General features: G+C 67.9%; 49 protein-coding genes (1 of these 49 cut by a window edge). 25 read left to right on the top strand and 24 right to left on the bottom strand.

Features of this window, described 5'->3' with window-relative positions; genetic code table 11:
• Positions 1-413: 413 nt before the first annotated feature.
• Positions 414-1334, top strand: coding sequence for an ABC transporter ATP-binding protein (locus ACFWUU_RS33260; RefSeq protein ID WP_380181447.1), 921 nt, complete (start codon positions 414-416; stop codon positions 1332-1334).
• Complete coding sequence (locus ACFWUU_RS33265) at positions 1334-2323, top strand: ABC transporter permease subunit (RefSeq protein WP_380181449.1); 990 nt, start codon at positions 1334-1336, stop codon at positions 2321-2323. The genes ACFWUU_RS33260 and ACFWUU_RS33265 overlap by 1 nt, the downstream gene beginning before the upstream one ends.
• A gap of 490 nt (positions 2324-2813) precedes the next feature.
• Here ACFWUU_RS33265 and ACFWUU_RS33270 read toward each other — a convergent pair whose 3' ends face one another.
• A complete protein-coding gene (locus ACFWUU_RS33270) occupies positions 2814-5300 on the bottom strand; it encodes a YfhO family protein (RefSeq protein WP_380181451.1) in 2487 nt (828 codons plus the stop codon).
• Positions 5301-5366: 66 nt separating this feature from the next.
• Between ACFWUU_RS33270 and ACFWUU_RS33275 the strand changes: the two genes are divergently transcribed.
• On the top strand, positions 5367-6359 hold the full coding sequence (locus ACFWUU_RS33275) for a glycosyltransferase family 2 protein (RefSeq protein ID WP_137252570.1): 993 nt from the start codon (positions 5367-5369) through the stop codon (positions 6357-6359).
• Between the two features lie 19 nt (positions 6360-6378).
• Here ACFWUU_RS33275 and ACFWUU_RS33280 read toward each other — a convergent pair whose 3' ends face one another.
• A complete protein-coding gene (locus ACFWUU_RS33280) occupies positions 6379-7458 on the bottom strand; it encodes an ABC transporter ATP-binding protein (protein WP_137252571.1) in 1080 nt (359 codons plus the stop codon).
• A 223-nt stretch (positions 7459-7681) separates the two neighbouring features.
• On the opposite strand from ACFWUU_RS33280, the gene ACFWUU_RS33285 reads away from it, so the two are divergent.
• Positions 7682-8710, top strand: coding sequence for a LacI family DNA-binding transcriptional regulator (locus ACFWUU_RS33285; RefSeq protein WP_380181453.1), 1029 nt, complete (start codon positions 7682-7684; stop codon positions 8708-8710).
• Here the strand turns inward: ACFWUU_RS33285 and ACFWUU_RS33290 are convergent.
• From ACFWUU_RS33290 to ACFWUU_RS33300, 3 genes are all read right to left on the bottom strand, one after another.
• Entirely contained in the window at positions 8694-10472 is a 1779-nt protein-coding gene (locus ACFWUU_RS33290) for a LamG-like jellyroll fold domain-containing protein (protein ID WP_380181455.1), read from the bottom strand. The genes ACFWUU_RS33285 and ACFWUU_RS33290 overlap by 17 nt on opposite strands.
• Positions 10473-10607: 135 nt before the next feature.
• Positions 10608-11300, bottom strand: a complete 693-nt coding sequence (snpA, locus tag ACFWUU_RS33295; RefSeq protein WP_380181457.1) for a snapalysin — start codon at positions 11298-11300, stop codon at positions 10608-10610.
• Between the two features lie 163 nt (positions 11301-11463).
• Positions 11464-12339, bottom strand: a complete 876-nt coding sequence (locus ACFWUU_RS33300; protein WP_380181459.1) for an alpha/beta fold hydrolase — start codon at positions 12337-12339, stop codon at positions 11464-11466.
• Between the two features lie 52 nt (positions 12340-12391).
• On the opposite strand from ACFWUU_RS33300, the gene ACFWUU_RS33305 reads away from it, so the two are divergent.
• On the top strand, positions 12392-12952 hold the full coding sequence (locus ACFWUU_RS33305) for a TetR/AcrR family transcriptional regulator (RefSeq protein WP_380181461.1): 561 nt from the start codon (positions 12392-12394) through the stop codon (positions 12950-12952).
• Here ACFWUU_RS33305 and soxR read toward each other — a convergent pair.
• Entirely contained in the window at positions 12947-13423 is a 477-nt protein-coding gene (gene soxR, locus ACFWUU_RS33310; protein WP_130446382.1) for a redox-sensitive transcriptional activator SoxR, read from the bottom strand. The genes ACFWUU_RS33305 and soxR overlap by 6 nt on opposite strands.
• Before the next feature lie 363 nt (positions 13424-13786).
• On the opposite strand from soxR, the gene ACFWUU_RS33315 reads away from it, so the two are divergent.
• Positions 13787-15730 (top strand): DEAD/DEAH box helicase, encoded by a 1944-nt coding sequence (locus tag ACFWUU_RS33315; RefSeq protein ID WP_380181463.1) that lies wholly within the window; start codon positions 13787-13789, stop codon positions 15728-15730.
• Positions 15731-15776: 46 nt separating this feature from the next.
• Here the strand turns inward: ACFWUU_RS33315 and ACFWUU_RS33320 are convergent, their stop codons facing one another.
• Entirely contained in the window at positions 15777-16835 is a 1059-nt protein-coding gene (locus tag ACFWUU_RS33320) for an aminotransferase class V-fold PLP-dependent enzyme (protein ID WP_380181805.1), read from the bottom strand.
• A gap of 227 nt (positions 16836-17062) precedes the next feature.
• Here ACFWUU_RS33320 and ACFWUU_RS33325 point away from each other — a divergent pair, with 227 nt between their 5' ends.
• Genes ACFWUU_RS33325 through ACFWUU_RS33340 form a run of 4 tightly spaced genes read left to right on the top strand, consistent with a single transcriptional unit; the run spans position 17063 to position 23398 of the window.
• Positions 17063-20215: a penicillin acylase family protein gene (locus ACFWUU_RS33325; protein ID WP_380181465.1), complete on the top strand. Its 3153-nt coding sequence runs from the start codon at positions 17063-17065 to the stop codon at positions 20213-20215.
• Positions 20216-20230: 15 nt separating this feature from the next.
• On the top strand, positions 20231-20821 hold the full coding sequence (locus ACFWUU_RS33330; RefSeq protein WP_380181467.1) for a YbjQ family protein: 591 nt from the start codon (positions 20231-20233) through the stop codon (positions 20819-20821).
• On the top strand, positions 20811-22157 hold the full coding sequence (locus ACFWUU_RS33335) for a GH1 family beta-glucosidase (protein WP_380181469.1): 1347 nt from the start codon (positions 20811-20813) through the stop codon (positions 22155-22157). The genes ACFWUU_RS33330 and ACFWUU_RS33335 overlap by 11 nt, the downstream gene beginning before the upstream one ends.
• On the top strand, positions 22154-23398 hold the full coding sequence (locus ACFWUU_RS33340; RefSeq protein ID WP_380181471.1) for an MFS transporter: 1245 nt from the start codon (positions 22154-22156) through the stop codon (positions 23396-23398). Before ACFWUU_RS33335 ends, ACFWUU_RS33340 begins: the two co-directional genes overlap by 4 nt.
• Here ACFWUU_RS33340 and ACFWUU_RS33345 read toward each other — a convergent pair.
• Positions 23329-24654, bottom strand: coding sequence for a winged helix-turn-helix domain-containing protein (locus ACFWUU_RS33345; protein ID WP_380181473.1), 1326 nt, complete (start codon positions 24652-24654; stop codon positions 23329-23331). The genes ACFWUU_RS33340 and ACFWUU_RS33345 overlap by 70 nt on opposite strands.
• Before the next feature lie 83 nt (positions 24655-24737).
• Entirely contained in the window at positions 24738-25346 is a 609-nt protein-coding gene (locus ACFWUU_RS33350; RefSeq protein WP_380181475.1) for a VC0807 family protein, read from the bottom strand.
• A 93-nt stretch (positions 25347-25439) separates the two neighbouring features.
• Here ACFWUU_RS33350 and ACFWUU_RS33355 point away from each other — a divergent pair, with 93 nt between their 5' ends.
• Positions 25440-26036, top strand: a complete 597-nt coding sequence (locus ACFWUU_RS33355) for a TetR/AcrR family transcriptional regulator (RefSeq protein ID WP_380181477.1) — start codon at positions 25440-25442, stop codon at positions 26034-26036.
• Here ACFWUU_RS33355 and ACFWUU_RS33360 read toward each other — a convergent pair.
• The 5 genes from ACFWUU_RS33360 to ACFWUU_RS33380 are packed head-to-tail and all read right to left on the bottom strand — an operon-like array spanning position 26005 to position 30767.
• Positions 26005-27306, bottom strand: a complete 1302-nt coding sequence (locus ACFWUU_RS33360; protein ID WP_380181479.1) for an MFS transporter — start codon at positions 27304-27306, stop codon at positions 26005-26007. The genes ACFWUU_RS33355 and ACFWUU_RS33360 overlap by 32 nt on opposite strands.
• Before the next feature lie 21 nt (positions 27307-27327).
• On the bottom strand, positions 27328-27762 hold the full coding sequence (locus ACFWUU_RS33365; protein ID WP_380181481.1) for an EVE domain-containing protein: 435 nt from the start codon (positions 27760-27762) through the stop codon (positions 27328-27330).
• Positions 27763-27766: 4 nt separating this feature from the next.
• The gene (locus ACFWUU_RS33370; RefSeq protein ID WP_380181483.1) at positions 27767-29269 is read right to left on the bottom strand and encodes a tripartite tricarboxylate transporter permease; all 1503 of its coding nucleotides are present in this window, start codon (positions 29267-29269) and stop codon (positions 27767-27769) included.
• Entirely contained in the window at positions 29269-29772 is a 504-nt protein-coding gene (locus tag ACFWUU_RS33375) for a tripartite tricarboxylate transporter TctB family protein (RefSeq protein ID WP_380181485.1), read from the bottom strand. Before ACFWUU_RS33375 ends, ACFWUU_RS33370 begins: the two co-directional genes overlap by 1 nt.
• On the bottom strand, positions 29769-30767 hold the full coding sequence (locus ACFWUU_RS33380; RefSeq protein ID WP_380181487.1) for a Bug family tripartite tricarboxylate transporter substrate binding protein: 999 nt from the start codon (positions 30765-30767) through the stop codon (positions 29769-29771). The genes ACFWUU_RS33375 and ACFWUU_RS33380 overlap by 4 nt, the downstream gene beginning before the upstream one ends.
• A gap of 181 nt (positions 30768-30948) precedes the next feature.
• On the opposite strand from ACFWUU_RS33380, the gene ACFWUU_RS33385 reads away from it, so the two are divergent.
• Together ACFWUU_RS33385 and ACFWUU_RS33390 are read left to right on the top strand one after the other, a co-directional pair.
• The gene (locus tag ACFWUU_RS33385; RefSeq protein WP_380181489.1) at positions 30949-32601 is read left to right on the top strand and encodes an ATP-binding protein; all 1653 of its coding nucleotides are present in this window, start codon (positions 30949-30951) and stop codon (positions 32599-32601) included.
• A complete protein-coding gene (locus ACFWUU_RS33390) occupies positions 32598-33263 on the top strand; it encodes a response regulator (RefSeq protein WP_380181491.1) in 666 nt (221 codons plus the stop codon). The genes ACFWUU_RS33385 and ACFWUU_RS33390 overlap by 4 nt, the downstream gene beginning before the upstream one ends.
• A 619-nt stretch (positions 33264-33882) precedes the next feature.
• Here the strand turns inward: ACFWUU_RS33390 and ACFWUU_RS33395 are convergent.
• The gene (locus ACFWUU_RS33395) at positions 33883-35406 is read right to left on the bottom strand and encodes a PucR family transcriptional regulator (protein WP_380181493.1); all 1524 of its coding nucleotides are present in this window, start codon (positions 35404-35406) and stop codon (positions 33883-33885) included.
• Positions 35407-35582: 176 nt separating this feature from the next.
• On the opposite strand from ACFWUU_RS33395, the gene ACFWUU_RS33400 reads away from it, so the two are divergent.
• Genes ACFWUU_RS33400 through ACFWUU_RS33415 form a run of 4 tightly spaced genes read left to right on the top strand, consistent with a single transcriptional unit; the run spans position 35583 to position 39992 of the window.
• Complete coding sequence (locus tag ACFWUU_RS33400; RefSeq protein ID WP_380181495.1) at positions 35583-37055, top strand: MFS transporter; 1473 nt, start codon at positions 35583-35585, stop codon at positions 37053-37055.
• Positions 37056-37065: 10 nt separating this feature from the next.
• A complete protein-coding gene (locus ACFWUU_RS33405) occupies positions 37066-38133 on the top strand; it encodes a sugar phosphate isomerase/epimerase family protein (protein ID WP_380181497.1) in 1068 nt (355 codons plus the stop codon).
• Positions 38130-39146 carry a DUF6282 family protein gene (locus ACFWUU_RS33410; protein WP_380181499.1) on the top strand — a complete coding sequence of 339 codons (1017 nt, stop codon included), beginning with the start codon at positions 38130-38132 and terminating at the stop codon, positions 39144-39146. Before ACFWUU_RS33405 ends, ACFWUU_RS33410 begins: the two co-directional genes overlap by 4 nt.
• Before the next feature lie 60 nt (positions 39147-39206).
• Entirely contained in the window at positions 39207-39992 is a 786-nt protein-coding gene (locus ACFWUU_RS33415) for an aspartate/glutamate racemase family protein (RefSeq protein ID WP_380181501.1), read from the top strand.
• Positions 39993-40091: 99 nt separating this feature from the next.
• Here the strand turns inward: ACFWUU_RS33415 and ACFWUU_RS33420 are convergent, their stop codons facing one another.
• Positions 40092-40616: a gamma carbonic anhydrase family protein gene (locus ACFWUU_RS33420; protein ID WP_380181503.1), complete on the bottom strand. Its 525-nt coding sequence runs from the start codon at positions 40614-40616 to the stop codon at positions 40092-40094.
• Positions 40617-40648: 32 nt separating this feature from the next.
• On the opposite strand from ACFWUU_RS33420, the gene ACFWUU_RS33425 reads away from it, so the two are divergent.
• Both ACFWUU_RS33425 and ACFWUU_RS33430 read left to right on the top strand, forming a co-directional pair.
• Entirely contained in the window at positions 40649-41848 is a 1200-nt protein-coding gene (locus ACFWUU_RS33425; RefSeq protein WP_380181505.1) for an MFS transporter, read from the top strand.
• A 106-nt stretch (positions 41849-41954) separates the two neighbouring features.
• Positions 41955-42317, top strand: coding sequence for a cupin domain-containing protein (locus ACFWUU_RS33430; protein ID WP_137252599.1), 363 nt, complete (start codon positions 41955-41957; stop codon positions 42315-42317).
• On the opposite strand, the gene ACFWUU_RS33435 is transcribed toward ACFWUU_RS33430, so the two are convergent.
• Positions 42318-42893, bottom strand: a complete 576-nt coding sequence (locus ACFWUU_RS33435; protein WP_380181507.1) for a TetR/AcrR family transcriptional regulator — start codon at positions 42891-42893, stop codon at positions 42318-42320. It abuts the gene before it with no gap.
• 115 nt (positions 42894-43008) lie between these two features.
• Between ACFWUU_RS33435 and ACFWUU_RS33440 the strand changes: the two genes are divergently transcribed.
• Both ACFWUU_RS33440 and ACFWUU_RS33445 read left to right on the top strand, forming a co-directional pair.
• A complete protein-coding gene (locus ACFWUU_RS33440) occupies positions 43009-44388 on the top strand; it encodes an MFS transporter (RefSeq protein ID WP_380181509.1) in 1380 nt (459 codons plus the stop codon).
• The gene (locus ACFWUU_RS33445) at positions 44378-44845 is read left to right on the top strand and encodes a GNAT family N-acetyltransferase (protein ID WP_380181511.1); all 468 of its coding nucleotides are present in this window, start codon (positions 44378-44380) and stop codon (positions 44843-44845) included. Before ACFWUU_RS33440 ends, ACFWUU_RS33445 begins: the two co-directional genes overlap by 11 nt.
• On the opposite strand, the gene ACFWUU_RS33450 is transcribed toward ACFWUU_RS33445, so the two are convergent.
• Positions 44830-45627: an endonuclease/exonuclease/phosphatase family protein gene (locus tag ACFWUU_RS33450; protein WP_380181513.1), complete on the bottom strand. Its 798-nt coding sequence runs from the start codon at positions 45625-45627 to the stop codon at positions 44830-44832. The two genes, ACFWUU_RS33445 and ACFWUU_RS33450, sit on opposite strands and share 16 nt — an antisense overlap.
• An 88-nt stretch (positions 45628-45715) precedes the next feature.
• On the opposite strand from ACFWUU_RS33450, the gene ACFWUU_RS33455 reads away from it, so the two are divergent.
• Entirely contained in the window at positions 45716-46555 is an 840-nt protein-coding gene (locus ACFWUU_RS33455; RefSeq protein ID WP_380181516.1) for a DMT family transporter, read from the top strand.
• On the opposite strand, the gene ACFWUU_RS33460 is transcribed toward ACFWUU_RS33455, so the two are convergent.
• Together ACFWUU_RS33460 and ACFWUU_RS33465 are read right to left on the bottom strand one after the other, a co-directional pair.
• The gene (locus ACFWUU_RS33460; protein ID WP_380181519.1) at positions 46542-47342 is read right to left on the bottom strand and encodes an SDR family NAD(P)-dependent oxidoreductase; all 801 of its coding nucleotides are present in this window, start codon (positions 47340-47342) and stop codon (positions 46542-46544) included. The two genes, ACFWUU_RS33455 and ACFWUU_RS33460, sit on opposite strands and share 14 nt — an antisense overlap.
• Complete coding sequence (locus ACFWUU_RS33465; protein ID WP_380181522.1) at positions 47339-48667, bottom strand: FAD-binding oxidoreductase; 1329 nt, start codon at positions 48665-48667, stop codon at positions 47339-47341. Before ACFWUU_RS33465 ends, ACFWUU_RS33460 begins: the two co-directional genes overlap by 4 nt.
• Positions 48668-48841: 174 nt before the next feature.
• Here ACFWUU_RS33465 and ACFWUU_RS33470 point away from each other — a divergent pair, with 174 nt between their 5' ends.
• Entirely contained in the window at positions 48842-49492 is a 651-nt protein-coding gene (locus tag ACFWUU_RS33470) for a DUF998 domain-containing protein (RefSeq protein ID WP_380181525.1), read from the top strand.
• 41 nt (positions 49493-49533) lie between these two features.
• On the opposite strand, the gene ACFWUU_RS33475 is transcribed toward ACFWUU_RS33470, so the two are convergent.
• Both ACFWUU_RS33475 and ACFWUU_RS33480 read right to left on the bottom strand, forming a co-directional pair.
• The gene (locus ACFWUU_RS33475) at positions 49534-50829 is read right to left on the bottom strand and encodes an esterase-like activity of phytase family protein (protein WP_380181527.1); all 1296 of its coding nucleotides are present in this window, start codon (positions 50827-50829) and stop codon (positions 49534-49536) included.
• Between the two features lie 62 nt (positions 50830-50891).
• Entirely contained in the window at positions 50892-51383 is a 492-nt protein-coding gene (locus ACFWUU_RS33480; RefSeq protein ID WP_380181529.1) for a VOC family protein, read from the bottom strand.
• A gap of 120 nt (positions 51384-51503) precedes the next feature.
• Here ACFWUU_RS33480 and ACFWUU_RS33485 point away from each other — a divergent pair, with 120 nt between their 5' ends.
• On the top strand, positions 51504-52163 hold the full coding sequence (locus ACFWUU_RS33485; protein WP_380181530.1) for an alpha/beta fold hydrolase: 660 nt from the start codon (positions 51504-51506) through the stop codon (positions 52161-52163).
• On the opposite strand, the gene ACFWUU_RS33490 is transcribed toward ACFWUU_RS33485, so the two are convergent.
• The gene (locus tag ACFWUU_RS33490; protein ID WP_380181532.1) at positions 52149-53270 is read right to left on the bottom strand and encodes a serine hydrolase domain-containing protein; all 1122 of its coding nucleotides are present in this window, start codon (positions 53268-53270) and stop codon (positions 52149-52151) included. The two genes, ACFWUU_RS33485 and ACFWUU_RS33490, sit on opposite strands and share 15 nt — an antisense overlap.
• A gap of 42 nt (positions 53271-53312) precedes the next feature.
• Positions 53313-56282 carry a PQQ-dependent sugar dehydrogenase gene (locus ACFWUU_RS33495; RefSeq protein WP_380181534.1) on the bottom strand — a complete coding sequence of 990 codons (2970 nt, stop codon included), beginning with the start codon at positions 56280-56282 and terminating at the stop codon, positions 53313-53315.
• A gap of 224 nt (positions 56283-56506) precedes the next feature.
• Here ACFWUU_RS33495 and ACFWUU_RS33500 point away from each other — a divergent pair, with 224 nt between their 5' ends.
• A protein-coding gene (locus tag ACFWUU_RS33500; RefSeq protein ID WP_380181536.1) for a GIY-YIG nuclease family protein crosses the window boundary here: on the top strand, positions 56507-56511 show its 5' end (the start). Its footprint extends 895 nt past the window's final position; 5 of the gene's 900 nt are visible here — the first part of the coding sequence; its start codon is at positions 56507-56509; its stop codon lies beyond the right edge, outside the window.

Genomic DNA, 56511 nt, shown 5'->3' on the forward strand with positions numbered 1-56511 from the left:
CACCACGTCCGACCCGACGAACCAGATACACCTAGCAGTCACCCCGGCGAGAGGGCAGATGTCGGCGGCAGCCGGAGTGTGGGTGGGAGCGGGCGGAGTGGGCGCGTTGAGGAGCATCGCGAAGAAGAAAGCGGCTGCGCAGCGCGCGTGGGCAGACCACCTCCACCACTCACCACGTCCGACCCTGACGAACCAGTCCCACCAAGCAGTCGCCCCGGCGATAAGCCGGCAAATGTCGGCGGCAGCCGACGGGTGGGTGGGAGCGGGCGGAGCAGGTGCGCTGAGGAGCGTAGCGACGAAGAGAGCGCCTGCGTAGCACGCGTGGGGCAGACCACCTCCGCCCCTCAACACGTCAGCGTTTTGCGAACAAACCTGTCAGGCTGTGCGTCTGCTGTCTGACGAGAGGGGTGTGGATGTCCGACGTGGCCATCAGTACGCGGGGGTTGCGTAAGACGTACCGGACCCGGCGGGGGCGCAGGGTTGTTGCGGTCCAAGGGCTTGATCTTGATGTGCCGACCGGTGGCGTGCACGGGTTCCTGGGACCGAACGGATCCGGGAAGACGACCTCGATCCGGATGCTGCTCGGCCTGGTCCGATCTGATGCCGGCACCATGACGGTCTTCGGAAAGACCGTGCCGGCACAGCTGCCTGAGGTAGTCGGCCGGGTTGGTGCGATTGTCGAGTCGCCGAAGTTCTTCCCGACGTTCACGGGCCGGAAGAATCTCGAGCTGCTCGCCGAGGCGATCGGCGCTCCACGCACCCGTGTCGGCGAAGTACTTGAGCAGACCTCGCTAGGTGAACGTGGCAACGACCGCTTCCGCTCGTACTCGCTCGGCATGAAGCAACGCCTGGCGATCGCCGCCACGCTGCTCAAAGAGCCCGATCTGCTGATCTTCGACGAGCCGACGAATGGCCTCGACCCGGCTGGCATCCGGGAGATCCGCGAGACCATGCGGGGCCTCGGTGACCAGGGCAAGACCGTCCTAGTCAGCAGCCACATCTTGGCCGAGGTCGAGCAGGTCGCCGACACAGTTTCGATCATCGGCCACGGGCGCCTGCTCGCCTCCGGAACGGTTGCCGAGGTCATCGGTGGCAGTACGGCGCCAACGGTGAAGGTTGCTGTGGACAACCACGGGGCCGCGACCCGGATCCTCACCGCAGCCGGGATGATCGTGCGGGCCGACGGCAACTACCTGCTCGTCGAAGGTGCGCCTGACCCGGCTGACGTGACCCGTCGCCTCGCACACCAGGAGTTGTACGTGTCGGAGCTCGTCCCGGTCCGCGCCGACCTGGAGTCGGTGTTCCTGGAGCTGACCGAAGGCGAGGGCTTGTGATGATCCGCCTCACCAAGGTCGAGCTCCGCCGGCTGACCGCACGCCGGCTCACGATGATCGGCGTTGCCGGTCTGTTCGTCATCACCGCGTTGCTGCTCGTCGCCACCTGGTTCGACGCGCGCCCGTTGTCCGCGGCCGAACAGCAGCAGGCCGAGCGTCAGTTCCAATTGGCGCACAAGGACTGGGTCGACCACGCGGCCGAGAACCGGGCGCAGTGCGAAGAGGACTGGAAGACCCAGCCCGACCCGAAGCCGACGCTCGAGGACATGTGCGCGTACCCGGAACCCAAGCTCGAGGACTATGGCAAGCCGCCGACGGTGTTCGCCCAGATCATGCCGGACCTGCTGCAAGGGTCGTCGTACTTCCTGGCCTTCGCCGCGTTCCTGATCGGGGCCAGTTTCCTCGGCGCGGAGTTCAGTTCCGGTGCTATCGGCAACTGGTTGACGTTCGAGCCGCGTCGGATCCGGGTCTATGGCAGTAAGCTGCTCGCGGCGGCGACCGGATTCGTGCCGATCGCCGCGGTGGTGCTCGCGGTCGTGCTGCTAGGCACGTTCTTGATCGTCGACCACCTGGGCGACACAGCGGGTACGACGTCCAAGACCTGGGCAGACCTGAGCGCGATCGGCGGTCGGGCCGTGGTGACGACTGCACTCGCGGCTGCGCTCGGCTGTGTTGTCGGGCTGCTGTTGCGGCACACGGCGGCCGCGATCGGGTTGGTGATGGCGTATCTGGTCCTCGCGGAGGGCGTGTTCGCGGCGTTCCTGGAGAAGGCGCAGCCGTGGCTCGTGAAGGTCAACTTCGACGCCTTCGTCCGCCACGACGCGCAGTACTACGTCACCGAATGCAAGACCGGCAACGACGGCAGCTACATCTGCGACTACGTCCAGAAGACGCTGACGTTCGAGCACGGCGCCTGGTACCTGGCGATCCTCGCGGTGGTGGCGATCGCGCTCGGCGGCTGGGTCTTCCACCACCGAGACGTCAACTAGCCAAGCGCCGCGCAGCACGCGCCGGCGCCGTCCACCTCCACCACCGATCACCTTCCGCCATGACGAAGCAGACCCACCAACGCAGTCGACGCGCGCGCGTGGGGCAAGCCACCTCCACCACCCGCCACGCTCGACCCGACGAAGCAGTCCCACCAAGCGGTCACCCGGCGATAAGCCGGCAAATGTCGGCGCTAGCCGACGGGTGGGTGGGAGCGTGCGGAGCGGGCGTGCTGAGGAGCATCGCGACGAAGCAAGCGCCTGCGTAGCGCGCGTGGGGCGAACCACCTCCACCACGCGTCACGTGCGACCTCGACGAAGCAGTCCCACCTAGTAGTCACTCCGGCGATAAGCCGGAAGAAATGCCGGCGGCAGCCGGAGGGTGGGTGGGAGCGTGCGGAGTGGGCGCGCTGAGGAGCGCAGCGACGAAGGAAGCGCCTGCGTAGTGCGCGTGGGGCAGACCGCCTTCACCACCCACCACGCGTGGGACGGACTACGCGTCGGCTAGTCGCGTGCGGCGGCGTCGGCGTGCGGCGCCTAGGAGGACGATTCCGAGGGTGAGGAGGGCGGCTGCTCCGCCGATTGCCAGGCCTCGACGGAAGCCCGGTGGGATGAAGGTGCAGTCGATGCGGTCCGCGCTGCCTGTCAGCGGTACGGCGACCAGGCCGCCGTAATCGCGCGGTACCTGCGACTTCCCCCCGCCCACCGAGCACATCCACCCGTCGATCTTCGGTACGGCGACCACGGCGTATCCCGTGCTGCCAGGGCGCAAAGTCGCGTGCAACGCATGCCCGCCGGCCTCCACATCGCTGGCCCCGCTCTCGCGTAGCCGTCGGATTGCCTTGGCCAGGGCCTGGTGGTTGAGACAGCCGATCGCGCTGTGCGGTGGGATGCCCTGCGGGTCCTCGCCGAAGTTGAGTTCGATCAGCACCACCCCGGTCTTCGGGACGGACCCGAGCCCGATCATCGCGCTGCTCGTATTGATCCCCGGCCGCCGCGTCGCGCTCAGTTCGTGCCACTGCCCGTCCGCGAGCCGGGCCCGTCCGCCGACCCGCGGCATGAACAGGTACGCCGACGTACCAGGGGTGCACGCCGCGACCAGCTTCACGTCGCCGGTCTCGAACCGCGTGCCCTTGTACTTCGGTACTTCGTACACCGTGCTCCCGAGCAGCCGTTCCTGGATCGCGTACGCGTTCGGGGCCTCGGTATCGGCCGGGACCGTTTCACCGAGCCGTCGCCGGACGGTGACGAGTGGCGGCGCATCGGACCGGGTGATGTCCGGCTGGCCGGTCCCGACGAGCCGCATCCGCGCCCCGACCGAGAAGATCGCGTCGGTGACCGGGTTGTCGAGGGTGCGTGACGCGCGACCGTACCCGGACCAGCCGAAACCGAGGCTGGTCAGCGTCTCGTTGGTCGACTGCGGCAACAGGCTGCTGTACAGACCGGCGCCCTGTCCGCCGAGCAGCATCGGGTCGTTCGGCGTGATCGACGTACCCGGCTCGGTCCGGTACGCCGGCCAACGGCCCGCCGCCCGAAGCGCGTCGTACCGCGCTGTCTGCTTGTCGTCCCACGCCGCGGCCGACGCGCCGAGCACCCGCCCGCGCCGCTCGTCGGTGACCACCGCGGACCAGGTGGTCTCGACGGCCACAACCGCAAGCAGTGCGGCGAATGCAGCCGCCACCGGCCACTTGACCCGCCGGGTGATCGTGAATCGCCGCAGCGTCCAAATGGTGCCGAACGCAACCAAAGTCGCGACTCCGGACATGATCAGCGCGAACCGCCAGTGCCGGGTCAGCAGCGTGCTGCCGTCGGACAGTACGGCGATCAGCGCCAGCAACGCAGCCCCGCCGAGCAACGCGATCGGCCCGGGCAGCTTGTGCGACACGGAGACCCACGCGATCACCACGATCACGCCGCAGAGCACGAACGCCTCGCGGTACTGGCTGCCGTTCGGGGTGTCGAACGCGTGCCAGAACTCCTGTGTAGGCGGCCACCTGAACGATAAGGCGATCAGGACGGTCGTAATAACCCAGACGATCTTGGTCAGCCATGGCACGAACTTGTTGAACGGCATCGTCAGCGCGAGCAGCAGCGCAACGGTTCCGACGTACAGGCTGGCCGTTCGCCCGACGCCCTCGGTCAGCGGCAGCAGGCGGGACAGGAAGATGTCCAGCTGGGACGGGTTGAAGATCCCGGACGGGGACGGCGTTGCGGCGCGGTTCGCGGTGATGATCGGTAGCAGGATGGGCGCGACCAAGGCCATGCCGAGCACGAACGAGATGCCGTGCCGCAGGATCGCCCGCAGCCGCAGCGACCACTTGAGGTCGCTGGTGAGCACCCGGGCGAGCAGGTAGATCCCACCCGCGATCGTTGCCATGTAGGCGGTGTAGAAGTTGGACAGCCAGAACAGGCCGACCACCAGCACACTGAGCAGCCGGTTGGTCCGGCGCAGTGACCACTCCGCGACCATGAAGAACATCGGCAGTGCGATCAGCCCGTCCAGCCACATCGGCACGTACGATCCGTCGTCGAGCGCCCAGCCGCAGACGCCGTACGAAACACCCAGCATTGCGGCAACCCAGCGGGGGCCTGGACGCATCTTCATCAGTAGGGCCGCCATCGCGGCCCCGGCCAGGCTCAGCTTCAGGGTGGTGATGACGTAGACGGCCAGGTCGATCTGATGGCGCGGGAACAACCCCACCAGCAGGGACAATGGGCTGCCGAGATCGACGCCGAAGTCGGCCAGGAAGCCCACCCCGAAGGCGCTCTGCCAGTTGAACAGCAGGTCACCCTGGGCCCGGCCGTGCAGGACGTCCCACAGGTGGGCGAAGAAGGGGATGTACTGCGTGCCAAGATCGTTGGTACTGCGCGACAGCGAACCGAAGGGATAGGTACCGCGGATGATGCCGGAGGTGGCGAACACCGCCGCCACGACGACGAAGGCGACGACGGCGGGCAGCAGCGCCGAACGTCGCCGCACTGCCCCTGGTGAATCGCCGTCCGCTGAGGCCACCGACCGTTCCCCTGCCCTTCCTGGAAGTTGCGCATGAGCCCGACAACGCGCCTGAGCCTAGTGGTGCCGTGTTACAACGAGGTCGAGGTGGTCAACCGGTTCCACGAGGCGCTCAGCCGCGAGCTGAATGCCACCGGCCGTCCGTACGAGGTCGTGTACGTGGACGACGGCAGTAGTGATGGGACGCTCGAGGCGCTCGTAGGGTTGGCAGCCACCGACGACTCGGTCCGTTATCTGTCGTTCAGCCGCAACTTCGGCAAGGAAGCCGCGATGCTGGCCGGCCTGCGGTACGCCACCGGCGACGCGGTCGTGATCATGGACGCGGACCTGCAGCACCCGCCGGAACTGATCGGCCGGATGCTGACGGAGTACGAGCGTGGTTTCGACCAGGTCATCGCCCGGCGGAACCGCACCGGCGACCCGGCCACCCGGACGCTGTTCGCGCGGGCGTACTACTGGTTGATCAACAAATGGGCCGATGTCGAGCTGATGGACGGCGTCGGCGACTTCCGGCTGCTGTCGCGGCGCGCGGTCGACGGGTTGCTCGAGCTGAACGAGTACAACCGGTTCTCGAAAGGGCTGTTCGCCTGGATCGGGTTCGAGTCGATCCTGTTCGAGTACGACAACGTGAAGGCGGCGCCGGACCGCAAAAGCCGGTGGACGTTCCGGCGACTGCTGGAGTACGGGCTGGACGGGCTGCTGTCGTTCAACAACAAGCCGCTGCGGATGGCGATCTACGTCGGCCTGCTGCTGACCGCGGTCGCTGCCGGGTACGCGATCTGGGTGCTCGTGGCCGCGCTCCTGCACGGCGTGGACATGCCGGGGTACGTCACGCTGATCGCGGCGATCACCGGGCTCGGCGGGCTGCAGATGGTGATGCTCGGCGTGATCGGCGAGTACATCGGCCGGATCTATTACGAGACCAAGAAACGGCCGCATTACCTGCTCAAGCAGACCAACATGAACCCGGTGGACCGGCTGAACGAACCTCCGGCCCCGGGCGGACGAACCACCCAGGGCCGGTAGGCGCAACTACTGCTGACGATCAGGCGGTCAGCCGCTCGTCGGTGGAGGTCGAGAACAGGTGCAGCTTGTCCGGAACCGCCGCCAGGCGGACCGTGGAGCCCTTCTCGACCGACATCCGGGCGTCGATCCGGGCGACGATCTGCTGGTGGTCATCGGAGTGCTCGGCGGTGCCGTACAGGTAAGCGTCCGCGCCGAGCTCCTCGACCACGGCGACCTTCACCGGCAGGCCCTCGTCGGCGACCTTGAAGGCCTCCGGGCGAACGCCCACGGTCAGGGTCTTGTCGCTACCGGCCTTGGCCAGCACCGAGCGGTCGATCGGAATCGTGTAGTCGCCCAGCTTGGCGCCACCGTCGGTGATGTCCGCGGTCAGCAGGTTCATCGCCGGCGAGCCGATGAAGCCCGCGACGAACTTGTTCTTCGGGTTGTCGTACAGGTTCAGCGGGGTGTCGACCTGCTGGAGCAGACCGTCCTTGAGGACGGCCACCCGGTCGCCCATCGTCATGGCCTCGACCTGGTCGTGCGTGACGTACACGGTCGTGACACCGAGACGCTGCTGCAGTTCGGCGATCTGCGTACGGGTCTGCACCCGCAGCTTGGCGTCGAGGTTCGACAGCGGCTCGTCCATCAGGAAGACCTGCGGGTTACGCACGATGGCGCGACCCATGGCGACACGCTGACGCTGACCACCGGAGAGGGCCTTCGGCTTGCGCTCCAGGTACTCCTCCAGGCCGAGCAGCTTGGCGGCCTCCATCACGCGCTTGGCGCGGTCCTCCTTGGACACGCCCTGCATCTTCAGCGCGAAGCCCATGTTGTCGGCGACCGACATGTGCGGGTACAGCGCGTAGTTCTGGAACACCATCGCGATGTCCCGCTCCTTCGGCGGACGGTGCGTGACGTCGCGGTCGCCGATGTAGATCGAACCCTCGTTGACCTCTTCGAGGCCGGCGAGCATCCGGAGCGAGGTGGACTTACCACAACCTGACGGGCCGACGAGCACCATGAACTCGCCGTCCTCGATCTCGAGGTTGAGCTTGTCGACAGCAGGAGTGTCGGAACCGGGGTAGATCCGGGTCGCCGACTTGAACGAAACAGTAGCCATGACGATTTCTTCCCTTCACCGGCAGGAACGTGCCGGACGATCCGAGTAAAGGCACCCCCGAGGCGGGGGAGTCCGCCTATCCTCGCCTGGCCCGCTCGTCCTGACAAGGTATGCGGCGTGTGACGTGTCCGTTCTGTTCACGTAGTGGACACCCATGCGCAGTCTGCAAGTTCTTGCAGGATCTTGCTGAAAAGTCAGGTTCGGGCTGGGTACAGTGCCGGGCGTGAGTAGCAGAGCGCGGCTGGCGGATATCGCGGCCAAGGCGGGGGTCAGTGAGGCGACGGTCTCGCGGGTACTGAACGGCAAGCCCGGGGTCGCGGACGAGACCAAACAGTCGGTCCTGACTGCCCTCGACGTCCTCGGGTTCGAACGGCCGACCCGGTTGCGGCGGCGGTCGGCGGGCCTGATCGGGCTCGTCATGCCCGAGCTGATCAACCCGATCTTCCCGGCGTTCGCCCAGGTGATCGAGTCGGCGCTGTCGCAGCGCGGCTTCACCCCGGTCCTCTGCACACAGTCACCCTCCGGAGCCACGGAGGAGGAGTACGTCGAGATGCTGCTCGAGCGCGGCGTCTCCGGAATCATCTTCGTCTCCGGGCTGCACGCCGACACCGGCGCGGACCACGCCCGGTACCAGGCGCTGGTCGATCGCCGACTGCCCGTGGTGTTCGTGAACGGGTGGCTGCCGTCCGTCGAGGCGCCGTTCGTGTCCTCGGACGAGTACGCCGCGATGGAGCTCGCGGTCGCGCATCTCGTTGCCCTCGGCCACCGCCGGATCGGGTTCGCGTCCGGGCCCGAGCGGTTCATCGTCGTACAGCGGAAACTCGCCGGGTACCGGACCTCGATGAAGGCGCAGCTGGGGGTGTCGGACGAGGACATCGATCCGATGGTCGCGCTGAGCATGTTCGGCGTCGAGGGCGGCGAGGCAGCCGGCCGGCAACTGCTCGACGCAGGCGTCACCGCGGTCGTCTGCGGCTCCGACATGATGGCCCTCGGCGTCATCCGAGCCGCCCGCCAACGCGGCCTCGCCGTACCAGGCGACATCTCGGTCGTCGGCTACGACGACGCCCCGATGATGGAATTCACCGACCCCCCGATGACCACCATCCGCCAACCGGTCCAGGCGATGGGCCTCGCTGCAGTCCAATCCTTGCTCGAAGAAGTCCGCGGCCACGCCACACCCCACACCGAGTTCCTGTTCCGCCCCGAACTGGTCGTCCGGGGCTCGACAGGTCCGGTCAGAAGGGATACCTGAGCCGCAGCCCGGGCGGGGTGGTCGAGTTGGTCGTGTAGATCGACGTGATCTCGGCCGGCGTCAGTGCGCGGTTGTACAGACGGAAGTCGTCGAGCGCGCCGCGGAGATGCTGCGCGGCGTCAAGGCGTTGGCCGAGGTGGATCTGGAACGGTCGCTTCGGACTGACCGAGCCGATGGCGCCGGTGACGGTCGCGGCCGCCGCACCGTCGACGTACAGGGTGAATGTGTTGCCCTGGCGGGACAGCGCGAAGTGGTGCCAGGCCTGGTCGTTGTAGGACTTGGTGGTGGCAAGCGTGACGGCGGTCCCGCCGCTCTCGGCCAATGCTCGGAGGCGGTTGCTCGCCGGCTCGGCGCGGAGCCAGAGCTGCGAGAAACCATCGCCCTGGTTGTAGGCCCACAGCAGTGGCTGGTCGGCGGTGCTGGCGCCGTACTTGAACCATCCGGTCCAGGTGAAGTCGCCGCTGCTGACCGCGAGCTTCTCCGCGAACGGCAGCTGGACGTAGTCGTCGGTGCCGTCGAGCGAGATCGCCGTACCGAACTTGCCCGCGACCGAGACCGGGCCGCGGAGGTAGCCGGTCAGATTGTTGCCGGAGGCATCAGGTGTGGTGGGTACGCCGGAGGTGTTGCCGTCGGGCAGACCGATATCGGTCTCGGTGAACGTGGTGAACCAGATGTACCCGGTCGACCAGTTGACCGCTCGTTCGTAGACGAGTGCCACGGTGTTGTCGTTGAGCTGGGTCATATCCGTGTAGGCGCACATACCGCCGTAGATCACGGTGCCGCCGCCGGGATCGACCCACTCCGTGCCGCCCTTGAACGTCGACCGAATCGTCAGGTTCTCGCGGGTGTCGCCCAATCGGGTCGGGGACGCGAGCAGGACGCGGTTGTAGCGATCGCCTTGGTCGGTCGCCCGCAGTTCCAGCGTCGACGCCTGCACCGTCGGTACGGCGAGGCTCTGCTCGGCCGCGTCGGCGTGGAACCCGGTGGAGAACGTCTCGCCGGCGTCGCTCGAGATCGCCGAGGCGACCGTCGACGGGTTGGTCCCGCCTTCGTCGCGGGCGAACGCGAAGATCGAGCCGTCGGGTCGCTCGAACGTCGACAACTCCTGGACGCGGAGCGCTGGGTCGGCGGAGTCGTCGTGGGCGCCGAGGTGCCAAGTCACGCCGCTGTCGTCGCTGTAGAGGAGCGCGCCGCCTTTACGGTCACCAGCCGTCGTCGCGTAGTGAGCGCCGACGACGAGCCGATCCGGGTGCGGCCCGCGCCGCAACTGGATGCCATGGGACGGTCCGGTGGCGTAGCTGCTCCACTCCGGCAGTTTCACGCTGGTGGTGATCTCCACGGGCTGTGTCCACGTCGCCCAGTTGTCGTCGCTGTACTGCGCCCACACGGTGTTGTAGTCCCGCGTCGTCAGCAGCGCGATCCGGCCCGTCTTGGCGTCCACGACCGGTGTGGGGTTGTGGGCCGTCGAGCTGACACCTTCATGGACCGCCTGTGGTGCACTCCAGTTCGCACCGCCGTCGGTCGATCGCACCATCACCACGTCGTGTTCGCCGACATCCCCACACGTCGGCTTCCGCCCCTCGGCGAACAGCACCAAGGTCCCGTCGTTGCCCCGGACCAGCGCGGGGATCCGAAAACATTTGTACGGCCCGGTGTTCGGCGACAGGATCGCCTTCCCCTCGAGACCTACGCCGTACGCCGGACCTGTCAGACAGGCCGTCACCAGCACAAGTAGCGCAAGTACCACCCTCCCGGCTCTCATACCTACCAGTCTTCGGGAGAACGTGCAGGTCAGGCGGGCCGTGGCGGCGTGTCGTAGTACGTCCTATGTCCTCCGGGATAGCTCCGGCCCGGAAGCCGTCCCCTGCCGGGCGGCTCCGGGCCGGAGGTTTCGGGGCTACTTGGAGGTGTGGAAGGCGGCCTTGGTGGCCTTGGCGAAGCCGTTGGCCCAGAGGGCGTTGACCTTGGAGCGCTCGGTGGCGTCGGGGTACGGGTTGGTGCAGGACGGGCCGGGGCCGCCGCCGGACATCAGTTCGGAGCACGGGCCGGAGTAGTGGTCGGGCAGGCCGAGCACGTGGCCGGTCTCGTGGGCGGTGATCCGGGTGGAGTCGTACTCCTGGGCCTGGGCGTAGTCGATGAAGACGTAGCCGCTGCCGTGGCCGTCGGTGGACGCGTACGAACCACGTGGGTCGTTGCCCTCGGTGTAGTAGAAGTCGTAGTTGCTGCCCTCGACGAGCTTCACGTTGCTGACGCTCGAGTTCCAGATCGACGAGCTGGACGCGATCTGGGACGCGAAGCTCGGCGCGTCGACGGCGTACGTGACCGTGACCGCGGTGACCTTCTGGCCGGACCTGGCCTGCTTGGCCATCTTGGCGCGGGCGGACTTCATCACGGCGTCGTAGAACGCCTTGGTGGCGGCTTCGTCCTGCGGCGAGCCGACGTACGCCGCGCGGGTGGCGGCGGTGGAGACGTGCGAGCTGTGCGAATCAAGGGCCGGCGCGGCAGTCGAGGGGGACGCTGCGAGCGCGGGCACGGCCAGCGCGGCGGCGGCAAGCCCCGCGAGACTGGTCAGGATACGGCGATGCGACATGGAGGGCCTCACTCCGAATCGGTGGCGGATAGCGACGGGCGGATTACCGATCGCCACCATCGGATGCTCCCAAGCGCCTCGGAATTCCGCATCACATCGCGGAAAACCCACGGGTTAACCCGCGAATCACGGCCGCCGTTCTATGTCGGACATAGCTCCCGGGCTATGAGTGTTCGAGAAGGAACGTGCGCAGGTCGCCGGCGAGCTCGGCGGGGTACTCACCGCTGATCGCGTGCGACGCGTCCGGATAGAACGCGACGGTCTTCGTGCGCAACGCCCGCTCCGCAGTACTGCGGGCAATCGCGGGGCGATGCATCACCGACCGGCCGGCGATGATCGCGAGCACCGGCATCGGGAGCGCGGACAACTGCTCCTCGGTGATGCGGCGTGGTTGCGGCTGGCGGATCGTGTAGTTCTTCATGCCGGACTCGATCATGTCCGCGACCGGCACGTGCTCCACCGGCTTCCCTCCCGCGGTGTACGAGTTGAACCGGTCCCGCCACGACCGCGGCAGCCACTTCACCGCAGCCGGCAGCGATCGAAGCACGGTCCCGAGCGGTATGCCGTCGTACACGTTGACCGCATCCAGCGTGGTGACGGTCGCAACCCGCTCCGGCCGCCGTACGGCGAGATTCATCGCCGTCCACCCGCCGATCGACAGCCCGAGCAGGTTGAACCGCTGCTCCGGCAGGCCCGCCAGCGTCTGGTCCAGCCAGGCCGCCTTGTCCTCGTCCGAGCTGATGGCCGCAGTCTGCACGCTCATCCCGGGCTCACCGAGCAGGTCGATCGCGTAGACGTCGGTGATCGCCAGCAGGTACTTCAAACAGTCGGCCCAAACCGGCGTCCCGGATGACGTGCCGGGCAGCAGGACGAGCGGATCCAGGCCCCGGCCGGCCCCGGCAAACCTGTACACGCGGACGTCGCCGTAGTCGGTGTGCACGTCGTCGGCCGCAGACGGCGCGGGGAGGTCCCGCATCGCAGCGTCGTATTTACGCCGATAGTCCTCGCGCCCGGCGGCGCCTCTCCAACTGCCGATCATGACCTCTCCTAACCGCTTGGTAGGTAATCCCACCATACGGTAAGTTGGACCCATGCCAAGCTTCATCGAGGAAGCGCGCCGGGCGCAGCTGATCGACGTGACGACCGAGCTGGTGGCCGACCACGGGTACGCCGCGACGTCGCTCGGCCGGATCGCGGAGAGCGCCGGGATCACCAAGGCGGGCGTGCTCTACCACTTCCCGTCGAAGCAGGCCCTCGTCGAGGCGGCGCACGCACGGGTGCTGTCGGAGCTGGTCGAGGCGGTCGCGGCGGCGGTCGATGCTGCGGGCCCGGCCGACGCGCCGGCGGCGTACATCCGGGCGATGATCGGGCATCTCCGGGAGCGGCCGCGGCACGTGCGGATGATCGTCGAGGCGATGACCTCGGTCGCGCCGCTGGCCGATTCGAAGGCGCGCTGGTCGGCCGTGGCAGACCTGATCGCCGCGGCGCGGGCTGCGCGTAGGCTCACCGGCGAGGTGGATCTCAGGTCCGCGGCGCTGGTGATCGGCGGGGGCATCGACGCGATCGTGTCCGAGTCGATGAGAGATCCGGAGTACGACGCAGGAGCCGCCGCCGAGCTGCTCGTCGGCGTTGTCGAGCGCGGGCTGTTATGACTCGCCGGGGATGCCGACGTTGAGGAGACGGGCGCCGGGGCCGCGCGTGGCCAGGCGGTCTTCCTTGTTGTAGAGGTTGCAGCGCTGGAGGCTGAGGCAGCCGCAGCCGATGCACGTGTCGAGGTCGTCACGGAGGCGCTCGAGCTCGGCGATGCGCTCGTCGAGACGGCTGCGCCAGGTCTTCGACAGCTTGCTCCAGTCGGCGCGCGTCGGCGTCCGGTCCTCGGGGAGCGAGTCCAGCGCGCCCTTGATCTCTGCGAGCGCGAGACCGACCCGCTGGGCCGCCTGCACGAACGCGATCCGCCGCAGCGTGCTCCGCTGGTACTGACGCTGGTTGCCGGCCGTACGCCGGGACGCGATCAGCCCCTGATCCTCGTAGAACCGCAACGCCGACGCCGCCACCCCGGACCGATGTGCGATCTCCCCGATCGAGAGCCAGTGCTCCTTGCTCGGGACGTTCTCCTCCGCCATACCGCCACCCTAGGACGGCGTTCCAAGAACTCAAGCTAGCTTGAACTGTGCCGGGTGGATGCCGGGAGCACCAGTCGGCCGGGTGGTCTGGTCTCCGACGGTGTGGTCAGGGCGGCTGTCGCGATCGGTTATACTTTTCTCGTGTCGGTGCGCGCGTCGCGTCACCAGAGATGTTCCCAGGCGCTCCGACCCGTCGGTTTCGGCATCCGCTGAAGATCCGGCGACATGGGTGCAACGCGATAGCACCCGCAGGTCGATGCCCGTCTCCTGCTGAGCACGTTGTCCGGTCATGATTTCGTGACCGGAGCTTCGTTGCGGCTGCGATCCGGCGCCATTCGTCCGTGAATCCGAGAGAGAGTTTGCGTGACCCAGCACCACCAGCACGATTCCGAGTCCGCTGACGGGCGGGCCAAGAAGCCCCGGCACAAGAAGTACCAGAACCAGTCGTACGGCGAGCGCCTCGCCGCGAACGCGTCGTACGACGCGCCGCCTGCGGACAAGCCGCGTGAGGACAACAAGCCGGTCAAGGGCTACCGCTCCGAGCCGGCCCGTCCCGACCGCGGTCAGCGCAGCTATGACCGCAGCACCGACCGCAACCGCGACGAGCGCCCGCGCTACGAGAACCGCAGCCGCGACGACCGTCCGCAGTACAACCGCGACGACAAGCCGCAGTACGCGCGCAACGACCGTGGTGACCGGCCGCAGTACGCGCGCGACGACCGCAACGACCGTGGTGACCGGCCGCAGTACGCGCGCGACGACCGCAACGACCGTGGCGACCGGCCGCAGTACCGGCGTGACGACAAGCCTGCGTTCCGTGGCGGCGACGACCGCGCGCGGGGCGAGCGTCCGCAGTACCGCCGCGACGACCGTTCGTCGTACCGGCGGGACGACAAGCCGTTCGTCCGGCGTCCTTCGCAGGAGGCTCGCCGCGAGGAGCCCGTCCGCCGCGAGGAGCCGGTCGTCGACCTCGGCACCGTTGCCGACGACAACCAGTTCGCCGCGCTCGGCATCGCGCCGCGGATGGTGCAGCGACTGGCCCGCGACGGCATCACCGCGCCGTTCCCGATCCAAGCTGCGACCATCCCGGACGCGCTGGCCGGCAAGGACGTACTCGGCCGCGGTCAGACCGGTTCCGGCAAGACCCTCGGCTTCGGTCTCCCGACGCTGATGCGCCTGGCCGGCGGCCACACCGAGTCGCGCCGTCCGCGCGGGATGATCCTGGTCCCGACCCGCGAGCTCGCGATGCAGGTGCACGACGCCCTCGAGCCGCTCGCGCACGTGATGAACGTGTCGCTCAAGCTGATCGCCGGCGGTCTCCCGTACCCGAAGCAGATCGACGCGCTCCGTCGTGGTGTCGACCTGCTGATCGCTACCCCGGGCCGCCTGATCGACCTGTGCGAGCAGGGTGCGGCCGACCTCGGCGCCGTGGAGATCGCGGTGCTCGACGAGGCCGACCACATGTGCGACATGGGCTTCATGCCCGCCGTCACCACGCTGCTCGACATGACGCCGCCGGAGGGCCAGCGCCTGCTGTTCTCCGCGACGCTCGACAACGACGTCGACACGATCGTGAAGACGTACCTGAAGGACCCGGTCACGCACTCGACCGAGTCCGGCCAGGCCACCGTCACCACGATGGAGCACCACCTGTTGGTGATCGAGCCGGCGCACAAGCAGTCGCTGACGGCCGAGCTGGCCAGCCGCGACGGCCGGACGATCGTGTTCGTCCGCACCAAGCTCGGCGCCGACCGGATCGCCACCCAGTTGCGCGACCGCGGCGTGATGGCCGCGGCGTTGCACGGCGGCCTGACCCAGGGCATGCGGAACCGGACGCTGGACCAGTTCAAGGACGGGTCGGTTCCGGTGCTGGTGGCAACGGATGTCGCCGCGCGCGGCATCCACGTCGACGACGTCGGCCTGGTCGTCCAGGCTGACCCGCCGGCGGAGCACAAGGACTACCTGCACCGTGCCGGTCGTACGGCGCGTGCCGGTGGCAAGGGCGCCGTCGTCACCCTCCTGCTCCCGCACCAGCGGCGCGGGATGATCCGGATGGCCGAGTCGGCCGGCGTCAAGGCCGAGCCGGTCCGGGCCCGTCCGGGCGACGAGCTCGTCACCGAGCTGACCGGCGGCACCAAGCCGTCCGGGTACCCGGTGAAGCTTCCGGCCCCGAAGCCGCAGCGCTTCGGCAAGGGCGGCGGCAAGGGTGGCAAGCGGTTCGGCAGCAGCCGTCCGCGTGGCTACGAAGGCCGCGGCGGCAGCGGTGGCCCGCGCCGCAGCAACGGCAACAAGTCGTACCAGCACTGAGCAATTCGGCCCTGATTCCCTTCACCACAAGGGGATCAGGGCCGACTCATGTCAGGACGGCCCAGAGCCGGGCGAGGATCGTCGCGATCTCCTCGTCGTCGAGCGGGATCAGCTCGAGCATCAGTTCGCCCTCGGCCATCCGATCCGTCATCACGTAGATCGACGGCGTACCGGCCTCGAGCTCGGTCGCGAGGCGTTTGGCGTCGGCGACCTTGAGCAGGACCCGGGACACCTGCAGACCGGTCGGGTCCTGGACGGCCTCAGCGGTCACGTCCGGAATCCGGGAGGCAGCGGCAACGAACGCATCGACCTTCGCGAGCTCGTCCGCCTCCCACTTCACCCGGTCGAACGCCTGCCACTCCTCGAGAGCCGCGAGTACTCCGACGATCGCTTCCTTCGTCGGCTTCATCACCCGCCCGATGCCCTTCTCCTGCGCTCGGAGTGCCTGGACCAGCGGCCAGCTCCCGGCGACGAGCCCGGCGGTCGGTGAGCCGAGGTACTTCTGCCCGCTCACCAGCACCAGATCCGCGCCGCTCGCGAGCAGGTCCGCGATCCGCGGGAACTGCGCGGCCGCGTCGACGATCGCCGGTACGCCGCGACGGTGCGCGGCACGGACCGCCGCGACGAGGTCGATCGGCTCGCCGCGGGTCAGCCTGGATGCGACCAGCATCAGGCACGCAACGTCCGGTCCGTCGAGCTCGTCCTCCAGCTCGGCGATCGTGCAACCGTCCTCGTCGCCGGCAAGGTCGACCTGCGCGCCGGCGAGCCGGATCCCTTGCAGGTTGGTGTGTCCGTAGTCGATCACCTGGCAAGCGGGCAGGACGACGCGGTTGTGCATGTCGGTTGCGTCCGGCAACGCCGCAGTACGCCGGGGATCGCCGCCGGTCATCGTCGCCGCGACCGAGAGCGTGATGCCGGCCGCGGTGCAGTGCACGACCGCGCCGGCCTGGGCGCCGGTCACCTGCGCGATGGCCTCGCTGGCGCGATCGCCGAGCTCGTCCATCACGAAGAACTCCGGCAGAGCCTGTGCGACGGCCTCGGCCACCCCGTCGGAACTCCTGGACACCCCGAGCGGGGTGTACGTCCCCTTGGCGTTGATCACCACACTCAAGCGGTAACGCTCAAACAGGCTTCCGCTCCGCTCCAGCCTGCCCTGAGCGGTCTGCGCCCTGTCCCCTTGCATCAACTCGCTCCGCTCGTTGATGGAGAGATCGTCATGGTGATGCAGAGCGTAGTGGTCACGGACAGCAATTGGCGAGAGTCTGGACGTGAGTTCTTGACCTGATGCTACTGGTGAGTCATTCTCACTTTCACCGACCTGAGGAGGGAACCGTGCCCCGCCCCGCACTCCGAACCCGCCTTCGCATCACGATCGCCGCTGCCGCTGTCACCGCCGTTCTCGCGGCCCTGCCGGCGCCGACCCAGGCCACCCCGCAAGCCGTTGCCGCGACGCCCGGAGATTATTGCCTCGAGCAATGTCGCGACATCCTGCCGCCGGGTCAGAACGGCAACGCGACCTTCACGGATCTCCTTGCTTTCAAGGCGTTAGGCGTCAGACCGGCGCACTTCAGCGACACGGTCAAGCCCTACCAGGACCTGGTCTGGAACTCGCAGGGCATCACCGACGACGGCCTTGCGCCGTACTACGACGACTCGTCGTTCGGGGTGAAACCGGACGACGTCGCGAGCACGACTCACCCGCGCAGCGACGTCACGATCGTGCGGGACAAGTCGCGCGGGATCCCGCACATCACCGGCACCACGCGGCTCGGCACGATGTTCGGCGCCGGGTACGCCGGAGCCCAGGACCGGCTGTTCGTGATGGACGTGTTCCGTCACCTCGGTCGCGGCCAGCTGACCCCGTTCGCGGGTGGCGCGGCGGCGAACCGCGAGTTCGAGCAGGAGTTCTGGCGCACAGCGCCGTACACCGAAGCCGATCTCCAAAGGCAGTTCGACGATGCGGACGACTTGTACGGCGCCGACGGCGTGAAGATGCAGCAGGACATCCAGGCCTGGGTCGACGGCGTCAACCACTACATCGACACGGTCGGCATCGCCTACCCCGGCGAGTACGTCGCCCTCGGTCTGCAGTGGCCGACCCCGCACTGGAAGGTGACCGACGTGGTCGCCACCGCCGCGGTCGTCGCGGGCATCTTCGGCACGGGCGGCGGCGCAGAGGTCACGTCCGCGCTCGCATTGCTCGAAGCACAAGCGAAGTACGGCGTTGCCCAGGGCACCAAAGTGTGGGAGTCATTCCGTTCGCAGAACGACCCGGAAGCGAGTACGACGGTCCACAACGGCACCTCCTTCCCGTACGGGACGACCGGTCCGAACCCGGCCGGCCGCGCGATGCCGGATCGTGGCTCGGTCACCGCCGAGCCCGAGGTCATCGACCAGACAGCGAACAAGGCACCGGCCGCGAAACCCGCACCCAAAGGCTCGGACTCGTTGAAGGGCATCTTCGACGACGGCCTGTTCCCGGAGGGCTTCGGCAAGAAGGGGATGTCGAACGCCCTGCTCGTCTCCGGTGCGCACACCCAGAGCGGCAACCCGATCGCGGTCTACGGCCCGCAGACCGGGTACTTCGCGCCGCAGCTGCTGATGCGCCAGGAGCTGCAAGGGCCGGGAGTCAGCTCGCGCGGTATCGCGTTCGCCGGCCTGAACTTCTACACGCTGATCGGCCGCGGCCCCGACTACTCGTGGAGCGCCACGTCCGCCGGTCAGGACATCACCGACACGTTCGCCGTACCGCTGTGTGAGCCGAACGGCGGGACGCCGACGAAGAACTCGCAGTACTACGAGTTCCGCGGACAATGTGTTCCGATCGAACGGCTCGAGCGGCACAACGCCTGGTACTCCAGCCTGGGCTCGTCCGAACCTGCCGGGTCGTACACGTTGGTTGCCTTGCGCACCAAGTACGGCATCGTCACGCATCGTGGGACCGTCGGCGGGAAGCCGGTGTTGTTCACCAGGAACCGATCGACGTACGGCAACGAGGCCGGATCGGCGCTCGGGTTCATGCAGTTCAACGATCCGGACCGGATCCACTCGGCCGCGGACTTCCAGAAAGCCGCGGCGAACATCGGATACACGTTCAACTGGTTCTACACCGACAAGGACTCGATCGCGTACTTCAACTCCGGCGACAACCCGGTCCGCGCAGCCGGCGCCGACCCGAACCTGCCGACCTGGAGTTCGTACGAGTGGCAGGGCTGGAACCCGGACACGAACCGTGCGACCTACACCCCGCCCGCGCAGCACCCGCAGGTCGTGAACCAGGACTACCTGACCAGCTGGAACAACAAGCAGGCGCCCGGGTTCTCCGCGTCGGACGGGCAATGGGGTTACAACGCCGTTTACCGCAGCCAGCCGCTCGACGACCGGATCAAGGCGGTCATCAACAGCGGGCAGAAGTTCACCCGCGGCAAGCTGGTCGAGGCGATGGAGGACGCGGCCACGGTCGACCTCCGCGGCGACCAGGTCCTGCCCTACCTGCTCAGGGTCCTGAAGTCGGCGCCGATCACCGACCCGGCGGTCGCCGACGCCGTCGCGAAGCTGACCGCCTGGCAACAGGCGGGCGCGCACCGCAAGACGCCGAACGCGTCGTCGCGCACCTACGACAACGCCGACGCGATCCGGATCCTGGACGCCTGGTGGCCCCTGCTCGTCCCGGCCGAGTTCAAGGACCTCGGACCGGACCTCTACAACGCAATGGTCGCCAACCTGAAGATCGACGAACGTCCGAGCGCACAGGGTTCGTCGTTCCAGAGCGGCTGGTGGGGCTTCGTCCAACGCGACCTGCGCAAGGTCCTCGGCGACCCGGTGAAGGCTGCGCAACCTGTGACGTACTGCGGCAGCGGGTCCCTGGCCGGATGTCGATCGGTGCTGACAGACACGTTGCTAGCAGCAACCAAGGTGCCGGCCGCCCAGACCTACCCGGCGACCGCGGACTGTGCCGCCGGCGACCAGTTCTGTGCGGATCAGATCGCGCACCAGCCGATGGGCGGCATCACGCAGGACCGGATCGCGTGGGTCAACCGGCCGACGTACCAGCAGGTGGTCGAGTTCCCGGCGCGACGGGGTGACGATGTCGCCAACCTGGCCGTAGGGAAGACGGCAACGGCGAGCAGTTACGAGACCGGGTGGTTCAACTCGCCGCCGGCGCAGGCCGTCGACGGGAAGCCGGACACCCGGTGGGCCAGCGACTGGTCGGATCCGCAATGGCTGAAGGTTGACCTCGGCAACGAGCAGACGGTACGCCGGGTGGTGCTCGACTGGGAGGCGGCGTACGGGAAGTCGTACAAGGTCGAGGTGTCGCGGGACGGGTCGACCTGGCAGCAGGTGTACGCGACGACGACCGGGAACGGCGGGGAAGACGTGGTGCGGTTCGCGGCTACTCCCGCGCGGTATGTGCGCGTGACGGGGACGCAGCGGGCGACGTCGTACGGGTATTCGTTGTATGAGTTCCAGGTGTTCAGATGGTGATGCCAGGATGAGGGCATGAACCAGAACTTTCCTCCGAACCAGCCGTTCCCGCCGCAGGGTGGTTACCAGCAAGGCCCGCCGCCGGGGTACCAGGGCCCGCCGCCGGGATACCAGCAGGGGCCGCCGCCGCAGGGGTACGGGCAGCAGCCCGGGTACGGTCAGGCGCCGGGCAACTATCAGCCGGCCCAGCAGAGCGCGCCGCATGTCGCGCCGCAGGGTTCGCCGTACCCGGTGCTGGTCTCGACGATGAACGACCTGCCCGGTTACACCGCGGACAAGGTGTTCGGCGAGGTGTTCGGGCTGACCGTGCGGAGCCGCGACTTCGGGTCGAACTTCACCGCGAGCTTCCGGTCGCTGGGCGGCGGCGAGGTTCCGGAGTACACCCAGATGCTGGCCGAGTCGCGGCACGTCGCGGTGATGCGGATGTGCCAGATGGCGCAGCAGATGGGTGCGAACGCGATCCTCGCGATGCGGTTCGACTGCAACGAGATCGCGCAGACGATGAGCGAGGTCGCGGCGTACGGCACGGCCGTCATCGTGCACAAGGTCGAGCCGCCGCGGCCGCAGGACACCAAGCCCGATGAGGATGATGCGAATGACAGCTGAGCTTGTGTTTCCGCCCGGGTTCAAGTGGGGGGTCTCGACGTCGGCGTACCAGATCGAGGGTGCCGTGGCCGAGGACGGCCGCGGTCCCTCCACCTGGGACACGTTTTGCGCCGAGCCCGGGAAGATCCTCAACGGCGATACCGGCGCGGTCGCGTGCGACCACTACCACCGGTACGCCGAGGACGTCGCGCTGATGCGCGAGCTCGGGGTGGACACCTACCGGTTCTCGTTCTCCTGGCCGCGGATCCAGCCGTCAGGGAGCGGGCCGGGGAACGCGGCCGGCCTCGACTTCTACGACCGGCTGATCGACACTCTGCTCGGCGCCGGGATCCAGCCGGCGCCGACCCTGTTCCACTGGGATACCCCGCAAGCGCTCGAGGATGCCGGCGGCTGGCTCTCCCGCGACATCACGGATCGCTTCGCGGAGTACGCCGGGATCCTGGGCGCGCGTTTCGCCGACCGGGTGCCGATGTGGATGACGATCAACGAGCCGGTGGTGCTCACGCTGATGGGGTACTCGCTCGGCGCGCACGCTCCGGGAAAGCAGTTGTTGTTCGACGCTCTTCCGGTCGCGCATCATCAGCTGCTCGCGCACGGCCGCGCAGTACAGGCGCTTCGGGCCGCTGGTGCTACTCAGATCGGTATCGCGAGCAACCACGCGCCGACGTGGCCTGCGAGTGACAGCGCTGAGGACAAGGAAGCAGCCGCGCTGTACGACAACCTGATCAACTGGCTGTTCGCCGATCCGATCCTGCTCGGGGAGTATCCGAACGGCATGGGGGACGCGATGCCGGGCCCGGTGGCCGACGACCTGGCGATCATCTCGACGCCGCTCGACTTCTTCGGTATCAACCACTACGCGCCGGTCTCGGTCGGCGCCGCCACCGGCGAGGCGGACACCGCGGCGACGGATGGGGTCTTGTTGCCACCGGGCCTGCCCTTCGAGCCTCGGACGCTGACCGGTTATCCGACGACCGATTTCGGCTGGCCGGTGGTGCCGGAGGCGTTCGGTGAGATCCTGCGGATCTTCCAGGAGCGGTACGGCGACCGGCTGCCACCGATCTACATCACCGAGAACGGCTGCTCGTTCGACGGCGTGGACGACCAGCGCCGCATCTCGTACCTGGACGGGTACCTCCGTGCGCTGAAGGGCGCGATCGACGACGGGATTGACGTCCGCGGGTACTTCCAGTGGTCGCTGCTCGACAACTTCGAGTGGGCGGCCGGGTACTCGCAGCGGTTCGGGCTGGTGCACGTCGACTTCGAGACGCAGGAGCGTACGCCGAAAGCGTCGTACCACTGGCTGCGTGATGTGATCGCGTCGAGCCGGGCATGATTCCCGAGCCGGGGGTGGTGCCGTCCGCGCTGGCGGAGCCGACCGTCCGGGTGCGGCCGGGGTGGACGGCGGCCGTCGTACTGGCGAACGTGGGTGTCTTCGCTGCGTGGCTGGGGCCGATCCAGGTGCTGCTCGCGAAGCAGTCGGAGTCGGTTGCTCCGGACAACAAGGAGTTCGTGTTCGGGCTGGTGACCGGGGTCGGCGCGGCGGTGTCGGTGTTCGCGAACCCGGCGTTCGGCGCGATCTCCGACCGGACCACGTCACGCTTCGGGCGGCGGGTGCCGTGGGTGGTGGCCGGTGCGGTCGGCGGCGCGGTGGGGCTCGGCATCCTTGCCGGTGCACATGTGATCGTGTTGATGCTGCTCGGTTGGTGCCTGATGCAACTGTTCGGCAACGCACTGCTCGCCGCGGCGACGGCCGTCGTACCGGATCGCGTCCCGGTCGCCCAACGTGGCGGGGTCGGCGGGTGGGTGGCGATCTCGCAGGTGTTGGGCGCATTGGTTGGTACTGCCCTCGCTGCAGCCTTCGACAGTTACGCGCTCGGGTACGCCGCCTGTGCCGCGTTCCTGTTGTTGTCGGTGGTGCCGTATCTGTTGCGCAGTCAGGACGTGCAGCTGGTGGAGCGCCCGACGTTCGTACTGCGCGACTTCCTTCGCGGGTTCTGGATCAGCCCGCGGCGGTATCCGGACTTCGGGTGGGCTTGGCTGACTCGATTCCTGTTCAACGTTGGCAACGCACTCGGCACGCTGTACCTCTTCTATTACCTACAGGATGAGGTCGGCGTCGACGATGCGGACACCGGCGTACTCATCCTGACGGCGATCTACAGCGTGTGTGTGCTGACGACCGCGATCACGTTCGGCCGCTGGTCGGACCGGTCCGAACGCCGGAAGGTTTTCGTGACCGCGTCCGGCTGGGTGATGGCCGTGGCCGGCGTGGTCCTGGCGTTCTGGCCGACGTGGGCGGGCGCGATCCTCGGTGCGATCATCCTCGGCATGGGCTTCGGCGTGTATCTGTCTGTCGACTTCGCCTTGCTCACGCAGGTGTTGCCGAACGCCCGCGACCGGGCGAAAGACCTCGGCGTCATCAACATCGCCAACTCATTGCCGCAGGTGCTCGCGCCGGCGATCGCGGCCCCGATCGTCAAGCACCTGGGCGGTTATCCGGTGCTCTACCTCTTGGCTTCGGCGGTGACGGTTCTGGCCGGCGTACTCGTCACACGGATCCGATCGGTCAACTGAGCTGCGAGCCGCCCGTCGGCGGGGACGGCGATGTGCTCGAGCGACAGCCAGTCGGCCATCAGGTGGAGCTCGGCGGCCAACGGTTCGATGAAGTCGGGGGCGGCGGGCTCGGCGGTGAGGGTGGGGACGACGAGGGTCGAGGTCTGGCGGTCGGCCTTGAGGTCGACGCGGGCGACGAGTCGGTCGCCCAGCAGGAACGGCAGAACGTAGTACCCGTGCACGCGTTGGGGTGCGGGGGTGTAGATGCTGATCCGGTAGAAGAAGTCGAACAGGTGGTGGGTGCGGTCGCGGTTCCAGATCAGCGGGTCGAAGGGGGAGAGCAGTGCCTGGGTGTCGATCGGGCGGTCCTTTGCCTGGTGCCAGCGGTAGCTCTGCTGCTTGACGCCCTCGACGCGGACCGGGATCAGTTCGCCTGACTCGACCAGCTCGCCGATCACCTCGCGACCTGTTGCTGCAGGCAACGGGAAGTGCGCCTGACCGCTGCCTCCGCACAGTTCCTTGAGGGTACCGACGCCCAGACCACGCGCTGCGATCCGCACCAGTTCACGCCGCGCCTCGTCCGCGGTCGGCTCGGGCGCATTCAGTACGTCGGCCGGCAGGACCCGCTCTGTCAGGTCGTAGATCCGCTCGAAGTGCCGGCGGCCCGCGATCGTCACCTGGCCCGTGCAGAACAGGTACTCGATCGCGATCTTCGCGTCCTGCCAGTTCCACATCCGGCCGGTGGTCGGATCCGGGTCCGGGTCGGCGCGCTTCCGCCGTACGCCGTCCGGACTCGCCTCGCCCGCGGTCAGCGGTCCCTTCTCGGTGATCGTCTGCAGAACCTGGTCGACGTACCCGGGCCGCTCGGCGCTCAGCCGCCGCATCCCCGCGACGACCGACCATGGTGCGGTGACGTCCGGGCTGAGTTCCTCGTCCCACACCTGCCGCTCGGCCGCCCGCATCCGCCACCGCATCAACGGGTACGCCGTCAGTGGGATCAGCGCCGCCTTGTGCCCCCAGAAGTACTCGAACAACTCCCGGTCGGATCCCCACGCCAGCTTGTCGAGCGTCGCCCGCGGGTAGTTCCCCACCCGCGCGAACACCGGCAGATAATGCGACCGCGTCAACACATTCACCGAATCCAACTGCAAGACCCCGGCCGCGCGGATCGCCTTCCGCACGTCCGCCCGCTTAGGCCGCCCAACCCCAAACCCCTGCGCCCCCAGAGCAAGCCGGCGAGCAACCTCCACCGAAACCTCATCACCAACGGCCGCCATACTCCGAACCTATAGCGCAACACTGGCCTCATGCAGTCCGTAACAATCGGCAAGCCCGACACCTACTTCCGCCTCACCGCCGACTAGGTCGTTTGTAGGGCGCGTTGGCGGTGGTTGCGGTACCAGAGGGACCAGCTGATGAGGATTGCCAGGGCGGCTATGTGCATGACGGGGGACAGGTTGGCCATGGTGTTGACGGGGAGGGTGTAGACGAGGATCAGGCGGATGATCGCGTCGGCCAGGAGTACGGCGCCGAAGACCGCGGTCAGGGTGGTGAAGTGTTTGCGGAACGTCGGCTGGGTTTGCCAGCGGTCGTCCCACTCGGCGAGGAGTTCGGGCTTGCCGGCGTTGGCTTTTCGGGCGATTGCGTAGACGAGGGGCCGGCCCAGTAGGACCGAGCCCAGCAGCAACAGCCCGGCCGCGCCTGACAGCACAGACTCCTTGGCGAGCAGGATGCGGGGATCGCCGGTGAGGAGCGAGATGACGAGCAGTACGCCGAATGTCCCGCCGACAAACGCAGCGAGTCCGTTCAGGCGCCGCTGTACGACGGCGATGACAGCGACCCGCACCAGCGCGGCACCCGCGGCCGCGGCGAGGGCCGGGAGTACGTCGTACCCGAGGATGCGGCCGGCGTAGTAGACGACGAGCGGTAGACCGATGTCCCAGAGCAGACCCACGAGCTGTTTACGCATGATTCGAACCCTTCTCCTTAAGATACTGCTAGTAGCTTAAGAGCGGCACCGGAGGCGCGATTAGGCCGAATGTCATGAGATACCCTGAGTGTCGTGACGACACGGCGGCGGGGTGCGGCGCTGGAGGAGGCGATCCTGCAGGCGGCGGTCGAGGAGCTGACCGAGGTCGGGTACCGCGAGCTGACGATGGATGGCGTCGCCGCCCGCGCCGGCACCGCGAAGAACGTGATCTACCGTCGTTGGCCGAGTCGGGCCGCGCTGTGCATCGCAGCGTACCGGCACATGCTCCCGACCGGTCCTGACGCCACCCCCGACACTGGCTCGCTCCGCGGCGACGCGCTCGCGCTGCTCACCCGCGCCAACGACCGCATGTCCTCGCCGGTCGGCCGCATCCTCCGCCAACTCCTCGCCGACATCCAGTCCGACCCCGAGCGGATGCGCGAACTCCGCGACCAGGTCGCCCGCGCCGGCGTCTCGTACTGGCTGACCATCCTGGCCCGCGCCGCGAGCCGTGGCGAAGTCGGCCAGCAAGCGCTCACTCCACGCGTGGCGACCGTCGCCGTCGACCTGCTCCGCAACGAGTACGCCCTCAACGGCGCGACCGCAGTCTCCCCGGAAGTCCTGACCGAGATCGTCGACCAGGTCTTCGTCCCACTCGCTACGCAGGCACCAGCCCATCCTCGTAGCTGACATTCAACCGCCGGTACGCCGCGCTCAGGAACGCCAGCAGTACGACGACCAGCATCAGCAGACTCGCTGCGACGAAGGCGAGCGCGATCCCACGCGCCTGCCCATCCCCGAGCAACCACCCGAACGTCTCCCGACCCGACGCCGACTCCATGTACGGGATCAGCAGGAACTGCGCCGCCGGACCAACTGCAAACGCCGCAACCGGAGTAGACGCAGTCTCGATGCTCTGTGCGAACCCGAAGATCCGCCCCTGCTTCTCGAACGGCACCAACCGCTGCAGGATCGTCTGCTCGGCCGCCTCACCGATCGGGACGAGCAGCATGAACCCGAACATCCCGACGATCAGCAGCGACTGCCACTCGCGGACCGCCGTACCCATGCCGACGATCGCGATCGCCACATTCGCCACCAGTAGCACCCGCAGCGGCGAACGCCCGAGGCCGAACCGCGCGACCAGCGCACCGCCGGCGATGAAGCCGATGCTGGTGATGCCGAGCACGAGACCCCATGACTGCACCGAGAACAGATTCAGCCCGTACGGGTCCATCAGCGCCATGAAGACACCCATGATCAGGTTATTGAAGGTGCTGAACAGAACCAGCGGAAGAAGGCCCGGTACGGCGCGCATCGTCTCCCACGCGCCACGGATATCGATCCGGGCCCGCTCCTGGTGCGCCGGCCGCGGCTCGTCGATGTGGATCGCCAGCAGCAGATGAACGAGTACGGCGACGGTGAAGACGACCGCGATCGCGACCGTGCCGCCCATGCCGACGAAGCCGACCGACAGGCCGCTCAGGACGCTGGTGACGAGGTGCGCGACACCGTTCACGGTCCCCACGAGCCCGTTGGCCTTGTCGCGCCGATCGGCCGGCACCAGCAGGGTGACCGCGGTCGACAGCGCGATACTCCGCAGCTGACCGGCGGTGCTGCCGACCAGAACCAGCAGGGTGAACGCCCAGAACCACGGCCCGTGCCAATCACTCAGCTGCCGGCCCGCGACGACGTACAGAATCCCGGCGAGGACGAAGGCGACGCCGGTGATCGAGCTGGACAGCGCCATCGCCGTCTTCTTGCGGTGCGAGTCGACCACCGCGCCGAAGATCGTGCCGCTGGCCGCCCCGATCAGCATCGAGACACCGGAGACGATCGACGCCGCGAGCACCGAGTGCGTCACCAGATACACCCAGAACGCGAACCCGAAGCTCAGGAAGGTGGTCGTCACGTTCGCCACCAACGTGTTGATCAGCAACCGCCGGAATGTCGTCGTCATACCTGTACGTCGAACGCGACCTCACGGAATTGACATGGCTTCCCGAAGCGCCTCGAAATCCTCCGGCTCGAGCGGGACCAGGCCGCGGCGGAGCTGGTAACCCCAGTTCGGCCGCCGGGTGAGCTCAAGCTCCACCTCATGCACGTCCGCCCGATGCACGGGCAGGAACTCGATCCGCCGGCGCCACGGCTGCACGATGCCGCGCTCGCCCATACTCATCGGTTCGGCCTGGTACGGCGCCTCGTCGGCGACCACGCCCAGCGCGGTGAACGCACGCAGCGGCCGCTTCTCGCGGTAGTGCTCGGTCGGCGAATAGATCACGAACCCGTCGCCCTGCCGCAGCCGCGCGACGCCGTACCGCTTGCCGTGGTTGAGCTGGATGAAACCGCCCTCGACCGCCCGCTGGGTGTGGTCCGCGGAGACCACACCCAGCCAGGCGCGCTGCAAATCCGTCATGCCACTACTGTCCGCCGGAATATACGACATCTTTCGTCATGATTTTGCGGCGGAGTTTGGCGATCAGCGGCCAGGCGATCATCAGCAGGATCACTGCGTAGATCACGTACGCGACCGGCCCACCGATCAGCCCGGAGACATCGCCGTTCGAGAGCTGCAGTGCCATCCGCGCCTGCCGTTCGGCGATCGGGCCGAGGATCACGCCGATGATCAGCGGCAGCACCGGCAGACCGAACCGGCGCATCCCGAAACCGAGCAGCCCGAGCAGCAGAAGCAGCAACAGGTCGAGCGGCTGCGCGTTCACGGCGTACGCGCCCATCGAGGCGAAGAAGATGATCCCGGCGTACAGATACGGCCGCGGGATCTGCAGCAGCTTCGCCCAGGCCGGCGCCAGCGGCAGGTTGAGGAGCAGCAGCATGAGGTTGCCGATGAACAGGCTGGCGATCAGCGCCCACACCAGCCTCGGCTCGCGCTGGAACAGCAGCGGTCCGGGCTGGATGCCGTACGACGTGAACGCCGCGAGCATCACCGCCGCGGTCGCGTTCGTCGGCAGACCGAGCGCGAGCATCGGCACCAGCGTCCCGGCTGCGGACGCGTTGTTCGCGGCTTCCGGTCCGGCCACGCCCTCGATCGCGCCGTGCCCGAACTCTTCCGGATGCTTCGACAGCTTCTTCTCAGTTGCATAGGAGAGGAACGTCGGGATCTCGGCCCCGCCCGCCGGCAGCGCGCCGATCGGGAATCCGTACGCCGTCCCGCGCAGCCACGGCTTCCATGAACGACGCCAGTCCGACTTCCCCATCCACGGCCGACCGACCGGAATGACTGTGCCCGGGTTCCGCCGCAGATGCGCCGCGACCCACAGCGCCTCGCCGACCGCGAAGATGCCAACGGCAACCACGACGACATCGATGCCATCGGCAAGCTGCGGTACGCCGAACGTCAGCCGCTGCTGGCCGGTCACCTTGTCAATCCCGACCAGCCCGATCACCAGTCCGAGCAGCAACGCCGCGAACCCACGGATCCGGGACGACCCGAGCACCGAGGTCGCACCGGCGAACGCGAGCAGCATGATCGCCAGGTAATCCGGCGCACCCAGGCTGATCGCGAACTTCACCACCTGCGGCGCGACCAACACCAGCAACAACGTCCCGATCGTCCCGGCCACGAACGAGCCGATCGCCGCGGTCGCCAACGCCTGCGCGGCCCGTCCGGCGCGTGCCATCTTGTTGCCCTCGATCGCCGTCACCACCGATGACGACTCGCCTGGCGTGTTCAGCAGGATCGACGTGGTCGAGCCGCCGTACATGCCGCCGTAGAAGATGCCGGCGAACATGATGAACGCCTGCACCGGCTCCAGCCCGTATGTGATCGGCAGCAGCAGCGCGACCGTCATCGCGGGTCCGATGCCGGGCAGTACGCCGACCGCCGTACCGACCGTGACACCGAGCAGCGCGAGCAGCAGGTTGATCGGGGTCAGGACATCTGCGAATCCTTGCAGGAGTTCCATCACAAGATCCCTTGCAGTACGCCGGCCGGCAGGTTGACGCCGAGCCCGATCGCGAACGCGTAGAACGTGATCAGCGCCAGGGCGGCGGCGATGAACAGGTTCCGGATGTGGTGCCGGCTGCCGAGCGCGAACGCGGACCCCCAGAACAGCAGGGTCCCGCTGATCACCCAGCCCAGCGGCTCGATCAGCGCGAGGTTGACCACGAACGCGGCGATCAGCGTGAGCACGGTGCGCCAGTCGACGGCGGACGTCACGTCGACGTCCTCGCCTTCCTCGGCCTCACCGGTCCCGCCGCGGGCGACGTCGACGGCGTACAGGACGGCGACCACGAGCAGCAGTACGCCGAGGACGATCGGTACCGGCTTCGGGCCGATCGGATCGTTGCTGTTGGCAATGTGCTGGAGCCGGGCGGCGTCGACGATCACCAGGACGCCGACCACCGCCAGGAACCCGCACACGCCGTACTGCGCTCGATCCGGCCGCCTGGTCGCGGCCTCGGTCATGCCGCCAGGCCCAGCTTGGCCAGGATGTCGGCGACCGCCTTGTCCTGGTCGGTGAGGAACTTGCCGAACTCGTCACCGGTCACGAACGCGTCGGTCCAGCCGTGCTTCTCCAGCTCGGACTTCCACTGCGCGGACTCGTGCATCTTCGTCAGCGCGTCGATCCAGACCTTCTTGTCCGTGTCGCTGATCCCGGGCGGGGCGACGATCCCGCGCCAGTTGGTGAACACCAGGTCGATCCCGGAGCCCTTCAGCGTCGGCACGTCCTTCAGCGCCTCGATCGGCTGCTCGCTCGTCACCGCGAGCACGCGCACCTGGCCGCTCTGGACCTGGTCGAGGAACTCGCCGAATCCGCTGGCCCCGAAGGCGATCTTGCTCCCCAGCAGTGCAGGCAGCAGTTCGCCGCCGCCGTCGTACGAGACGAAGTTGACGTCCTTCGGGTTGATGCCGACGGTCTGTGCGAGCTGCATCGGCAGCAGGTGGTCCGGTCCGCCCGGGGAAGAGCCGCCGCCGACCGCCAGCCCCTTCGGGTTCGCCTTCCAGGCCGTGACCAGATCGCCGATCGTCTTGTACGGCGAGTTCTTCGGTACGACGATCGCACCGGCCTCCTCCACCAGCTTCGCCAGCGGCGTGGTCTGGGTCAGCGTCGCCTTCGACTTCGAGGTGTACGTCGCGCCGACCACGCCGAGCCCCATCTGCATGGCGAGCTTGCCGTTGCCCTTCTCGTTCACGGTCCGCTGCAGGCCGACCGTACCGCCGGCACCGGGCAGGTTGAACACCTGCACGCCGGTCGCGATCTTCGCGTCCTCCATCACCTTCGCGGCGACCCGGGCGGTGGTGTCGTACCCGCCGCCGGCCGCGTTCGGCACCATCAGCCGCAGACCGGTGGCAGGCTTGCCGCTGTCGGCGTTGGTGTCGGACTTGTTCGCGGTCGCGCCGCAGGCGGTCACGCTGGCCAGCGCGAGCACAGCTGTGGTGACCCAGAGCATCGGCCTCATGGCGGTGTCCTTTTCGATGGGGATCAGGTGGCGACGATCGTGGACCTCCAGCGGGTACGGCGTCTGCGTTGTGGCCGCAGCGGTAGTTGAGTTCATTGTGGTCACGGGCGGAACCTGGGTGAAGTGTGGCACTCGAGCGCCGCAGCGGTGATCATGCGGCAGGACCTTATGGGAGGTGAATATGGCCGTCAGGCTGGGAAGACGTCCGACGTTGGCCGGGCAGCTGCTCGTGCTGCAGTTGGCGATCGTCGTGGTGGTGCTCGTCGCCGTCGCCGCTGTCTCGCTCGCCCAGTCTGCCGCCACGTTCAACCGGGTCGAGGGTCGTCGCGTGACCGCGCTGGCCGAGCAGCTCTCCGGGAACCAGACGCTGCGGTTCGGCATCCGGCATCCTGCGCCCGCGGAGGTGCTCGCGCCGTTGCTCCAGACAACGTTGACGCAGTCCGGCGTCACCTCGATCACGGTCGCCGACGCGCACGGCCGGATCATCGCGGCCACGAACCCCACCACGATCGGCAGCTCGTTGGCGCTCGGTGATCCGTGGGTGGCCTCGGGCCGGGGATGGTCAGGCGAGCTGCGGCTGGGGGATGGGAAGGAGTTGGTCTCGCAGGTCCCGGTGCTCAGTCAGGGCACGGATGCGAACGGTCGTCCGGACGGAACGCTCGGGGATCACATCGGCACGGTGATGGTCGGCGAGCAGGCTCCGTCGATCTGGCAGCGGTTGCGCGGGGCATCGTCGTACCTGGCGATTTATCTCGGGATCGCCTGTGTGCTCGGGCTGCTCGGGTCGTGGTTGCTGGCGCGCCGGATCAAGCGGCAGACGCTCGGGCTTGAGCCGCGGGAGATCGCCGGTCTCGCCGAGCACCGGGAGGCGATGCTGTACGGGCTGGCCGAGGGAGTCGTTGCCTTGGACCCCCATTTGCGGGTCACGCTGGTGAACGATGTCGGTCGGCGACTGCTCGACCTTCCTTCGAGCGCGGTCGGGCGGTCGTTGAGGGAGTTGGGGATCGAGGGCCGGTTGCGTGAAGTGCTCGCCGGTGAGGACGAGGCGCGCGACGCGGTCGTCGTACGGCGTGGGCGGGTGCTGGTGATGAACCGGATGGAAGTACTGAAGGACGGGCGTTCGCTCGGATCGGTGACCACGCTGCGCGACCGGACCGAGCTGGCGCAGCTGGAGCGGGAGCTGGGGTCGTTCCGTTCGTCGGCCGAACTGCTTCGGGCGCAGACGCACGAGTTCGCGAACCAGTTGCACACGATCTCCGGCCTGATCCAGATCGGGGAGTACGACGAGGTCGTCTCGTACGTCGGCGCGCTCAACCGCTATCGTGAATCGCTCGACCTGACCGTGACCCGGCGGGTCCACGACACCGCGGTCGCCGCCTTGCTGATGGCGAAGTCCTCGCTCGCGGCCGAACGCCGCGTCGAGCTCCGGGTGTCCGAACGTACGACGCTGCTCCGGCTCGACCCCGCACTGTCCGCCGACGTGGCGACCGTGGTCGGCAACCTCGTCGACAACGCGATCGACGCAGCGGCCCAGTCCGGTACGCCGCTTTCACCCGCGTGGGTCGAGGTCGAACTGCGGCAGGACGCGACCAGTGTGGAGATCGTGGTCCGCGACTCCGGTCCTGGCGTCGCGCCCGAGCTGGCGCAGGAGGTGTTCGCGCACGGCTTCACCACCAAGGCCGCGGCCGAGGGCGAACGCGGGATCGGCCTCGCGATGACCCGGCTGATCTGCCGCCGGCGGGGCGGCGAGGTCGCCGTCACCAACAACGCCGACGGCGGCGCGGCGTTCGTCGCCCGCATGTCCGCCCAGCGCACGCCCGAGGGAGCCCGATGATCACGGTCCTCGTCGTCGACGACGACTTCATGGTCGCCCGCATCCACCGCGGCTTCGTGGACCGCGTCGACGGCTTCGAAGTCATCGGTACGGCGAACTCCGGCGACCAGGCCGTCGCGGCGTTGTCCTCGCTTCGTCCTGATCTGGTGCTGCTCGATCTCTATCTGCCCGACGTGTTCGGCATCGAGCTGATCGGGCGGATGCGCGCCGTACAAGCTGATGTCGACATCCTCGTGATCACTGCGGCGCGGGAGGCCGAGGCGGTGCGGGGCGCCGTACGCCAGGGTGTCGTCAACTATCTGTTGAAACCCTTCGGTTTCGAGGATTTGCGCGCGCGGCTGCAGGAGTACGCCCGCCGCCGTGCCAGCGTCCCCGACCGGGTCACCTCCCAAGCCGATGTCGACCGGGTGCTCGCCCCCGCCCGCCCATCGGTCAACCGCCTCCCCAAAGGCCTCAGCCAGGAAACCACCGACCTGGTCACCGCCGCCCTCCGCACCGCCCCCGAGAACCTGTCCGCCGCCGAATGCGCCGAGAAGGTCGGCATCTCCCGAGTCAGCGCCCGCCGCTACCTGGAGTTCCTCTGCACCCAAGGCCAAGCCCAAGTAACCCTCCGCTACGGCACCACCGGCCGCCCCGAACGCCGCTACCACTGGAGAACCTGAAGGCCCCCGCGTGCTACGCAGCCGCTTCCTTCGTCGCTCCGCTCCTCAGCGCACCCGCTCCGCACGCTACCCACCCACCCCCGGCTCAGCGCCGTGCATCCCTTTCCGGCTATCGCCGGGGCTTCCGGCTATCGCCGGACTGTGCCGGCTATCGCCGGAGTTCCCGGCTGCCGCCGGACGTGCCGGCTATCGCCGGGGTCTGCGGGCTGCCGCCCGCGAGTTGCTGAATGCCAGGCCCGCGTCACCCACAAGACACCCCTGGCCGAGGGGACCGCGACACTCCCACGCCCTCGCGGCAGGCTGCTGTCCGCGGACCGCTGTGTCCGGGGCGACGAGAGCGGAACGTGGCGACATGTCGCAGTCCTCTCGATCGCATCTGCTTCCCGAGTGGCACTCGCTAGCCTTCGCTTGCGAGCACCGCGAGCACCTCGCAGGCGGCAGCCCGCTACTCCCAGCGGTAGCCGGATGGGGATGCACGGCGCTTAGCCCGGGGGTGGGTGGGAGCGGGTGCGTTGAGGAGCGGAGCGACGGAGGAAGTGCCTGCGGAGCAGGCGGGGGCAGACGCAGTCAGTCCGCCGCTGACAGTGGAGAAAGCTGAATTTGGTGGGATCCTCCAGCGTTAGAGCGATTTCAGGGCGAGGTACATGTCTACCCGGTCCTGGAAGCGGGAGAGGTCGCGGCCGGTGAGCTCTTGGATGCGGTCGATGCGGTAGCGCACGGAGTTCACGTGTAGGTGAAGCTGTTCGGCGGTGCGTGCCCACGAGCAGGCGGTCTCCAGGAAGATCGACAGCGTGCCCACCAGATCGCCCCGAGTGCGGCGGTCGTGCTCGAGGACTGCGCCCAATACGCGGGTCGCATAGGTACGGCGTACGTCGTGGGGGACCGCCGCGAGTAGCAAGGCGTGTGAGGTGACGTCCTCGGAGCTGACGACGCTGACCGGTGTACCGCCGACGTGGGCGACGCGGTGGGCGAAACGTGCCTCCTCCAACGCCCCGGCGAGACCGGAGATATCGGCCGGTCCGCTGATGCCGACGGACAGCGTGGTGCTCGCGAGCAGGCCGGGTGCGAAGCGGGCGCACGCCGTACGCACCAGGTCAGGCAGGTCCGGTGAATACGGGAGGAGCGCCACCGCGCGGCCGTCGCCGGTGCGAGCCACCACGGGCCGGCTCACCGTGAGCGCGATGTCCTCGAGCAACGCCGGCGCACCCTCGGGCGGCCCGCTGCCCGAGATCTCCACGACCACGACGACGACCGGCTGATCGGTGGCGAGACCGGTCTGCCGAAGACCTGCTAGTACGTCGCTTTGCGGCGCGCCCGCCTCGATCATCGCGACTGCTTCGGTGGCGATCGGCCGGAGCGCCCGCTGGCTCTCGTCGCGTCGCGAGCGATCGAGGGACGCGATCGCGCACAGCTCGCCGACTGCGTCGACCTCTTCGCGGGGCCAGGTCCGGAGGTCTCCGTCGACGACCACGAGCCACGTCGTGAGCCGCTGGCCGAGCGTCGAGCCGACCGGGAACACGCTGTACGTCCCCGACTCGGTCTCGATCGGCGCGGGCAACCGGTCGGTCGTGAGGAAGCCGGCGGTGACGGCGTCGACGGTCGCGGGGTCGAGCTCGGCAGGGCCTGGCACCACATGCCGACCGGACGGCGTGAGCACCCGGCAAATGTGGCCGAAGGCAACCGACACCCGATCGGCGAGCTCGTCCAGGCTCCGGCCGGCGGCGATCGCGGCGAGCATGTCGCGCTGGCGTACCAGGCTGGCCGACGCGCGGGAGTGACCGTTCCCCGAGTCGCGCTCGACGATGTGCTCGGTGATGTCGGTGAACGCAACCTCGGCCGGCACCTCGATCAGGGTGAGTTCGTGAGCCCGGCAGGCGTCGACCAGATCGTCCGGTACGTCGCCGCCGGCCAGCAGCGCTCGAGCGCCCCGACTCGACACCGAGCGCACGAACCGCTCGCTGTCGCCGGGAGTGCGGTGCCAGACCAGCCCGCTGAGCACGAGTTCGCCGCCGCTGAGGTAGCGGCCAGGATCGAGGAGGTCGGTCGTGACCAGTCGGCCGATGGGCTGGGCCGGCGCGTCGGGCGCGGCGTACAGCACGCGGAGCCCGAGGCGCTCCTCGTCGAGCAGCTCCGAAAGCAACATGGTGACCTCCCTGGATGAATCTACAGTTTCGGCGGCCTGGTGACAGCTCTTGACTGTGGGATTGCATGGGCTGGACGCTTGACAGTAGAGAAGGCCAGGTTCAATCTTCTAGCCATCGGAATCCAGTTTCCGGAATGCGGAATTCTGTCCTGTCATGGCAGAGGTGGGAGCGCACGATGGCTGAGCAAGAAAAGATCGCGGAGCAGGACATCCTGCTGGCGGCGACACCCGTCCGGGACGACCGGGCGCCTGACGACGGGAGACGGGCGCTGCTGCGGCTCGCCTCGGTGATGGACCGGATAGGCACCAACCGCAGTCACAAGGTGATCCTGGCCGTGGTCATCTTCGGCGCCTTCTTCGACGTGATCGAGCAGAACACGGTCGGCATCGTCGGTCCTTCGCTGAAGGACCAGTGGGGCGTCTCGTCCGCCGGCATCGGCTTCCTGGCGTCGGCGACGTTCGGCGCGATGTACATCGGCGCCGCACTCGGTGGCTGGCTGAGCGACCTCAAGGGCCGCAAGACCATGTTCAACTTCAACCTGGCGCTCTACAGCATCGGCGCGCTGGTCTGTGCGCTCGCCCCGAACTTCCCGGTGCTGGTGATCGGCCGCGTCATCGTCGGTCTCGGGCTGGGCGGCGAGTTCGTCGTCGGGCTGGCCTTGCTCGCGGAGATGACGTCGACGAAGTTCCGCAGTACTGCGGTGGGTTTGCTGCAGGTTGGCGCCGGCGGACTGGGGAACCCAGCGGCGTACCTGTTCGGGTTCGTGATCGTCGGCGTGATCGGTCCCGATCTGCCGCTGTGGCTGGGTGGACCGGATGCGAGCTGGCGTTGGGTCTTCGCGCTTCTTTGCCTGCCGGCTCTGCTCGTCCTCTACACGCGGCGGCACATGCCGGAGACGCCTCGGTACCTGTTGAGCAAGGGCCGCATCGCGGAGGCGAACCGGTCCCTCAGCGTGCTCGCATCCGATCGGCTGAACCCGCGCGGGCTGCTGGTGACGAACTACCTGCCGGAGAACATGCGGCTCGCACAGGCCGACGTACGGTGGACCGAGATCCTGCGCGGTCGGCTCGGACGCAACTCGGCAGTGCTCGGCGCCTGTACGGCCTCGCTGTTCGGGGCGCAGTTCGTCCTGCTGACCTTCTGGCCGACGCTGTTGGTCGACCAGGGGTACGAGATCGCGACGAGTCTGTGGTTCACGATGGTGATCTTCACGGGCGCTGTTGCTGGAGCCCTGGTCTCCTCGGTGCTGAACGCAAGGTTCCGCCGGCGTCCGACGATCGCGGTCGCGGCTGCCCTCTCGTGCCTGTCGGCGTTGGCCTTCGCCTTCCTTGCCAACGGCGCGGTCGCGATCCTCGTCCTCGGCTTCCTGTTCGAGTTCTTCTCCTGGTGGGCGAACTGCTCGATCTCGACCTGGTGCCCGGAGCTCTACCCGACGCGGGTACGGGCGTTCGGCATCGGCGTGATCTCGAACCTGGGAATGATCGGCGGCGCTCTGCTCCCGCCGCTCGCCGGAGCTCTCCTCAGCTCGCTGGGACCGGTCGCGTTGCTGAGTCTGGTCGGTGCGATGTGTGCGGTGGTGCTCGTGGCGGTGCCGTTCGGCCCCGAGACGTTCGGACGTTCGTTGGAGGAATTGCACGATGGCAACTGAAGGACCTCGGATGCGGGTCGGCGTTGACGGACTCAAGATCCCCGAATCGGCCAAGCGCGGTCCGCTCGGAACGATCGGGCACGCGCATCAGCTCGGACTCGAAGGCGTCTTCTTCCGTTCGGTGCTGGACCTGAGCCCGACGCTGAACCTGGCCGAACTACGGAACGCGCGAGCCCGAGCGGACGAGCTCGGGATGTACCTCGAGACCGGGCTCGGCAAGGTGAACCCGTTCGCGATCCCCGAAGCCCCTGAGCTGCGCGAGATCGGCGACGGCGACACCCTGCTCGGATTCCGCCGGATGATGGAAGCGTGCGCCGCGATCGGCTGCTACGAGCTGTGGTCGTCGACCGCGATGGTCAAGCCGAAGTTCGCTGGGCGGCTGGCCTGGGACCGCTTCCGTACCGACGTCACCTGGGAAGAGCAGCTGGTCGCGATCGAGCGCTTCCTGCTGCGGCTCGCGCCGTACGCGCGAGACCTCGGCATTCACGTGAACCTCGAGACTCATGAGGAGATCAGCTCGTTCGAGCTGGTCCGCCTGGTCGAGGCGGTCGGGCCGGATGTGACCGGGATCGTGTACGACACGGCGAATCCGTTGCACCGGATCGAGCACCCGACCTGGACGGCGCGCCGGGTTGCGCCGTACGTCCGTCAGACGCATATCAAGGACGCGCATCTTGCGCACGGCGAAGGCGGTCTGTACTACCAGCTGCGCCCTTGTGGAGCAGGGGTTGTGGACCTCGCTGAGGTCCTGCCGATCGTTGCTGAGAGCAACCCGTCGGTGAATCTCACGATCGAGAACTACGAGTCGTACGAGGACCGGCCGCGGCCGCCGGAGAAGTGGCTGATCGAGGTGTACGAAGAGGAGTTCCTCGCGGCACATCCCGATCTCACGGTGCGGGAGTTCGCGGCGTACCTGGAAATGGTGCACGCCTACGAGAACCGCATCGCTGCCGGTGAACTGCCGGACCTCGACACCTATGCCGCGCAGCCCTTCGGCTACAGCGAAACCGTTCGCTACATCGTCGACAGTGCTGCCCACATTCGCGCCATCTGCGCTTCGGAAAGGACGACCATATGACATACCTCGCGGAGACCTCGGACAACCGCTCGATGGAGCTTCCGGACGAACTGCTCCAGGGCGCGATCGATATCCACGTGCACGCAGGGCCTTGGCTGCGGTCGTGTCCCGGCCGGCTCGATCCGTTCCAGATTGCCGAGCAGGCGAAGGCCGTCGGCATGCGGGCGTTGATGTACCTCGACCACACGCTCGGGATGAGCTGCGGTACGTCGCTGCTGACGACGCGGCAGGTGCCGGGTATCGACGTGTTCGGCGGGATCATCATGACGTCGGTGCTCGGCGGGCTCAATCCGCGGGCGGTGAAGACCGCGCTCGAGTACGGCGCTGGGGCACGGTTTGTGCACTTCGGAGCACATTGCACGCACTTCATGGCAAGCCACGAAGGCAGTTATGTCGATGGGAAGCCGGTGACGTTCAAGGATCAGTACCCGGCGTTCCAGAAAGAGCTGGATCGCTCGATCCGGATCCCGCTCGACGGCTCTGTGCCTGATGATCTGGCCGAGATTCTCGAGCTGATTGCGGAGCATCCGCAGGTGCATCTCAATACCGGGCACGTCTCGGTCGACGAGGCGATGCGGCTGGCGGACCTGGCGATCGACGCCGGGATCCGGAAGATCGTGGTGGCGCACCCGTGCCGTGGTCGGATGACGGTCGAGCAGCAGCGGAAGCTTGCTGAGAAAGGTGTGCTGCTGGAGGGCGCGGTCTCGGACTGGATGTTCCATCGCGGGCTGCCGCGGACGAACTACTACGTCGAACGCGAATGGGCCGATGAGATCGCCGGGATCGCGAACGCGCCGGAGTTCAGCGGGATCATGCCGTGGGCGCGACAGATCCGCGAGATCGGCGTCGAGCACTTCATCCTCGGCACCGACTACGGCATCCGCTCCGGCCCGACACCGGCCGAGGGCATGCGGACGCTGATCAGCTCACTGCTCGACCTCGAGTTCACCGTCGACGAGATCAACACGATGATCAAGAACAACCCCGCCCGCCTCCTCGACCTGGAGCCGTGAGCAGTGCCGGGGACCGTACTCGTCATCAACCCAAACACCAACAAACAAACGACAACGATGATGACGGAGTTGGTCCGCCCGGCGCTGTCCGCGGCCGGGTTGACGGTCGAGGGCATCACAGTCGCCCACGGTCCCCGCATGCTCGCCGAACCCGCATCCCTCGCCGCAGCCGGGCCCCACGTCTTGAACGCAGTACGCCACCGCCTGGCCGCCAGAGGAGGTGAGTCGACGGGCGCCGACGCTCCACTGACCACGCTCGCCGATCCCACCACCGTCGCCGCGGCGCCAGGTGCTGACGACGCGGGGGACATGGCTGCGGATGGTGCCGAGGGTGTGGTGCCTGCTGGTGGTGAGGTGGTTGCGGTGATTGTTGCGGCGATTGGGGATCCGGGGCGGGAGTTGTTGGACGGCGTGCTGGATGTGCCGGTGGTGGGAATCGGGCAGGCTTCGATCTTGGCGGCGGCGCGGGGTGGCCGGCGGTTCGGGATGGCGACCAGTACGCCGTTGTTGGCCGACTCGCTCGTGGACCTCGTGGCGCAGTACGGCCACAGCGACACCTTCATCGGCGTCCGGCTGACGTCGTCCGATCCGCTCGTCCTAGCGGCTGACCCCGAGCGCCAGTTCCTCGAGCTGGCCGACGCAGTCCGCGCCTGCGTCGCCGACGGCGCGGAGTCCGTGATCATCGCCGGCGGCCCGCTCGCCGCAACCGCCCGTCGGCTGGCCGAGCTCGACCTGGCCCCGATCATCGAGCCACTCCCGAGCGCAGCCGCCTTGGTCATCGCAGCTGTGGACCACAGCCCCGGAGGCACGGCCGACCTCGCCCCGGATGGAGGTGTACGGCGCTGAGCCGGGGGTGGGTGGGAGCGGGTGCGGTGAGGAGCGGAGCGACGAAGGAAACGCCTGCGGAGTACGCGGGGCGGACGCAGTACGCCTTACCGCATCCGGCTACTCCTCGACCAGTTCTACGGTGGTGGCGTGGCGTTCGGCTAGGGCGTGGTAGACGGTGGCGTTGTGGTCTACGAAGAGTTTGGCGGTGCCGTCCAGCGGGATGATTTTCTTGGCGGGGCTGCCCATTGCGACTGATTCGGGTGGGATGACGGCGCCGGGGGTGACGGTGGAGCCGGCGGCGACGAGGGAGCGTTTGCCGACTACTGCGCCATCGAGGACGATTGCGCCGTTGCCGACGAGTGCCTGCTCGCCGATTGTGCAGTCGTGGACGAGGCACTGGTGGCCGACGGTTGCGTTCGGGCCGATTTCGCAGCCGTTGTGGCCGACGTGGATGACCGTGTTGTCCTGGATGTTCGCGCCGGCGCGGATCGTGATCGTACCCAGGTCGGCGCGGATCACCGCGCCGTACCAGATCGAGACTCCGGCCTCGACGACCACATCTCCGACCAGCGTGGCGGTCGGCGCGATCCAGGCCTCCGGGTGAACGGTCGGGCGCTTACCTTCGAACGAGTACATGGGCATACGCCGCACCCTATGCCGCGTAGCCTCGTGCGGTGCTGAAAACAGTTGCCGGGTTCGCCGCGTTCGGGTTGTTCTGGGGAGCGTGGGGCGCGATCCTGCCCGCGGTCCGGACCGGCGCCGGGGTGAACGACGGGGAGCTCGGCGTCGCGCTGCTGATGATCGGGCTCGGTGCGCTGGTTTCGATGCGGTTCACCGGGTATCTGATCGATCGGTACGGCGGTGTCGTGCTGCCGGTCGTGACCGTACTGTTCGCGATCTGCGGCGTACTACCCGCGCTGGCCGGCTCGGTGGTCACGCTGAGTGCGGCGTTGTTGTTGCTCGGAGCAACCTCTGGCGCGATGGACGTAGCCATCAACGCAACCGGCTCCCACGCGGAGGCCGCCACCGAGCGCCCGGTGATGAACTTCGCGCACGGCATGTTCTCGGTCGCGGTCGTAGTCGCAAGCCTGGGTACGGCGGGACTCCGCGCCGCCGGCGTCGGTGCGCTCCCGGTACTCGGCGGGGCCGCCGCCCTGATCGTCATCACTGCACTCGTTGTCCTGGCGCCACAGGACACCACCAACTCCGAGCACGCACCGGCCGCCTCGGGCAGCACCTCGGCGCAACCAGCCGCCACAGACGACGCACGGAACCCGCGGGCTGATGCCGGGGGATCGGGGGCGGCGAAGGGGCGGTTGGAGCCGACGTTGCTGATGTTCGGGGTGCTGTGTGCGATTGCTTATCTGGTTGAGAATGCGTGGCAGAGCTGGAGTGCTGTGCATCTGGATACTTCGCTCAACGCACCGGCCGGCCTCGCGTCTGTCGCGCCTGCTGTCTTCGCCGCCGCGGCTGCGACCGGCCGGTTTGCCGGAAACGCGCTCCTGAAGCGGGTCCAGCAAGTGCAACTGCTGGTGTTCGGCGGGCTCATCGCGGCGGCGGGCTCGCTTGTCGCCGCGACCGCCGGTCACCCGTGGATCGCCCTGATCGGCATTGGCATCGCAGGACTGGGTACGTCGGTCTGCGCGCCCACCATCATCGGGATGGCCGGTGCCTGGGCCGGACCCGCACGACGCGCAGGCGCGATCTCGGTCGTGACCACGATCGCCTACCTCGGATTCCTGATCGGCCCGGCGGCAGTCGGCGCGGCCTCCTCGCAATGGTCCCTGCCGGTCGCGCTCGGCGGCGTCGCCGTACTCGCAGTGGTTGTCGCCGGCCTCGCCCCGGTCGCCGGCCGCATCGCCGGAGCCCGTTGAAGGCCGCGAACGCGATCGACCCGAGCCGGCCTTCGACGTACGGCGAAAGGGATTTGAAAGGACCTCCCGCGAGGCTACGGTGACAAGGACTAGCGAGGAGGGTTCCATGACGGAGATCGCGAAATCGGGGGCCGCGGTGATCAACCGGGCCGACGGGCGGGACGACGGGGAGGAGTGGACCGAGAACTACACCCAGTTGCCTGGTGGGGCTGGGGTGTCGCTGATTCTCGAGTCGACCACGAAGGAGGGCGCCGGTCCGCGGCTGCACAAGCACCCGTACGCCGAGACGTTCATCATCCGCCGCGGTACGGCAACGTTCACAGTCGGCACGGAAGAGATCGTCGGCCGAGCGGGCCAGATCCTGGTCGTCCCCGCCGACACCCCGCACAAGTTCCGCACCGGCCCCGGCGGCTACGAAGCGGTCCACATCCACGCCAACCCGACGTTCGAAACGGTCTGGCTGGAGTAGCTACTCCGACGGGGGAGTGAACGCGGCCAGCAAGGTCGCGGTGATGTACGGCGCGGCTTGGTCGGACGTGATGCGGCCGGCGTGGAGTTCGCTCGCGGCGCCGTGCATCACGTTGTGCATGACGCTGACCAGCCACGAGGTCGGCAGGTCGGCGCGGAAGGCGCCCTCGTCGCGGCCGCGTTCGAGCAGCCGCTCCACGCGTGCCATCGGGTCGGCGTGCAGCTCTTGGACCCGCCCTGGCGGCAGCGCGTCCTGAGCCGCGAGCAGCAAAGCGCGGTACTGGTCGACCAGCTGCCAGCTCGACTCGATCAGCCGCCCCAGCGCCGAACGGGGATCGCCGGTCAGATCGACCTGCCCGAGTGTCTCCTCGCCGGTCGCGATCGCCTGCACGAAAACGGCGTCGATCAGCTCGGCCCGCGACGGGAAATGCCCGTACAGCGTGACTCGCCCGACCCCGGCCGCCTTCGCGATCTCCGACGTACTCGCGGCCGGATCGCGGCTCAGGCACTCCGCCGCCGCGGTCAGGATCGCCGCGATGTTCCGCTGCGCATCCGCCCGTCTGGTCGTGACAGCCACGGAAACCTCCTCATCTCGAACACCGCTGTACGAATTCCTCTTGTCGAACACCAGTGTACGAGTTACGGTACCAATCTAACCCGTACACGCCTGTTCAACTTAAGGATGATGACCGATGAATCAACCCGACCCCCGGCGGTGGCGACTGCTGGGGCTGCTCGCCGTCGCGCAGTTCATGCTGATCCTCGACGTCACCGTGGTGGCGATCGCGCTGCCGAACATCGAGACCGATCTCCACCTCGGCCGCGAGACCCTGACCTGGGTGGTCAGCGCGTACACGCTGATGTTCGGCGGCCTGATGCTCCTGGGCGGCCGCGCCGCCGACCTGTTCGGTTCCCGCCGCGTCGTACTGACCGGTCTGATCGTGTTCACCGCGGCCTCGCTCGTCACCGGCCTGGCCAACGGGCCCGAGCTCCTCCTCGCCGGCCGCGTCGCGCAGGGCATCGGCGCCGCGATGCTCTCGCCGGCCGCGCTGTCCGTCGTCACGAAGACGTTCGACGGCGACGAGCGCAACCAGGCCCTCGGCATCTGGTCCGCGATGGGCGGTGGCGGCTCGGCGATCGGCGTACTCCTCGGCGGTCTGCTCACCGCCGGCCCCGGCTGGCAGTGGGTCTTCTACATCAACCTGCCCATCGGCCTGATCGTGTTCATCCTCCTGCTCCGGATGCTCCCCGCCGACCGCCCGAGTGAGCAGCAGGGTCGTCTCGACGTACCGGGTGCTCTTCTCGTCACAGCCGGCACAGGTACGGCGATCTATGCGCTCATCAACGCCGGCGACCGCGGCTGGCTCTCGGCCGCGACCCTCGGCACGCTGGCCGGTGCCCTCGTCCTGTACGGCGTCTTCGCCTGGGTCCAGCGATCCGTCCGGTGGCCACTGATGGACCTCCGGATCCTGACCCGGCGACCTGTTGCCGCAGGCACCTTCATGTTGCTGGTAGCAACGGCTCTGATGATCTCGATGTTCTTCCTAGGATCCTTCTACCTACAACACTTCAAGCAGTACGGCGCCCTGCGCACCGGACTGCTGTTCTTGCCGGTGGCAATCGCCGCGATCGTCGGCGCGCATCTGGCCAGCCAACTCGTCGGACGGGTCGGCGCACGACCGGTCGCCGTCGTCGGATTCGCGATCACGGCGATCGGGGTCGCTGTCCCCGCGATCTGGGACGGTGCCGCTGAGATCGTGATCGGGATGACCGTCGGGACGGTCGGACTCGGTGCTGCGTTCGTCGCGTCCTCGACCACGACGTTCGCGCAGATCGATCATCGGGAGGCGGGCCTCGCGTCCGGCATCCTGAGCACGTTCCACGAGTTCGGTGCATCGCTCGGCGTAGCGGCGGTGTCTAGTGTCGCGGCGGCCAGCCTGGCCGGCACGGTGTCGACCGGGTTCTCCCGTGGGTTCACGTTCGCCGCGATCACCGCAGCGGTGGCGGCTGTCCTTGCGCTGATCGTCGTACCGGCGTTCAAGCCTTCAACCGGAGGGGTTCATGTCCATTGAGATTCGCCGCGCGGTGGTCGCGGATGCGGAGACCGTGCTGACCATGCTCGGGGAGCTGGCGGCGTACCAGGATCAGCAGCAGTACGTCACTGCGAGCGTGCACGACTGGGAAGGGTTCCTCGAACGCGAGGATGTGATCGTGCTGCTCGCAGAGGTCGACGGCAACGTCGCGGGGTATGTGTCCGCCCTTCGCCGCCCGTACCTCTGGGTCGGCGGCGATCAGCTCGCGCTGGACGACCTCTACGTCCGCGAGGCATTCCGTGACGCCGGCGTCGGTCGCCGGTTGATGCTCGGCCTCGCCCGGTACGCGCTGCCGGACCGACTCCCGATCGGCTGGGGTCTCCGCCTCGAGAACACGGCCGGCTACCGCTTCTACGAACGCCTCGGCGCCAAGCTGGTCACGAAGACCGCAGCCGGCTGGTCGCCCGAGGCGTACGAGGCTCAGCTCAACGAATAGGTGGCCGCGACCGGGAGGTGGTCGGAGGCGAAGCTCACCGGGACGGACACCGCGGTCGTCGCCAACTGCGCGCTGTGCAGCTGGTAATCGATCCGCTTGGTCGGCAACGGAACCGGACTGGTGAGCCCGAGCCCGAACCCCTTCTCCGGCCAGGTGTCGGTCAAGTGCGTGGTGAGCGTCTTCACCTCGGCCGACGTCGATACGGCGTTGAAGTCGCCGACCAGCAACGTTGCCTCGGGCGCATCCTTGAGCAAGGCAACGATCGCGTTCACCTGTTCGATCCGCTCGCCGTCGTTGATCGTGGTCAGATGCGTGTCGGCAAAGCGCAACGGCCTGCCGTCGACATCGATCAGCGCCTCGAGCAGACCACGCTGCTCGCTCCCCGGATGCAGCGGCAACAGACTGTTGCGCGAGTCAACGATCGGGTACTTCGACAGCACCAGCGTGCCGTACTGCCGTCGGGGCTTGCCCGGCTCGAGCGGATCCCAGTCCAGGTTGGCGGCGAAGACGTAGTTCATCTTCAGCCGCGCCGCCAGCCAGGCCGGCTGGTCGACCCAGTTGCTACGGGCGTCGAAGTACTTGTCGACCTCCTGCAGGCCGACGACACCGGCACCGGAGGCCTCGATCGTCTTCGCGACCCGCTCGAGGTCGAGCTTGCCGTCGACCCCCGCGCCGTGGTGGATGTTGAACGTCAGCGTCTTCACCGGGGTGGCCTCCACCTCCGCTTGAGCAGTCAGTGGCGACACGAGCATCAGCAAGGAACCAGCCAGAGCAGCAAACACCACGGCAGTATCACATCGGAAAGGATCAAGGGCCGGTCCTTACCGAAACACCATGGTCGAAAGCCGTGCCGCTTCCTACCGTGAAGTGATGCGAAGGACTGTCCCGCCGCAGGCCTACTTCATCGTCAGCGCGGTGTTCCACTACCTGGGACCCGCGTTCGCGGTCCTGCTCTTCGCGCGGATCGATCCACTCGGCGTGGCCTGGCTGCGGATCGCCGCCGCTGGTCTGATCTTCTCGGTCTGGCGCCGGCCGTGGCGGACCTGGCGGACCCTCTCGTGGACCACCCGACGCCTGGTGATCGCGTGGGGTGCCGTCCTCGCGGTGATGAACTGCTGCTTCTACTTGGCGATCGACCGGATCCCTCTCGGCACAGTCGCCGCCGCCGAGTTCGCGCCGGTGATCGTGCTCGCCGCGATCGCAGTGCACTCCCTGCGCAACCTGCTGGCGCTCCTACTCGCAGTCGCCGGCGTCTACGTGCTGACAGACATCCGCCTGTCCCACGACTGGATCGGGCTGGTCTTCACCGCCCTCAACGCGATCCTCTTCGCCGCGTACGTCGTGCTCGGCCACCGGATGTCACAAGGCCTGCAACGGATCGATGGCCTCGCACTAGCGATGGCCGTAGCGACCGTCCTCGCACTACCCGTAGGACTACACGCAGCCGTCCCCGCCTTCACCGATCCCGGACTGCTCGCCGCAGCCGTAGGAGTAGGCGTGTGCTCATCGGTGATTCCGTACGTCGCGGATCAGCTCGCGATGGCGCGGTTGAAGCGGTCCACGTTCGCGTTGATGCTGGCGTTGCTGCCCGCCACGGCGACGGTGATCGGTGCCGTCGTACTGCGGCAGTTCCCGCGGCCGGCCGAACTGGCCGCGGTTGCGATCATCGTCGTCGCGGTCGGGCTGCATCGCGAACCTACATCGCCTTGAGCGACAGCTCTTTCCAGTCCTCCCAGGTCTGCAGCCGCTCGGCGTACGCCTGCTTGACCAGCTCGTGGCCCTGGCCGAAGAAGACCCGCAGCGGCGGGTTGGGGGTGTCGGCGAGCTCGAGGATCGCGCGCCCGGCCGCGGCCGGGTCGTCGAAGTCGACCGCCGCGACATAATCCACGAGAGCCTTGCGGTGGCCGTCGTACAACGGATTAGGCGTCGCGGCCACCCCGCCGGTCAGGCCATCCGTCGCGTAGCCGCCGGGCTCGACGACCGTGACGTTGATGCCGAAGCCGGCGACCTCCTGGGCAAGCACCTCGCTCAGACCTTCGAGCGCCCACTTGGACGCGCAGTATCCGCCGCCGAGAGCGAGTCCGACCAGGCCAGCGACCGAGGAGATCTGGATGATGTGGCCGCTGCCCTGCTCACGCAGGTACGGAAGCGCTGCCTGGACCACCCAGATCGTACCGAAGAGGTTGGTCTCGAACTGGTCGCGCAGTTGCTGGTCGCTGATCTCCTCGATGGCACCGGACAGCCCGTAGCCGGCGTTGTTCACGATCACGTCGAGCCGGCCGAAATGCTCCTTGGCCTGCTCGACGGCCCCGAAAACAGCGGCCTTGTCGGTGACGTCGACCTCGAGCGGCAGTACGGCGTCGCCGTACGTGTCGACCAGCTCATTCAGACTCTTCCGGGCCGTCGCGGCCACCCGGTCCCCGCGGGACAGGGCAGCCTCGACGAAGTGCCGGCCGAGCCCGCGGGACGAGCCGGTGACGAACCAGACCTTGCTCATGCGGGCCTCACATTGTGGTTCCCGGCGAACAGGTTGGCCGGGTCGTACTCGCGCTTGACCGCCGCAAGCCGCTCGTACGTCGCCGTCGGGTAGACCGCATCCACATCGGCGTCCTCGGCTTCGGACAAGAAGTTCGCGTACGCGCCCCTGACCTGCGGAGCGAGCTTGTCCCAGAGCGCCTGCCGGGCCGGACGGGTGGCTTCGACGACCGGCGGCGGGCCGATCGTGGTCGTGGCGAACATCAGCTCCGCCTCACGATGGGCGTACGCCGTGGCGTCGGCCGCGACCTCGGAGACGGCCCCGCCGACGGTACGGACGGACATGATCGGCGAACCCTGCGTCGCACCGGTCTCGGCGAGGATCCGCAGCACCTCCGGGACGGAATCCTTGTCGACAAAGGCACTCCGGGTGATCAGCTGGATGCCGGGCGGCGGAGTCACCCCGTCGACCAGAACCTCGGCGTACGGCCGGAGCGCGACATCGTCGGCGAGTACCGTGCCGAGCTTGCGGATCGGGTCGATCGCCTGCGCGGCCAGCTCCGCGTCGTCGCCGTCGAACGCGACCTCGATCTCCAGCGGTGCCTCGGGACCGCCGAGGAACGGGTTGGCGAACGCCGCGATCGAGGTGAGCTCGGCCGGCGCGGTGCGCTGGTACTCCGCCCAGCCCTGCAGCACCTCGGCGATCTCGTTCGCCGGGAACACGACCTTGCCGAAGTAGATGTCGGTCGTCGGGTGCGCCGCGAACTCGAACGCGGTCACGACCCCGAAGTTCCCGCCACCACCGCGGATCGCCCAGAACAGCTCGGCGTTCTCGTCCTCGGCCGCGCGGACGACGTCGCCCGCGGCGGTCACCACCTGCACCGCGACCAGCTGGTCGAGCGCCAGACCGTACTTGCGGACCTTCCATCCGATCCCACCGGTCAGCGTCAGCCCGCCGACGCCGACACTCTTCGTGTCACCCGACGAGATCGCCAGCCCGTGCGGAGCCAGCGCGGCCGCGACCTGTCCCCAGGTGGCGCCGCCGCCGATCCGTACGACGTTCTTCTCCTTGTCGATGACCTCGATCCCGGCCAGCTGGCTCAGGTCGATCACCACTCCGCCGGCGTTCGTCCCGAATCCGGCGAACGCGTGCCCGCCGCCCCGGACCGCCAGCGGCAGCCCGCTCGCGGCGGCGTACGCGACGGCTTTCCGGACGTCCTCGACACTCGCCGGCCTGAGGACGTACGCCGGGCTGCCCCCGACCAGCACGGTCCGGCTCGCGGCGTCGTACCCCGCGTCGTCCGGTCCGACGATCTCCCCACCGAATCCTTCGATCACTGCGTTCATGACGTTCCTTTGCGTTTGTCCTCATCGAACAAACACCTGACGTCGGCCGGGCAGGTCATGTGACGTGAACAAGCGCACATCACACTTCGCGGGCCTATTTCGTCTGTCGTGTCGAACCGGGGCGCGTTCGCTCGACGCAGGGGTAACGAACTCCTCTGTGGAAGGAACTTTGAGATGACTACTCACGATGTGACCGTTTCGGCCGGCAGCGTCTCCACCCGTGCCCTGCTCACCGGCGGTGCGGTCGCCGGTCCGCTGTACGTCGCGGTGTGGCTGGTGCAGGCGTTCACCCGGGAAGGCTTCGACATCACCCGCCACCCCGCCAGCCTCCTCGCCAACGGCGGCCCCGGCTGGATCCAGACCACGAACTTCATCGTCAGCGGCCTACTGTCGATCGCGGCCGCCATCGGCCTCCGCCGTACCCTCGCTGGTCGAGGTCGGACCTGGGGACCATGGCTGGTGGGCGCGTACGGCTTCGGCCTACTGCTCGCCGCCGCGTTCCCCGCCGACCCGGCGGCCGGCTTCCCGGTCGGCACTCCCGCCGACTACGCCGAGATCAGCACCCGCGGCATGGGCCACTTCGTTGCCGGCGGCATCGGCTTCACCGGCCTCATCGCGGCGTGCCTCGTGATTGCCGCGCACTACCGCTCGATCGGCCGCCGCGGCTTCGCCCGCTTCTCCGCCGCCACCGGCATCCTGTTCTTCGGCGCCTTCGCCGGGCTCAGCGCCGGCGCCGGCAGCCGCCCCACGATCATCGCGTTCGATCTCGCCGTCGTCCTCGGCTGGACCTGGCTCACCGCGGTCTGCCTCGACAAGCGGCGCTGAAAGCGGCCCTGGGAGCTCCCTGTGCTCCCAGGGCCGATCCTTCAGTGCAGGCGGATCGTGACCAGCGTCGTCTCGATGTCGCTGTCGACCAGGTTGCCCTTGGCATCGAAAGCCGCCGGACCGTCGGTCATCCCGAAGTCGTTGTCGTTGATGACGATCAGGGTGTCGTGCGACAGCAGCGCCACACCCTCGATCTTCTTCGGTGCACCCTTGACCGTGTTCAGGTCGAGGAACAGCTGCTTCTTCAACACCGGCACACCGGTCGCGTCGGCTTCGTACGACGGGGTGGTCGCAGCGTCGTCCCACTTCGACCCGAGGATGTTCGCGGACGGCCGCAGTACGACGCGCTGCAGCCGGGCGGCGTTGTCGGTCCGCTCCTCGACGAGCAGCGTTTCGGGGCCTGCGGCAACGATCGACGAGATCTTCAGCTCGCTGGTGTCGTCCTCACCCGGGTCGACCACGCCGACCGGGTCGAACTGGTACGCGTACTCCGCCGTCAGCTTCCCGCGGTGCGGCGAGAACCGGAGCAGCCGGGTGTTGAGCGAGGCCTCGCCGACCTTCTTGGTCGGGTTCGACAGTGGGCTCTGCAGCGCGAGGACCAGGTCGCCGCCGGGCAGCTGCGCCAGACCCTCGAAGCCGCGGTTGATCTTGCGGGTCAGGAAGATCGCCGGCAGCGACTCGATGACCGGGTAGTCGGCGCCCTTCAGGTTCAGGCCCTTCGGGACGTACCGCGCGAGCACCTGACCGCGGCTGGACACGTGCACGAGCGACGGGCTGTACTCGTCGACCAGCCAGAACGTGCCATCGTTGGCCCGGACGATGCCCTCGGTGTCGAGGCCGTTCGGGTTGATGCCGAGCCGCGTCGAGGCGTCGAAGTTGTACGGGAGCTCGTCGCGGCTCTCCTGGTTCGACAGGCCGGTGACCGGCTTGCCGTGCCGGGTGGTGATCGGGATCGCGTCGATCACCTTCAGCTTCTTGCCGTCGACCTTGATCTTGACGATCGCGGGGTCGAACCCGGGCACCGGGAACGTCCGCCGGTTCACGTCGTCGATCTTGATCTGCCCGTTCGGCCCACGGTCGGTCACGGTCCAGAACTCGCCGCTCTTGCCGGCCGGGAAGATGTCACTCCCGATCCCGCCGAGGTCGACCTTCCGGTCGTTGTCCACCGACCCACGGATCAGCGAGTTCGAGAACTTCCCCAACGAGATGTCCGGCAACGTCGCCGTCCCGACCACCTTCGGCCCACGGTCACCGGCCACGGCAGCCGGCGCCGTACCCGCCACCAACGCGGCAACCCCCACCACCGAAGCCGCCATCACCCACTTACCACGAGACATGCCAACTCTCCCCTCACAGACGTCCACGCGACCCTCCCCTGGCCGCGTGAACGTCACATGAACTACGGGACCCGCGAGCGCATTTCCGCGGCGAAGGATTCCTGCAGGCGGCGCATGGTGGCGGCCTCGTCGGGGTCGGCGAAGAGGGCGGGGAGGTCGGCGGGGTTTACGTCGTACAGGTGGGTCTGGATCCACCAGATGTTGCCGGCCGGGTCCTTGATGCGGGCGCCGCGGTCGCCGACGATGCGGGATGTGGTCAGCTCGGTGACGACGGTCGCGCCGGCGGCGACGGCACGAGCGACGGTGGCGTCCGCGTCGTCGACGTACACGCTGAGGAAGCTCGGGGTGTCGGGCCAGTCGGGTCGGGCATCGAAGGCCATCACCACCGAGTCGCCGATCGTGATCTCGGCGTGGCCGATCGTGCCGTCCTCGTTGGGTACGGCGAAGGCCGGCTTGGTCCCGAACGCCTGCTGGACGAACTCGAGCCAGGCCGCGGCGCCGCGAACGGCGACGTACGGAGTAACAGTCGACTTACCGCCAGGGTTCTTGGTCATGACTTCATCCTGGACTTAGTAGAGGACAGCTTTTGTCCTCTGAAGCGGGTTGGCGGCGAAGAGGTATTCCCTGGCTTCCTAGCGGTGGCAAGCCAGAGGTGGATCTTGTGAGATTGCCTCATGACGACATTTGTTCTGGTTCCCGGTGGGTGGAAGGGCTCCTGGGCCTACGAGGCGGTGATCCCGCTGCTGGCCGGTCAGGTGGTTCACGCCCTGACGCTGACCGGTCTGGGGCCGACCGACGACGACGCGACGGTCGCGACGGCCAACCTCGACACGCACGTTCACGACGTACTGCGGTTCCTCGATCGTGCCGACCTGTCCGACGTCACGTTGGTCGGCCACAGCTATGCCGGCATGGTGATCACCGCCGCCGCGGACCGCGCCGCCAACCGGATCTCGCGGCTGGTCCATCTCGACGCGTTCGTGCCACGCGACGGCGAGTCGTGGTGGTCGTTGGTGAACGACTACTTCCGGGAAGTGGCCACCGCCGGTGCCGCGGCCACCGGGTACGCCGTCAGCCCGCCAGGCAACCGCGACCCCCGTCGCCGGCCGCATCCCCTTGCCTCGTTCATGCAGGAGATCCGGCTCACCGGCGAGGTCGATCGGATCGCTCGCCGGGACTTCGTCTACTGCTCGGGCTGGGAGGAGCAGACGCCGTTCGCCGGGCTCCGCACCCGGCTCGAGGCCGATCCTGACTGGCAGGTCCACGTCGTCCCGACCGGCCACGACGTGATGAACGAGGCTCCGCAGGCAGTCGCCGACCTATTGCTTAGCTAGGGCCTCGATCAAGCGGGTCGCGCGTGCGTCGCCGTGGCCGATCATCCGGTTGGCGATGTAGGCGAAGGCGATGCCATGCTCGTCGTCCGCGAACGCGAACTGCCCGCCGGCACCGTCGTTCGCCAGGCTGCGCGGACCGAGGGTAGGACGGAACGCCGAGTCCAGCAGAAAGCCGGAGCCCCACCGCGCGCCGGCGTCGAAGCCCAGGTAGCTCTTGCCGGCCGACACCTCTCGGGCTGCATCGGAGACGGTGCCACGAGACAGCAGCGGCTCGGCGCCGTCGAGTCCGGTGATCGCGGCGGCGTACACGCCGGCCAGACCGGTTGCCGAGGCAACAGCACCTGCACCAGGCAGTTCCATCGCAAGCAGGGCAGGATCGTTCCAGCCGTGCGAGACGTCGAGACCCGGAAACTCGAGCGCGCCGTTCATCGTCACGATGCGCATCAACAGATGCTCGGGATCCAGCGCCGGCGGACGTCCTTCGGACTCCTCCAACCGGGCCAGGTTCGGCAGCTCCGACGCGGGCAACCCGATCCACGCCCGCAACCCGAGCGGGTCACCGATGACAGTCCGGAAGTATGCCCCCGGCAACTGTCCGGTCAGCCGCCGGACCACCTCGCCGAGCACGAACCCGAACACATGGCCGTGATACTCGTACGTCGTCCCCGGCTCCCACAACGGCTTCTGTTCCTCGATCGCCGCAACCACCGGCGTCCAGGCCGCGATCTCCTCGAACGAGAGCGTCTTGTCCAGCACCGGGATCCCGGCCCGATGCCCGAGCACCATCCGGCAGCTGATGTCCTCTTTGCCGTTAGCAACAAACGAGGGCCAGTACGTCCCGATCGGCTCGTCGAGCGACAGCTCCCCAGACTGAGCTAGCAGGTGTACGACGACGCTCACGAGCCCCTTGGCGCACGAGAACACCGGTACGACGGTCTCCTGCGACCAGAGCCGCCCCGGCGCCGCATCGCCGTCCCATAGCTCGACCACCTTGCGCCCACCGGCGTACACCGTGACGGCCGCGCCCAGATCCGGAAACAGCGAGAAGTTCTCGGCGAACGTGTCCGCGACCGCGCCGTACCCCTCGTCCACCCAACCCTTGCTCATGCGGAAGACGATAGATCGGGCGCGGCCGTCAGAACGACCGAATTACGGCAGCACCCACTTCTGGTTCGTCGCGGTCGTACACGTCGCGAGGATGAGCTTGGTGCCGTTGGCACTCGAACCGCCGGTCGCATTGAGGCACAGTCCGGACGCGGCGTTGACCAAGGTGCCGTTGGTCTGGGGAATCCATCGCTGGCCGGGTGAACTGTCGCAGGTCCACAACACCGCAGGGGTGTTGAGAGTCGTCGTACGAGCCGACAGGCATTTGCCCATCGTCCGAACGGTTCCGTCCTCGAGCGACGGCGTCCACAGCTGGTTCGCCGACGACTTGCAGGTGTAGAGCGTCGTCGGCGTACCGTCCGCGGATGCGGCTTGGTAGACGTCGATGCACTTGCCACCGATCCCGGTCGCGGGCCCGGCGTCCTGGAAAGCGCCGAACTCCCACAGCGAGTAGTAGCTGCCGGCAACAGCCCGCTTGGTCGCGTTGATCCGGATATACCTGGCGTAGTTCGCACTGAACTGCACGCTGTCGGTCCCGCCGTCGCCGGCCGTCGTGGAGTAGACGGTCTTCCACGTCCGCGCGCTTCCGGAGACCTGGATCTGGTACGACTTCGCGTACGCCGTCGACAACCAGTTCAGCAGCACCCGGTTGACCACCTGCACCGATCCCAGATCGATCCGGAGCCATTGCGGATCGGTCCGCGCACTCGACCACGCCGTCGACATCGACCCGTCAACAGCCTTCGTTGCCTCTCGCCCCGCAAGATAGGTGCTCGAGGCAAGCGCCGGTCGACCACGCGCGAGGTTCCGCTTCACGCCGTACGACGCCGTGTACGTCGTGGCCGCCGCGGGCGCGACGAGGTTGTGGTTCCGCGCGCCGCCGTCCGACCAGGTCGCGAACCGGTAGAGCTGGTTCGCCACCGGCTGCGTCGGATCAGCGGACACCGACACGCTCGACCCGACGATCACCGTCGAGGTGAAGGGAGTCTTCGCCGTCGTGTCGAGCGAGGTCACAGGCAACCCCGCAGGCGAGGAGGCGAGCCGCAGCCCGACCGTCTTCGGATCGAGCCGCACGCTCTTCGTGTCGGTCAAACCTTGTGCGTCCGTCGCGGTCAGCTTCAGTTCGAGGTACGACGGATACTCGTGATCCGGCGCGGTGAACGATCCTTGCGCACCGGTCATCGACGTGATCGTGTGCGTGTGGCAGTCGCTCGGACAGTGATGCATGATCAGCGACCACGTCAACGCCGACGCCGGCAACGTCCCTTGCTCCGGATCGGTCGCCGAACCCGAGAAGCTGATCGTGTCCCCGACCTTCCACGTCGTCGCCGGACCAGGTGAGGTGATCAGCGCCGTCGGCGCCGTATTCGCCACGTTGATCTGCATCGACGTCGTACCGGTCGTATGGCCGTCCGACACCTTCAACCGCGCGACGACTTCTCCCGAATTCATGTACGTGTGCTGCACGGTCGCCGCCGTCGAGTCGTCGTACACACCGTCGCCGTCAAGGTCCCACGCGTACGTCAACGGATTGCCGTCGGCGTCGTTGGAGGCGGTCCCGTCGAACGTCACTGCCAACGGCGTCGGCCCGCTCGACGGGTCCGCGTGGATCACCGCGGTCGGCGGGTTGTTCGTCGCGTCGTACACGTACCGGAGCAGCCGGCCGTTGTCGTAGTCCACTGCGAACAGGTCCCCACCCGGGCCGGTCTGCAGCTTGGTCGCGCCGTACCCGGAGGCGAAGTTCTGGATCTTCGCGGGATCCGGCAGGCCGTCCGCGCCGGGCATCATTGCCCAGACGCAGCGGCGGCTGTAGTCCGCGAAGAACAGCGCGCCGTTGTACTCCGCCGGGTAGTTCCCGTTGCCGTAGAACTGCATGCCGGAGATCGACGAGCTGCCGACCGTGCAGGATTCGCCGGTCACGATGTGGTCGGTGTGCTTGTACGCGTAGTACGGCGGGGTCACCGCGGACGGGCCGGCGGCGTACAGGTTCTCGCACAGGTTGACGTTGATCGCGTCGTACCCGGGCTGTCGGTTGGCGCCTTCGTAGCACGGCCAGCCGAAGTTCGTGACCTTCGCGGTCGGGTCGACGATCCGGTCGATCTCCTCCCAGGTCGAGTAGCCGACGTCGCCGATCCACATCTCCTTGGTTCCCGGCCGGAACGTGAACCGCATCGGGTTGCGCATGCCGTTCGCGACGATGCGGCGCGCGTTGAGGTCCGCGCTGCTCGCCGCCGGGTTGCCGGGCGCGGCCTGACCGGTGTCGGGATCGATGCGGATGATCGAACCGTCGAGGCCGGCCGGATCGCCCGGCGTACGGACGTCCTGAGCTCGGAGCGCACCACCTTCGGCGGTCGGCGGCGTCAGCGTCGTACCGACAGCTGCAGGTCCATCACCACAAGGGTTGTCCGGCGTCACGTCGGACGACGGGTAGCTGTCCTGGCCGTAGTCGACGTAGTTGAAGCTGCCGCCGTCGCCGCCGCCGGCGTACAGCATCCCGTCCGGGCCGAACTCGATCGAGCCGATCGAGTGGCTCGGGAACACCTGGCACCAGTCCTCGACCAGCACCTGTTCGGCGCCGGTGCCGTTGAGGACGGAGAGTCGCGCACTGGCCTGGCAACCGTCAGCGGTCGGGCCGGGTGGCGAGGGACAAGGGTCGTCGTTCGTGTCCGGCGTACCCCATTTCGGGGTCGGTCCGCCGATCAGCCCGTCGTGCGTGTACAGCACGTAAATGCGTGGATCCGTTGGGAAGTTGGGGTTCAGGGCCATGCCCAGCAGGCCGCGGTCCCAGTAGTTGTAGACCTCGGTACGCAGATCGGCGTACACGCTCGGTGTCGGATCCTCGAGCGAGTCGAAGACCTTGATCAGGCCGCTCTTCTCGGCGACGAACACCCGGCCGTCCGGCGAGAACGCGACGTTCGTCGGATTCGTCAGCCCGGTGAACACGACCTGCTCGCTGAAACCGGTCGGCGCGACCGCGGCCTGTGCCGGCGCGATCACGGCAAGCGGCAGCAACACCAGTACACACAACGCAGGCAGCGCATGACGCAGCCATGTGGCGGATAACCTCACGAAGCCCCCCAGCCTCCCAGGTCCGGTGCTCGCCCTCACAGCCCCCTGCGAACACTCGGATCGCTCGCCAGAATGACCTGCGCCGTCTTGGTGCACAACCCCAGATGCGCATTCGTTTCAAACACTCAACCGACAATCACTCGTTCGATCCGATCGGGCACACTGGGCTGATGAT

The organism is Kribbella sp. NPDC058693 (assembly GCF_042715335.1).
GTDB classification, from domain to species: domain Bacteria; phylum Actinomycetota; class Actinomycetes; order Propionibacteriales; family Kribbellaceae; genus Kribbella; species Kribbella jiaozuonensis.

What these genes read in the sequence shown, in the direction of transcription:
- ACFWUU_RS33260 (WP_380181447.1), top strand. Translation starts at nt 414, where the DNA reads ATGTCCGACGTGGCCATCAGTACGCGGGGGTTGCGTAAGACGTACCGG.
- ACFWUU_RS33265 (WP_380181449.1), top strand. Translation starts at nt 1,334, where the DNA reads ATGATCCGCCTCACCAAGGTCGAGCTCCGCCGGCTGACCGCACGCCGG.
- ACFWUU_RS33275 (WP_137252570.1), top strand. Translation starts at nt 5,367, where the DNA reads ATGAGCCCGACAACGCGCCTGAGCCTAGTGGTGCCGTGTTACAACGAG.
- ACFWUU_RS33280 (WP_137252571.1), bottom strand. Translation starts at nt 7,458, where the DNA reads ATGGCTACTGTTTCGTTCAAGTCGGCGACCCGGATCTACCCCGGTTCC.
- ACFWUU_RS33290 (WP_380181455.1), bottom strand. Translation starts at nt 10,472, where the DNA reads ATGAGAGCCGGGAGGGTGGTACTTGCGCTACTTGTGCTGGTGACGGCC.
- snpA (WP_380181457.1), bottom strand. Translation starts at nt 11,300, where the DNA reads ATGTCGCATCGCCGTATCCTGACCAGTCTCGCGGGGCTTGCCGCCGCC.
- ACFWUU_RS33300 (WP_380181459.1), bottom strand. Translation starts at nt 12,339, where the DNA reads ATGATCGGCAGTTGGAGAGGCGCCGCCGGGCGCGAGGACTATCGGCGT.
- ACFWUU_RS33305 (WP_380181461.1), top strand. Translation starts at nt 12,392, where the DNA reads ATGCCAAGCTTCATCGAGGAAGCGCGCCGGGCGCAGCTGATCGACGTG.
- soxR (WP_130446382.1), bottom strand. Translation starts at nt 13,423, where the DNA reads ATGGCGGAGGAGAACGTCCCGAGCAAGGAGCACTGGCTCTCGATCGGG.
- ACFWUU_RS33330 (WP_380181467.1), top strand. Translation starts at nt 20,231, where the DNA reads ATGAACCAGAACTTTCCTCCGAACCAGCCGTTCCCGCCGCAGGGTGGT.
- ACFWUU_RS33335 (WP_380181469.1), top strand. Translation starts at nt 20,811, where the DNA reads ATGACAGCTGAGCTTGTGTTTCCGCCCGGGTTCAAGTGGGGGGTCTCG.
- ACFWUU_RS33340 (WP_380181471.1), top strand. Translation starts at nt 22,154, where the DNA reads ATGATTCCCGAGCCGGGGGTGGTGCCGTCCGCGCTGGCGGAGCCGACC.
- ACFWUU_RS33345 (WP_380181473.1), bottom strand. Translation starts at nt 24,654, where the DNA reads ATGGCGGCCGTTGGTGATGAGGTTTCGGTGGAGGTTGCTCGCCGGCTT.
- ACFWUU_RS33350 (WP_380181475.1), bottom strand. Translation starts at nt 25,346, where the DNA reads ATGCGTAAACAGCTCGTGGGTCTGCTCTGGGACATCGGTCTACCGCTC.
- ACFWUU_RS33360 (WP_380181479.1), bottom strand. Translation starts at nt 27,306, where the DNA reads ATGACGACGACATTCCGGCGGTTGCTGATCAACACGTTGGTGGCGAAC.
- ACFWUU_RS33365 (WP_380181481.1), bottom strand. Translation starts at nt 27,762, where the DNA reads ATGACGGATTTGCAGCGCGCCTGGCTGGGTGTGGTCTCCGCGGACCAC.
- ACFWUU_RS33370 (WP_380181483.1), bottom strand. Translation starts at nt 29,269, where the DNA reads ATGGAACTCCTGCAAGGATTCGCAGATGTCCTGACCCCGATCAACCTG.
- ACFWUU_RS33375 (WP_380181485.1), bottom strand. Translation starts at nt 29,772, where the DNA reads ATGACCGAGGCCGCGACCAGGCGGCCGGATCGAGCGCAGTACGGCGTG.
- ACFWUU_RS33380 (WP_380181487.1), bottom strand. Translation starts at nt 30,767, where the DNA reads ATGAGGCCGATGCTCTGGGTCACCACAGCTGTGCTCGCGCTGGCCAGC.
- ACFWUU_RS33385 (WP_380181489.1), top strand. Translation starts at nt 30,949, where the DNA reads ATGGCCGTCAGGCTGGGAAGACGTCCGACGTTGGCCGGGCAGCTGCTC.
- ACFWUU_RS33390 (WP_380181491.1), top strand. Translation starts at nt 32,598, where the DNA reads ATGATCACGGTCCTCGTCGTCGACGACGACTTCATGGTCGCCCGCATC.
- ACFWUU_RS33395 (WP_380181493.1), bottom strand. Translation starts at nt 35,406, where the DNA reads ATGTTGCTTTCGGAGCTGCTCGACGAGGAGCGCCTCGGGCTCCGCGTG.
- ACFWUU_RS33400 (WP_380181495.1), top strand. Translation starts at nt 35,583, where the DNA reads ATGGCTGAGCAAGAAAAGATCGCGGAGCAGGACATCCTGCTGGCGGCG.
- ACFWUU_RS33405 (WP_380181497.1), top strand. Translation starts at nt 37,066, where the DNA reads ATGCGGGTCGGCGTTGACGGACTCAAGATCCCCGAATCGGCCAAGCGC.
- ACFWUU_RS33410 (WP_380181499.1), top strand. Translation starts at nt 38,130, where the DNA reads ATGACATACCTCGCGGAGACCTCGGACAACCGCTCGATGGAGCTTCCG.
- ACFWUU_RS33415 (WP_380181501.1), top strand. Translation starts at nt 39,207, where the DNA reads ATGACGGAGTTGGTCCGCCCGGCGCTGTCCGCGGCCGGGTTGACGGTC.
- ACFWUU_RS33420 (WP_380181503.1), bottom strand. Translation starts at nt 40,616, where the DNA reads ATGCCCATGTACTCGTTCGAAGGTAAGCGCCCGACCGTTCACCCGGAG.
- ACFWUU_RS33430 (WP_137252599.1), top strand. Translation starts at nt 41,955, where the DNA reads ATGACGGAGATCGCGAAATCGGGGGCCGCGGTGATCAACCGGGCCGAC.
- ACFWUU_RS33440 (WP_380181509.1), top strand. Translation starts at nt 43,009, where the DNA reads ATGAATCAACCCGACCCCCGGCGGTGGCGACTGCTGGGGCTGCTCGCC.
- ACFWUU_RS33445 (WP_380181511.1), top strand. Translation starts at nt 44,378, where the DNA reads ATGTCCATTGAGATTCGCCGCGCGGTGGTCGCGGATGCGGAGACCGTG.
- ACFWUU_RS33455 (WP_380181516.1), top strand. Translation starts at nt 45,716, where the DNA reads ATGCGAAGGACTGTCCCGCCGCAGGCCTACTTCATCGTCAGCGCGGTG.
- ACFWUU_RS33460 (WP_380181519.1), bottom strand. Translation starts at nt 47,342, where the DNA reads ATGAGCAAGGTCTGGTTCGTCACCGGCTCGTCCCGCGGGCTCGGCCGG.
- ACFWUU_RS33465 (WP_380181522.1), bottom strand. Translation starts at nt 48,667, where the DNA reads ATGAACGCAGTGATCGAAGGATTCGGTGGGGAGATCGTCGGACCGGAC.
- ACFWUU_RS33470 (WP_380181525.1), top strand. Translation starts at nt 48,842, where the DNA reads ATGACTACTCACGATGTGACCGTTTCGGCCGGCAGCGTCTCCACCCGT.
- ACFWUU_RS33475 (WP_380181527.1), bottom strand. Translation starts at nt 50,829, where the DNA reads ATGTCTCGTGGTAAGTGGGTGATGGCGGCTTCGGTGGTGGGGGTTGCC.
- ACFWUU_RS33480 (WP_380181529.1), bottom strand. Translation starts at nt 51,383, where the DNA reads ATGACCAAGAACCCTGGCGGTAAGTCGACTGTTACTCCGTACGTCGCC.
- ACFWUU_RS33485 (WP_380181530.1), top strand. Translation starts at nt 51,504, where the DNA reads ATGACGACATTTGTTCTGGTTCCCGGTGGGTGGAAGGGCTCCTGGGCC.
- ACFWUU_RS33490 (WP_380181532.1), bottom strand. Translation starts at nt 53,270, where the DNA reads ATGAGCAAGGGTTGGGTGGACGAGGGGTACGGCGCGGTCGCGGACACG.